This is a genomic window from Rubrivivax benzoatilyticus JA2 = ATCC BAA-35 (assembly GCF_000190375.1).
GTDB lineage: Bacteria > Pseudomonadota > Gammaproteobacteria > Burkholderiales > Burkholderiaceae_C > Rubrivivax > Rubrivivax benzoatilyticus.
Map to the genome: position 1 here is coordinate 1 of NZ_AEWG01000061.1, position 56,551 is coordinate 56,551.

Annotated in this window: 52 protein-coding genes; 22 read left to right on the top strand and 30 right to left on the bottom strand. The window is 70.9% G+C overall.

Annotated elements, in window-relative coordinates; all coding sequences use genetic code 11:
- Positions 1–161 precede the first annotated feature (161 nt).
- The 12 genes from RBXJA2T_RS06315 to RBXJA2T_RS06370 form a co-directional block, all read right to left on the bottom strand.
- A complete protein-coding gene (locus RBXJA2T_RS06315) occupies positions 162–1,148 on the bottom strand; it encodes a MucB/RseB family sigma factor regulatory protein (protein ID WP_009856502.1) in 987 nt (328 codons plus the stop codon).
- An 8-nt stretch (positions 1,149–1,156) separates the two neighbouring features.
- Complete coding sequence (locus RBXJA2T_RS06320; protein WP_009856503.1) at positions 1,157–1,804, bottom strand: sigma-E factor negative regulatory protein; 648 nt, start codon at positions 1,802–1,804, stop codon at positions 1,157–1,159.
- Positions 1,805–1,842: 38 nt separating this feature from the next.
- Positions 1,843–2,451: an RNA polymerase sigma factor RpoE gene (gene rpoE / locus RBXJA2T_RS06325; protein ID WP_009856504.1), complete on the bottom strand. Its 609-nt coding sequence runs from the start codon at positions 2,449–2,451 to the stop codon at positions 1,843–1,845.
- Positions 2,448–2,900: a hypothetical protein gene (locus RBXJA2T_RS06330; protein WP_009856505.1), complete on the bottom strand. Its 453-nt coding sequence runs from the start codon at positions 2,898–2,900 to the stop codon at positions 2,448–2,450. The genes rpoE and RBXJA2T_RS06330 overlap by 4 nt, the downstream gene beginning before the upstream one ends.
- Before the next feature lie 7 nt (positions 2,901–2,907).
- A complete protein-coding gene (gene fabF / locus RBXJA2T_RS06335; RefSeq protein WP_009856506.1) occupies positions 2,908–4,152 on the bottom strand; it encodes a beta-ketoacyl-ACP synthase II in 1,245 nt (414 codons plus the stop codon).
- 7 nt (positions 4,153–4,159) lie between these two features.
- Positions 4,160–4,399 (bottom strand): acyl carrier protein, encoded by a 240-nt coding sequence (gene acpP / locus RBXJA2T_RS06340; RefSeq protein ID WP_009856507.1) that lies wholly within the window; start codon positions 4,397–4,399, stop codon positions 4,160–4,162.
- A gap of 87 nt (positions 4,400–4,486) precedes the next feature.
- Entirely contained in the window at positions 4,487–5,218 is a 732-nt protein-coding gene (gene fabG / locus RBXJA2T_RS06345; protein ID WP_009856508.1) for a 3-oxoacyl-ACP reductase FabG, read from the bottom strand.
- Positions 5,215–6,153, bottom strand: a complete 939-nt coding sequence (fabD, locus tag RBXJA2T_RS06350; protein WP_009856509.1) for an ACP S-malonyltransferase — start codon at positions 6,151–6,153, stop codon at positions 5,215–5,217. Before fabD ends, fabG begins: the two co-directional genes overlap by 4 nt.
- A gap of 36 nt (positions 6,154–6,189) precedes the next feature.
- Complete coding sequence (locus RBXJA2T_RS06355) at positions 6,190–7,173, bottom strand: beta-ketoacyl-ACP synthase III (protein WP_009856510.1); 984 nt, start codon at positions 7,171–7,173, stop codon at positions 6,190–6,192.
- Positions 7,174–7,177: 4 nt separating this feature from the next.
- Positions 7,178–8,230: a phosphate acyltransferase PlsX gene (plsX, locus tag RBXJA2T_RS06360; RefSeq protein WP_029718510.1), complete on the bottom strand. Its 1,053-nt coding sequence runs from the start codon at positions 8,228–8,230 to the stop codon at positions 7,178–7,180.
- 112 nt (positions 8,231–8,342) lie between these two features.
- Positions 8,343–8,525: a 50S ribosomal protein L32 gene (gene rpmF / locus RBXJA2T_RS06365; protein ID WP_009856512.1), complete on the bottom strand. Its 183-nt coding sequence runs from the start codon at positions 8,523–8,525 to the stop codon at positions 8,343–8,345.
- Positions 8,526–8,685: 160 nt separating this feature from the next.
- Entirely contained in the window at positions 8,686–9,237 is a 552-nt protein-coding gene (locus RBXJA2T_RS06370; RefSeq protein WP_009856513.1) for a YceD family protein, read from the bottom strand.
- 106 nt (positions 9,238–9,343) lie between these two features.
- Here RBXJA2T_RS06370 and RBXJA2T_RS06375 point away from each other — a divergent pair, with 106 nt between their 5' ends.
- Positions 9,344–9,994 carry a Maf family nucleotide pyrophosphatase gene (locus tag RBXJA2T_RS06375; protein WP_009856514.1) on the top strand — a complete coding sequence of 217 codons (651 nt, stop codon included), beginning with the start codon at positions 9,344–9,346 and terminating at the stop codon, positions 9,992–9,994.
- Positions 9,991–10,779: an SAM-dependent methyltransferase gene (locus tag RBXJA2T_RS06380; RefSeq protein WP_009856515.1), complete on the top strand. Its 789-nt coding sequence runs from the start codon at positions 9,991–9,993 to the stop codon at positions 10,777–10,779. The genes RBXJA2T_RS06375 and RBXJA2T_RS06380 overlap by 4 nt, the downstream gene beginning before the upstream one ends.
- Here RBXJA2T_RS06380 and RBXJA2T_RS06385 read toward each other — a convergent pair.
- From RBXJA2T_RS06385 to RBXJA2T_RS06395, 3 genes are read right to left on the bottom strand one after another with little or no spacing between them, the layout of a single operon-like run.
- On the bottom strand, positions 10,776–11,705 hold the full coding sequence (locus RBXJA2T_RS06385) for a carbohydrate kinase family protein (RefSeq protein ID WP_009856516.1): 930 nt from the start codon (positions 11,703–11,705) through the stop codon (positions 10,776–10,778). The two genes, RBXJA2T_RS06380 and RBXJA2T_RS06385, sit on opposite strands and share 4 nt — an antisense overlap.
- 28 nt (positions 11,706–11,733) lie before the next feature.
- Positions 11,734–13,185, bottom strand: coding sequence for a DEAD/DEAH box helicase (locus RBXJA2T_RS06390; protein WP_009856517.1), 1,452 nt, complete (start codon positions 13,183–13,185; stop codon positions 11,734–11,736).
- Positions 13,182–14,318, bottom strand: coding sequence for an MraY family glycosyltransferase (locus RBXJA2T_RS06395; RefSeq protein ID WP_009856518.1), 1,137 nt, complete (start codon positions 14,316–14,318; stop codon positions 13,182–13,184). Before RBXJA2T_RS06395 ends, RBXJA2T_RS06390 begins: the two co-directional genes overlap by 4 nt.
- Before the next feature lie 109 nt (positions 14,319–14,427).
- On the opposite strand from RBXJA2T_RS06395, the gene RBXJA2T_RS06400 reads away from it, so the two are divergent.
- From RBXJA2T_RS06400 to RBXJA2T_RS20850, 20 genes are all read left to right on the top strand, one after another.
- Positions 14,428–15,585: a polysaccharide biosynthesis/export family protein gene (locus RBXJA2T_RS06400; protein ID WP_009856519.1), complete on the top strand. Its 1,158-nt coding sequence runs from the start codon at positions 14,428–14,430 to the stop codon at positions 15,583–15,585.
- 162 nt (positions 15,586–15,747) lie between these two features.
- Positions 15,748–16,563 carry a DUF4214 domain-containing protein gene (locus tag RBXJA2T_RS19730; RefSeq protein ID WP_157998575.1) on the top strand — a complete coding sequence of 272 codons (816 nt, stop codon included), beginning with the start codon at positions 15,748–15,750 and terminating at the stop codon, positions 16,561–16,563.
- A 25-nt stretch (positions 16,564–16,588) separates the two neighbouring features.
- Positions 16,589–17,776, top strand: coding sequence for a glycosyltransferase (locus RBXJA2T_RS06410; protein ID WP_009856521.1), 1,188 nt, complete (start codon positions 16,589–16,591; stop codon positions 17,774–17,776).
- Positions 17,773–19,539: a glycosyltransferase family 4 protein gene (locus RBXJA2T_RS06415; RefSeq protein WP_237704861.1), complete on the top strand. Its 1,767-nt coding sequence runs from the start codon at positions 17,773–17,775 to the stop codon at positions 19,537–19,539. The genes RBXJA2T_RS06410 and RBXJA2T_RS06415 overlap by 4 nt, the downstream gene beginning before the upstream one ends.
- Before the next feature lie 6 nt (positions 19,540–19,545).
- Positions 19,546–20,142: a DUF4214 domain-containing protein gene (locus tag RBXJA2T_RS06420; protein ID WP_009856523.1), complete on the top strand. Its 597-nt coding sequence runs from the start codon at positions 19,546–19,548 to the stop codon at positions 20,140–20,142.
- Between the two features lie 172 nt (positions 20,143–20,314).
- Entirely contained in the window at positions 20,315–21,349 is a 1,035-nt protein-coding gene (gene gmd, locus RBXJA2T_RS06425; RefSeq protein ID WP_009856524.1) for a GDP-mannose 4,6-dehydratase, read from the top strand.
- 19 nt (positions 21,350–21,368) lie between these two features.
- Positions 21,369–22,262 carry an NAD-dependent epimerase/dehydratase family protein gene (locus RBXJA2T_RS06430; RefSeq protein ID WP_009856525.1) on the top strand — a complete coding sequence of 298 codons (894 nt, stop codon included), beginning with the start codon at positions 21,369–21,371 and terminating at the stop codon, positions 22,260–22,262.
- A 19-nt stretch (positions 22,263–22,281) separates the two neighbouring features.
- Entirely contained in the window at positions 22,282–23,025 is a 744-nt protein-coding gene (locus RBXJA2T_RS19735; protein WP_009856526.1) for a class I SAM-dependent methyltransferase, read from the top strand.
- A 187-nt stretch (positions 23,026–23,212) separates the two neighbouring features.
- Positions 23,213–23,974 carry an inositol monophosphatase family protein gene (locus RBXJA2T_RS06435; protein WP_009856528.1) on the top strand — a complete coding sequence of 254 codons (762 nt, stop codon included), beginning with the start codon at positions 23,213–23,215 and terminating at the stop codon, positions 23,972–23,974.
- Positions 23,975–23,981: 7 nt separating this feature from the next.
- Positions 23,982–25,025: a Gfo/Idh/MocA family protein gene (locus tag RBXJA2T_RS06440; protein ID WP_081467599.1), complete on the top strand. Its 1,044-nt coding sequence runs from the start codon at positions 23,982–23,984 to the stop codon at positions 25,023–25,025.
- Positions 24,970–25,611, top strand: coding sequence for a D-sedoheptulose-7-phosphate isomerase (locus tag RBXJA2T_RS06445; RefSeq protein WP_202796733.1), 642 nt, complete (start codon positions 24,970–24,972; stop codon positions 25,609–25,611). Before RBXJA2T_RS06440 ends, RBXJA2T_RS06445 begins: the two co-directional genes overlap by 56 nt.
- A 208-nt stretch (positions 25,612–25,819) precedes the next feature.
- Positions 25,820–28,297 (top strand): glycosyltransferase family 4 protein, encoded by a 2,478-nt coding sequence (locus RBXJA2T_RS19465; protein ID WP_009856531.1) that lies wholly within the window; start codon positions 25,820–25,822, stop codon positions 28,295–28,297.
- Between the two features lie 40 nt (positions 28,298–28,337).
- Positions 28,338–33,383 (top strand): glycosyltransferase, encoded by a 5,046-nt coding sequence (locus tag RBXJA2T_RS06455; protein WP_009856532.1) that lies wholly within the window; start codon positions 28,338–28,340, stop codon positions 33,381–33,383.
- Complete coding sequence (locus RBXJA2T_RS06460) at positions 33,380–34,177, top strand: hypothetical protein (protein ID WP_009856533.1); 798 nt, start codon at positions 33,380–33,382, stop codon at positions 34,175–34,177. The genes RBXJA2T_RS06455 and RBXJA2T_RS06460 overlap by 4 nt, the downstream gene beginning before the upstream one ends.
- 32 nt (positions 34,178–34,209) lie before the next feature.
- Positions 34,210–35,181 carry a phosphoglycerate dehydrogenase gene (locus RBXJA2T_RS06465; RefSeq protein ID WP_009856534.1) on the top strand — a complete coding sequence of 324 codons (972 nt, stop codon included), beginning with the start codon at positions 34,210–34,212 and terminating at the stop codon, positions 35,179–35,181.
- Between the two features lie 26 nt (positions 35,182–35,207).
- The gene (locus RBXJA2T_RS06470; protein ID WP_009856535.1) at positions 35,208–36,044 is read left to right on the top strand and encodes an FkbM family methyltransferase; all 837 of its coding nucleotides are present in this window, start codon (positions 35,208–35,210) and stop codon (positions 36,042–36,044) included.
- 91 nt (positions 36,045–36,135) lie between these two features.
- Positions 36,136–36,819 carry an acylneuraminate cytidylyltransferase family protein gene (locus RBXJA2T_RS06475; RefSeq protein WP_050801744.1) on the top strand — a complete coding sequence of 228 codons (684 nt, stop codon included), beginning with the start codon at positions 36,136–36,138 and terminating at the stop codon, positions 36,817–36,819.
- Positions 36,816–38,393, top strand: a complete 1,578-nt coding sequence (locus RBXJA2T_RS06480; RefSeq protein WP_009856537.1) for a right-handed parallel beta-helix repeat-containing protein — start codon at positions 36,816–36,818, stop codon at positions 38,391–38,393. Before RBXJA2T_RS06475 ends, RBXJA2T_RS06480 begins: the two co-directional genes overlap by 4 nt.
- A gap of 31 nt (positions 38,394–38,424) precedes the next feature.
- Entirely contained in the window at positions 38,425–39,222 is a 798-nt protein-coding gene (locus RBXJA2T_RS06485; protein ID WP_009856538.1) for an FkbM family methyltransferase, read from the top strand.
- Positions 39,223–39,247: 25 nt separating this feature from the next.
- Entirely contained in the window at positions 39,248–39,373 is a 126-nt protein-coding gene (locus RBXJA2T_RS20850) for a hypothetical protein (RefSeq protein WP_009856539.1), read from the top strand.
- 321 nt (positions 39,374–39,694) lie between these two features.
- Here RBXJA2T_RS20850 and RBXJA2T_RS19470 read toward each other — a convergent pair whose 3' ends face one another.
- The 15 genes from RBXJA2T_RS19470 to RBXJA2T_RS06565 all read right to left on the bottom strand — a co-directional run bounded on the left by RBXJA2T_RS19470 (position 39,695) and on the right by RBXJA2T_RS06565 (position 56,501).
- Positions 39,695–40,450, bottom strand: coding sequence for an FkbM family methyltransferase (locus RBXJA2T_RS19470; RefSeq protein ID WP_164963125.1), 756 nt, complete (start codon positions 40,448–40,450; stop codon positions 39,695–39,697).
- A 200-nt stretch (positions 40,451–40,650) separates the two neighbouring features.
- Positions 40,651–42,375 (bottom strand): FkbM family methyltransferase, encoded by a 1,725-nt coding sequence (locus RBXJA2T_RS20100; RefSeq protein ID WP_009856542.1) that lies wholly within the window; start codon positions 42,373–42,375, stop codon positions 40,651–40,653.
- A gap of 13 nt (positions 42,376–42,388) precedes the next feature.
- A complete protein-coding gene (locus tag RBXJA2T_RS06505; RefSeq protein ID WP_009856543.1) occupies positions 42,389–43,345 on the bottom strand; it encodes a class I SAM-dependent methyltransferase in 957 nt (318 codons plus the stop codon).
- Positions 43,342–44,826: a glycosyltransferase family 4 protein gene (locus RBXJA2T_RS06510; protein WP_037290058.1), complete on the bottom strand. Its 1,485-nt coding sequence runs from the start codon at positions 44,824–44,826 to the stop codon at positions 43,342–43,344. Before RBXJA2T_RS06510 ends, RBXJA2T_RS06505 begins: the two co-directional genes overlap by 4 nt.
- 16 nt (positions 44,827–44,842) lie before the next feature.
- Positions 44,843–45,520: an ABC transporter ATP-binding protein gene (locus RBXJA2T_RS06515; protein ID WP_029718521.1), complete on the bottom strand. Its 678-nt coding sequence runs from the start codon at positions 45,518–45,520 to the stop codon at positions 44,843–44,845.
- A complete protein-coding gene (locus RBXJA2T_RS06520) occupies positions 45,517–46,350 on the bottom strand; it encodes an ABC transporter permease (protein WP_375136162.1) in 834 nt (277 codons plus the stop codon). The genes RBXJA2T_RS06515 and RBXJA2T_RS06520 overlap by 4 nt, the downstream gene beginning before the upstream one ends.
- Positions 46,334–47,449: a KpsE/RkpR family capsule polysaccharide export protein gene (locus RBXJA2T_RS06525; RefSeq protein ID WP_009856547.1), complete on the bottom strand. Its 1,116-nt coding sequence runs from the start codon at positions 47,447–47,449 to the stop codon at positions 46,334–46,336. Before RBXJA2T_RS06525 ends, RBXJA2T_RS06520 begins: the two co-directional genes overlap by 17 nt.
- The gene (locus RBXJA2T_RS06530) at positions 47,446–48,579 is read right to left on the bottom strand and encodes a glycosyltransferase (RefSeq protein ID WP_009856548.1); all 1,134 of its coding nucleotides are present in this window, start codon (positions 48,577–48,579) and stop codon (positions 47,446–47,448) included. Before RBXJA2T_RS06530 ends, RBXJA2T_RS06525 begins: the two co-directional genes overlap by 4 nt.
- A 10-nt stretch (positions 48,580–48,589) precedes the next feature.
- Positions 48,590–49,984, bottom strand: coding sequence for a mannose-1-phosphate guanylyltransferase/mannose-6-phosphate isomerase (locus tag RBXJA2T_RS06535; protein WP_009856549.1), 1,395 nt, complete (start codon positions 49,982–49,984; stop codon positions 48,590–48,592).
- Positions 49,985–50,060: 76 nt separating this feature from the next.
- Positions 50,061–51,170, bottom strand: coding sequence for a glycosyltransferase family 4 protein (locus tag RBXJA2T_RS06540; protein WP_138938800.1), 1,110 nt, complete (start codon positions 51,168–51,170; stop codon positions 50,061–50,063).
- Entirely contained in the window at positions 51,163–51,738 is a 576-nt protein-coding gene (gene rfbC, locus RBXJA2T_RS06545) for a dTDP-4-dehydrorhamnose 3,5-epimerase (RefSeq protein WP_009856551.1), read from the bottom strand. The genes RBXJA2T_RS06540 and rfbC overlap by 8 nt, the downstream gene beginning before the upstream one ends.
- Before the next feature lie 2 nt (positions 51,739–51,740).
- Positions 51,741–52,622 carry a glucose-1-phosphate thymidylyltransferase RfbA gene (gene rfbA / locus RBXJA2T_RS06550; protein ID WP_009856552.1) on the bottom strand — a complete coding sequence of 294 codons (882 nt, stop codon included), beginning with the start codon at positions 52,620–52,622 and terminating at the stop codon, positions 51,741–51,743.
- Positions 52,623–53,522: a dTDP-4-dehydrorhamnose reductase gene (gene rfbD, locus RBXJA2T_RS06555; RefSeq protein ID WP_009856553.1), complete on the bottom strand. Its 900-nt coding sequence runs from the start codon at positions 53,520–53,522 to the stop codon at positions 52,623–52,625.
- Positions 53,519–54,583 (bottom strand): dTDP-glucose 4,6-dehydratase, encoded by a 1,065-nt coding sequence (gene rfbB, locus RBXJA2T_RS06560; protein ID WP_009856554.1) that lies wholly within the window; start codon positions 54,581–54,583, stop codon positions 53,519–53,521. The genes rfbD and rfbB overlap by 4 nt, the downstream gene beginning before the upstream one ends.
- A 34-nt stretch (positions 54,584–54,617) precedes the next feature.
- Positions 54,618–56,501: a polysaccharide biosynthesis protein gene (locus RBXJA2T_RS06565; protein ID WP_037290094.1), complete on the bottom strand. Its 1,884-nt coding sequence runs from the start codon at positions 56,499–56,501 to the stop codon at positions 54,618–54,620.
- Positions 56,502–56,551 lie beyond the last annotated feature (50 nt).

Here is a 56,551-nt window from a genome sequence, read left to right on the forward strand (position 1 = left end):
CTGCGCGCCGGCCACCCCGGGCCAGGCGACGGCCGCGGCGAGCGCGAGCGTGGCCAGCACCGGCGCGACGCGGCCGGCGGCGGAAACGGCAGGGATCGTTCGGTCGGTCATGGGACGGTTGCGAGGGTTGCCAGGAAAACGGGGGGCGCGACGGCCGGCGTTCAACGCCGGCGCTGCAGCGCCTCGGCGAAGACCTTCAGCGTCGCGGCGGGCACGTCGCCCATCACGGTGATCCAGTGCAGGCCGCGACGCTGGCGCAGCGTGCCGGTGGCGCCGACGTGGCCGGACAGGTCGGCGTAGTCGCGGCGGGCGTCGGACGGCTCGATGAAGACCGAGACGTGCGTCAAACCGTCGGTGTAGACGGCCTGCACGACCTCCTCGCGGCTGGAGGCATCGAGCGGGCGCTTGACGACGCCGGCGAGGCGGAAGCCGGTCACCGGATGCTCCAGCGTCCAGCCCTCGGCCTCGAGCTGCGTCGGCTGCTGCTGCGTGCGCACGACGCGGTAGCCGTCGAGCTTGCGCAGCGGCTGGGTCACCGTCTCGGGCTGCGGCCGGATGCCCAGCTCGACGGCCGAGAACGCGGTCGACTCGAGCACCGTGCGGTCGGGGCCGACGATGTCGGCGCGCAGCATCAGCCCGGTCGCCCGGTCGGCCCACAGCCGCTGGCCGTAGCGCCAGGCGTCGCGCGGCTGCAGCAGCAGCACCTGGGCGGCACGGCCGGCGACACGTTCGACACCCTCGAGCTTGGCGTCGTAGTAGTCCAGCGCCCGCGGGTCGACGCTGCGCCGCGAACCGGGCAGCCGGGTCACCGCGGGGCGCTCCTCGACGACGGCGACGCCGGCCTGCGGCCAGATCGTGTGCACCGAGTCGTTGACGCGGTAGACGCGCTGCTGGCGCCCGTCCAGCGCCTCGACCCGCTCGAAGGACTGCGAGCCGACAGCGAAGTGGGCGATGCGCGAGCTCGACACCACGCCGTTGGCGCTGACGACGAGCGTGCCCTGGTAGTTGCGCTCGTAGGCCGCGGCATGGATGCGCGTCAGCCAGGCGCGCGCATCCGGCGGCGCCGCGACGGCGGAGACCAGGGCGAAGGGAGCGAAGAACGAAGCGAGCGAGGCGATCGGCAACCAGCGCCGGACGACGGAACGCATCGGCGGGCTCAGCGCGAGGCTGCGGTCTCGGGTGCCATGACCTCGACGTTGCGCGGCACGCCGCCGGGCAACGCCGCCGCACCGCCGGCCATCGCGTCGCGGTGCGCGCGCAGGTAGGCGTCGAGGCGCGCGTCGCGGATCAGCCGGCCCTCGACGACCAGCGCGCGCGGCGCGGCGGCGCCGGTCGTCGCCAGGCTCAGACCCGGCGTCGCCGGAGCGTCGGCCAGCACGGCGCCGCCGGGAGGCACCGAGGACATGCGGGTGACGACGACGACACCGGCCACGGCGACAAAACCCGCGGCCACCGCCGCCGGCGCCAGCCAGCCGTGGCGCCGACGCGTGACCGCGACGGCGGGAGGCACCGCGACCGGGGGCCGCTCGATCGGCTCGGGCGCCAGCACCACCGGCTCCTCGGCCAGGCGCGCGCGCAAGCCGGCGAGGAAGGCGGCGTCGCGCGACGCGGTGCTCGCCAAGTCCTCCGAACGCATCACGTCGCCGATGAGCTGGTAGGCATGCCAGGTGCGGCGGGCTTCGGGGTCGTCACGCCAGCGCGCGCAACTCTCGTCCAGCGCATCCGGGTCGCCGTCGGCCAGGGCCGACAGCAGGGACGCTGTGGAATCCGCGGGAGGCATGGCGCTGGAGCGGTTCTGGTTCATCGGGTCAATCGGTGGTTGCTTCGCGAGGACGGCCGGGTTCACCAGCGTTCGCCCTCGCGGGTGTCGAGCAGCGGCCGCAGCCGCGTGGCGATCGCCTCACGCGCCCGGAAGATGCGCGAACGCACGGTTCCGATGGGGCAGTTCATCACGTCGGCGATCTCTTCGTAACTCAGACCTTCGATCTCGCGCAGCGTGATGGCCTGACGGAGATCCTCCGACAAGGCCTCGATCGCCGCGTTCACGGCAGACGCGATCTCCCGGCTTGCGAGCAAGGATTCGGGGGTCGCGCCATCGCTTAGTTCGTTTTCGACACGAGAAGTTTCATCGCCGTCGTCACGAGACGCCAGCGAGCCCTCCGAGACGAGGGGGTCGCGGCGCAACTCGACCAGCGACTTCTTCGCCGTGTTGACGGCGATGCGGTAGAGCCAGGTGTAGAACGCGCTCTCGCCGCGGAACTGGGCGATCGCGCGGTAGGCGCGGATGAAGGTCTCCTGCGCGATGTCCTGCACCAGCGCGTCGTCGCGCACCATGCGCGCGATGAGGCGCTCGATGCGCCGCTGGTACTTGACGACCAGCATCTCGAAGGCACGCACGTCGCCGCGCCGGGCGCGCTCGACCAGCAGGACGTCGGCATCCGCGCCGCTCATGGCGCGCCGCGCGCGCTCGCGCGCAGGGTGTCGGGGTCGGGAGCGGCAGACCGGGCGTGCAGCGCGGTGCGCAGCCCGTGCCATCGGCCACCGGCGTCGCCGGCGGCGACCGCGGCCCAGCGCGCCGGGCCGCGCGCCGGACGCAGGCGCAGCAGCATCCAGCCGCCGAGGTCGATGGCGACCTCGGGGCGGCAGGGTGTGTCGGCGGCCATCCAGGCGCTGCCGTCCCAGCGCAGCGCCAGCGGCCGAGGCGACGCCCCGGCCCAGGCCGTCGCAGCGGCCAGCAGCGCCGCCGCCAGCGCGAGCGCCGGCGACGGGTGGCCGTCACCGAGATGCGCCTGCAGCCAGGCGCAGGCGCAGCCCGCGGCAGCCGCCGCGAGCAGCGCCTGGGCGGCGCGCCAGGGCACGCCACCCGAGCAGGTCACGGCGACCGGCGGCGGATGGCGCACGCGCTCGTCACACGCGGCGGAACACCAGCGTGCCGTTGGTGCCGCCGAACCCGAAGTTGTTCTTCACGGCGATGTCGATCTTCATCTCCCGCGCCTCGTTGGCGCAGTAGTCGAGATCGCAGTCCGGATCCGGGTTGACGAGGTTGATCGTCGGCGGCGAGACCTGGTGATGCAGCGCCAGCACCGAGAACAGCGACTCGACGCCGCCGGCACCACCCAGCAGGTGGCCGGTCATCGACTTGGTCGAGTTGACGACCAGCTTGTGGGCGTGGTCGCCGAACGCGAGCTTGATCGCGTTGGTCTCGTTGGCGTCGCCCAGCGGCGTCGAGGTGCCGTGCGCGTTGAGGTACTGCACCTCGTCGGCGTTGATGCCGGCGTTGCGCAGCGCCGCCTTCATCGAGCGCTTGGGGCCGTCGACGTTCGGCGCGGTCATGTGGTACGCATCGGCACCCATGCCGAAACCGGCGAGCTCCGCGTAGATCTTGGCGCCGCGCTTCTTCGCGTGTTCGTACTCCTCGAGCACGAGCACGCCGGCACCTTCGCCCAGCACGAAACCGTCGCGGTCCTTGTCCCAGGGGCGGGACGCGGCCTGCGGGTCGTCGTTGCGGGTCGACAGCGCACGCGCGGAAGCAAAACCGCCGATACCCAGCGGCGAGACGGTCGACTCGGCACCGCCGGCGATCATCACGTCGGCATCGCCGTACTCGATCATGCGGCCGGCTTCACCGATGCAATGCAGGCCGGTCGTGCAGGCGGTGACGATCGACAGGTTCGGGCCGGTGTAGCCGAAACGGATCGACACGTGCCCCGAGATCATGTTGATGATCGACGACGGCACGAAGAACGGCGAGATCCGCCGCGGGCCACGGGCGCCGTACTCGGCCTGGGTCTGCTCGATCATCGGCAGACCGCCGATGCCCGAGCCGACCATCACGCCGATGCGCTCGGCCGCGGCTTCGTCGAGCTCGCTGCCCTGCGGCAGACCCGCGTCCTGGACCGCCTGGATCGAGGCCGCCATCCCGTAGTGGATGAACGTGTCCATGTGGCGGGCTTCCTTCGCCGGGATGTAGTCCTCGACGTTGAAACCCTTCACCTCGCCGGCGATGCGGCAGGCGAACGCGGAAGCATCGAACTTCGTGATCGGTCCGATGCCGCTCCTGCCGGCGACGATGTTCGCCCAGCCTTCGGCCACCGAGTTGCCGACCGGGCTGACGAGCCCGAGGCCGGTGACGACGACTCTGCGCCTGCTCATGCGCAGATCAGGCCTTCTGGTGCGCGACCGCGTAGTCGATCGCGAGCTGCACCGTGGTGATCTTCTCGGCTTCCTCGTCCGGGATCTCGATGCCGAACTCGTCTTCGAGCGCCATCACGAGTTCCACCGTGTCGAGCGAGTCGGCACCCAGGTCGGCCACGAAGGCCTTCTCGTTGGTGACGTCCGACTCGGGCACGCCGAGCTGTTCGGCGATGATCTTCTTGACACGGGCTTCAATATCGCTCATGACTCCTCCAGGAGGGGTGTATCGGTAAACAGCCCACGATTCTACCGGTGGGGCAGGGGCCGGATTTTTGACGAACGGCGGCCTTTGTCAGGCCATGTACATGCCACCGTTGACGTGCAGCTCGGTGCCGGTCACGTAGGCGGCCTTCTCGCTGCACAGGAAGGCGACCGCGTGCGCGACCTCGTCGGCCGCACCCAGGCGGCCCAGCGGGATCTGCGCCAGCAGCGCGGCCTTCTGCGCCTCGGGCAGGGTTTCGGTCATGTCGGTGGCGATGAAGCCGGGCGCGACGCAGTTGACGGTGATGTTGCGGCTGCCGAGCTCGCGAGCCAGCGCACGCGTCATGCCGGCGACACCGGCCTTGGCGGCGGCGTAGTTGGCCTGGCCGGCGTTGCCCGAGGCACCGACGACCGAGGTGATGTTGACGATGCGGCCCCAGCGCTGCTTCATCATCGGCCGCATCACGGCGCGGCTGAGCCGGAAGACGGCCTTCAGGTTGGTGTCCAGCACCGCATCCCAGTCCTCGTCCTTCATGCGCATCGCCAGCGTGTCGCGGGTGATGCCGGCGTTGTTGACGAGCACGTGCAGCGCGCCGTGCTCCTTGACCAGGGCGTCGATCAGCGCATCCGACGCGGCGGCGTCGGTGACGTTCAGCACCCTGCCCTGCACGCCGGGCAGCGCGGCCTCGATCGCGGCGGCGCCGGCTTCGCTGGTGGCGGTGCCGACGACCCGGAAGCCGTCGGCCGCCAGCGCGGCGGCGATGGCACGGCCGATGCCGCGCGAGGCGCCGGTGACGAGGGCGATGCGTTGCGTGTCGCTCATTGCAGGAGTTCCTTGGCGGCAGCCAGCGATTGCGGGTCGAGGATGGTCGTCGACGCGATCTCGGCGTCGATGCGGCGCACCAGGCCCGACAGCACCTTGCCCGGGCCGCATTCGATCACGGCCGTGCAGCCGCGCGCACGCAGCGCCTGCACCACCTCGACCCAGCGCACCGGGCCGAAGGCCTGGCGGTACAGCGCGTCGCGGATGCGCTCGGGGTCGGTCTCGACGGCGACGTCGATGTTGTTGACGACGGCGATGGTCGGCGCGGCAACCGGGGTCGTCGCCAGCTTTTCCTTCAGGCGCTCGGCGGCCGGCTGCATCAGCGCCGAATGGAACGGCGCCGACACCGGCAGCGGCAGCGTGCGCTTGGCGCCGGCGGCCTTCAGCGCCTGGGCGGCCAGCTCGACGGCGGCCTTGGTGCCGGCGATGACGGTCTGCTTGGGGTCGTTGAAGTTGGCGGCGGCGACACACGCGCCGGCATCACGCGCGGCCTGCTCGCAGCAGGCGCGCACGACGTCGCCGTCCAGGCCGAGCACGGCGACCATCGCGCCGGCGCCGACCGGCACCGCTTCCTGCATCGCCTGGGCGCGGAAGCGCACCAGCGGCACCGCGTCGGCCAGCGTCAGCGCACCGGCGGCCACCAGCGCGGCGTACTCGCCCAGCGAGTGGCCGGCGACGGCCGACGGAGCGGCGCCGCCTTCGGCCAGCCAGGCACGGTAGTTGGCGACGCCGGCGACCAGCATCACCATCTGCGTGTTGACCGTGAGGTCCAGCGCCTCCTTCGGGCCGCCGTGGATCAGCGCGGCGACGTCCAGGCCGGCGGCGGCCGACGCCTCTTCGAGCGTCGCGCGCACGGCGGGGTGATCGCCCCAGGCGTCGAGCATGCCGACCGATTGCGATCCCTGGCCGGGAAAGACGAATGCGAACTCAGCCATCTTGTGTGTCTCCTGTCGTCGGACGGGTTCGGCGGCTCAGAAGTCGAGCAGCACCGCGCCCCAGGTGAAGCCGCCGCCGACACCCTCGAGCAGCACGGTCTCGCCGCGCTGCACGCGGCCGCTGCGCACCGCGGCGTCCAGCGCCAGCGGCACCGAGGCCGCCGACGTGTTGCCGTGCTCGTCGACGGTGACGACGAGACGCTCGGGCGCCAGCTTCAGCTTGCGCGCGGTGCCGTTCATGATGCGGATGTTGGCCTGGTGCGGGATCAGCCAGTCGATGTCGGCTTCGCTGCGGCCGGCCTTGGCCAGCACCGCGCGGGCGGCATTCTCCAGCACGCCGACGGCGAGCTTGAAGACCGCCTGGCCGTCCATGCGCAGCAGCGGCAGGCCGGACACCTGGCCGCCGGACACCGTGCCGGGCACGCAGAGGATGCCGGCGTGGCGGCCGTCGGCGTGCAGCTCGGTGGCCAGGATGCCGGGCACGTCGCTGGCTTCCAGCACCACGGCGCCGGCGCCGTCGCCGAAGAGCACGCAGGTCGTGCGGTCGTTGAAGTCGAGCAGGCGCGAGAAGACCTCGGCGCCGACGACGAGCGCGCAGCGCGCGCTGCCGGCGCGGATCATCGCGTCGGCGACGGTCAGCGCGTAGACGAAGCCCGAGCACACCGCCTGCACGTCGAAGGCCGGGCAGCCGTGCACGCCGAGCTTGGCTTGCAGGATGGTCGCCGTCGACGGGAACACCATGTCCGGCGTCGAGGTCGCGACGATGATCAGGTCGACGTCGGCGGCCGAGCGGCCGGCGGCCTCGAGCGCGCGGCGCGAGGCCTCCAGCGCGAGGTCGCTCGAATTGACGCCGTCGTCGGCGAAGTGGCGGGCACGGATGCCGGTGCGCTCGACGATCCAGGCGTCGCTGGTCTCGATGCCGCGCGCGGCGAGCATGTGCACGAAGTCGTCGTTCGTGATGCGGCGCGACGGCAGGAAGCCGCCGGTGCCGGTGATGCGGGAGTACGGTACTGCGGTCACGCGTTCAGGCGGCCTGCGGGGCCGCGGTGTCGCCGGAGGGCATGGCCTGCAGGGTCTCCGCGATGCGGTCGTGCACGCGGTCGAGCAGGCGGTTGCGCGCGGCGTCGTAGGCCCGCGCCAGCGCCGTCTCGAACGCCAGCGCGTCCGAGGAACCGTGCGCCTTGAAGACGAGTCCGCGCAGGCCCAGCAGCGCGCCGCCGCTGTAGCGGCGATGGTCCACGCGGGCCTTGAAGCGGTTGAGCACCGGCATCGCGACGAGCGCGGCCAGCTTGGTCCACGCGCTGCGCGTGAACTCCTCCTTGATCATCTGCGAGAGCATGCCCGCCAGACCTTCGGAGGTCTTCAGCGCGACGTTGCCGACGAAGCCGTCGCAGACGACGAGGTCGGTCGTGCCCTTGAAGATGTCGTTGCCTTCCACGTTGCCGTGGAAGTTGATGTGGCCGCCGGCGTGCGCCGCACGCAGCAGCTCGCCGGCACGCTTGATCGTCTCGCTGCCCTTGATCGTCTCTTCGCCGATGTTGAGCAGGCCGACCTTGGGCTCGTCGATGCCGTCCAGCGCCGAGACGAGCGCACTGCCCATCACCGCGAACTGCAGCAGGTGCTCGGCCGAGCAGTCGACGTTGGCACCCAGGTCCAGCACCTTGGTGAAGCGGCCGCGGGCGTTGGGCAGCAGCGCGGCGATCGCCGGGCGGTCGATACCGTCGAAGGTCTTCAGCAGATAGCGCGACACCGCCATCAGCGCGCCGGTGTTGCCGGCACTGACGCAGGCGTGCGCCGCCAGCGCCGGGTCGGCGAGCTTGATCTGGCCGATGGCCACGCGCATCGACGAGTCGCGCTTCTTGCGCAGCGCGACTTCGACGGGGTCGTCCATCGACACGACTTCGGTGGCCGTGACGCAGCGCGTGCGCGGCAGGCCGGCCGCGGCGGCCAGCGCCTCGGCGGTGCCGACGAGCACGAGCTCGGCCGCGGGATGCCGCTCCAGGAACGCGCGGCAGGCCGGCAGGGTGACCGAAGGACCGTGGTCACCGCCCATGCAGTCCACGGCGATGCGGACCAGCGACAGCGGCTCCAGGGCGGGATGCGAAGACACGGGAGAGCTAAACCCTGGACTCACGCCGCGGACGGCGTGGACACGAGGATCAGCGGGTGCCGAGGCACCCGGCCGGACGTCAGGCGTCGGCCTTGGTCTTCAGGACCTTGCGGCCGCGATAGAAGCCGGTCGGGCTGATGTGGTGACGCAGGTGCACCTCGCCGGTCGTCGGCTCGACGGCCGTGCCGGGGGCGGCGATCGCGTTGTGCGAGCGATGCATGCCGCGCTTGGACGGCGACTTCTTGTTCTGCTGGACGGCCATGACAATCTCCTGGGATCGGCGCCGGAACTACGGTCCTCGCGAGCCGAGCGACACGCTCGATTCGGCCGGCAAAAAAGCTGTGACTGCGCCGGAAGCCATGTCGCAACCGTCGCAAAGCCCGCCAGTGTAGCACGCCGCGCAAGCTGAAATCCATGCCGGATCAATCCGGACGCTGCTTGAGCGCGGCGAGCGCCGCGAACGGGTTGGCCGCCGGCTCGTCGGCCAGCGGCTCGTCGCCGGCGGACATCGGCAGCGGATCGGGGCAGACCTCGTGCCGCGGCACCAGCGGCAGCGCGAGGATCAGCTCGTCCTCGAGCAGGCCGTGCAGGTCGAAGCCGCGCGCGGCGACGAGCACGTCGTCCTCGAGCTCCTCGTCGAGCCGGGCGGCCTCTTCCTCGCTGTCGACGAAGCGGAACCAGCGATCGACGGCCAGCGGCTCGGCCACCGGCTGCAGGCAGCGCTGGCACTGCAGGCGCACGGTGGTCGTGGCGGCCAGGCGCAGCCAGGTCTCGGGCGCGCCGCCGACGACCGGGCGAAGCTCGCCGTCGGCCCGCCATTCGACCGGCGCGGGCGCATCGGCGGCCGCCGGCATCAGCGAGGCGCCCAGGCGCTCGAACCCGGCCTGAGGCCAGGCGTCGGACAGCGTGGCGCCGGCCGCGGCAAAAGCGCGCACGTCGAGGCGTCGGGGGTCGTGATTCTTCTCGCGGGCCATGTCTCGGGGGTTGCCGGGCCGCGCGCCATGTGACAGTCGCATGTCGGTCCGGGGGCGCCGAGTGTAGCCGCCGGCCGGGCCGCAGGCGGATGGGACAATCCGGGACATGGACACTCCGCCGCTGATCCTCGGCTCGACCTCGCGCTACCGGCGCGAGCTGCTCGAGCGCCTGCGCCTGCCGTTCACCGTCGTCGCGCCCCAGGTCGACGAGACCCCCGCCGCCGGCGAAGCCCCCGCCGCGCTGGCACTGCGGCTGGCACTGGCCAAGGCCCGGGCGGTGGCCGCGCTGCACCCGCAGGCCGTCGTCATCGGCTCGGACCAGGTGGCCGACCTGGACGGCGAGCCGATCGGCAAGCCCGGCACGCACGAACGCGCCCGCGAGCAGCTGCAGCGCATGAGCGGGCGCGAGGTCGTGTTCCAGACCGCGGTGGCCGTCGCGCGCGCCGACACCGGCTTCGCCCGCGTGCTGCTGGCGCCGGTGCGCGTGCGCTTTCGCGCCCTGGGCGACGCCGAGATCGAGCGCTACCTGCAAGCCGAGCGCCCCTACGACTGCGCCGGCAGCGCCAAGAGCGAGGCGCTGGGCATCGCGCTGCTCGAGGCCATCGAGTCCGACGACCCGACGGCGCTCGTCGGCCTGCCGCTGATCCGCACCTGCACGCTGCTGCGCGAGGCCGGACTGGACCCGCTGGCCTCCACGAGCCCTCAGAACTTGTCCGGGGCTCGTTCCGGCCCGGCGGACCGACGGGAGCCCCGGTGAGCGCCGCCGACACGAGCGCGGCGGCACCCCGCCCCGGCACGCTGCTGCTGGTGCCCAACACGCTGGACCTCGGCGCCGAGACCATCGACCTGCAGGAAGTGCTGCCGCTGGGCGTGCTGCGCCGCGCCGCGGCGCTGACGCACTGGGCCGCCGAGGACGCCCGCAGCGCGCGCGCGCTGCTCAAGCGCGTCGGCGCCGTCGTGCCGCTGGCCCGGCCGCTGCAGGAGATCACGATCACCGAGCTGCCGCGCCCGCGCAAGGGCAGCCGCGAGCCGGTGCCGGCGGCCGCCTGGCAGGCGCTGCTGGCGCCGGCGCTGGCCGGCCACGACCTGGGCCTGGTGTCCGAGGCCGGGCTGCCGGCCGTCGCCGACCCCGGCTCGGCGCTGGTGGCCGCCGCCCACCGCGCCGGCGTGCCGGTGCTGCCGCTGACCGGCCCGAGCTCGCTGATGCTGGCGCTGGCCGCCAGCGGCCTGGAAGGCCAGAACTTCGCCTTCGTCGGCTACCTGCCGCAGGACGCCGGCGCACGCGCGGCGCGCATCCGCGAGCTCGAGGCCGCGTCGCGCCGCCTGGGCCAGTCGCAGATCCTGATCGAGACGCCGTACCGCAATGCCGCGATGCTGGCGGCGCTGACCGCGACACTGGCCCCGACGACGCGACTGGCCGTGGCCTGCGGGCTGACGCTGCCCGGCGGCTGGACACGCAGCGGGCCGGTGGCCGACTGGCGAGCCCGGCCGCAGGACATGCCCGACCGGCTGCCGGCGGTCTTCTCGCTGCTCGGCAGCTAAGCCGGCGGCAGCTCGGCGCGGCGCGGCAGGTCGGCGCCGCGGCGCGAGCAGGTCAGGGCCGCCGCGCCGAGCGCAAAACCGAGCGCCGCGCCCAGCTCCGCCGCCTCCAGCGACAGGCCGCCCGGCTGCAGCCGGTCGCGTTCGGCCAGCCAGGCCAGCAGCGCCGCCTGCACCGTGTCGCCGGCGCCGACGGTGTCGGCCAGCGCCACCGGTGGCGCCGGCCGGTGGGCCTCGGCCGTGGCCGTCCAGGCGCTGGCGCCGCGTTCGCCGCGCGTGACGACGGCGAGCTCGACACCCGCCGCCAGCCAGCCGCGCGCGACGTCGGCCGGGTCGGCCCCCGGATACAGCCAGGCCAGGTCCTCGTCGCTGGCCTTCAGCAGCCGGCAGCGCGGCGCCATCCATTCGAGCGCCTCGCGCCAGCGCGCCACGTCGGGCTCGACACCCGGGCGCACGTTGGGATCGCAGGCCACGACGAGGCGCCGGTGCTCGCGCTCGACCAGCGCGCGCAGCACCGAGGCGACCGGCTCGACGACGAGCGCGTAGGAACCGAGCTGCAGCACCCGCGCGGCCTCGGGCAAGGCGGCCGCCGCCGACGCCGGCAGCAGCCGGTCGGCGGCGCCGGTGCCGAGGAAACGGTAGCCGGGCCGGCCGTCGGCCGCGACGTCGACCATCACCAGCGTCGTCGGCGCGTCGAGCTCGGGTGCCAGGCGCGTGTCGACGCCCTCGGCCGCGAGCGCGGCGCGCAGCCGGCGCCCGGCGGCGTCGGCCGACAGCCCGCCGAGGTAGGCCACAGGTCGGCCCAGCCGGGCCAGGCCGATCGCGACGTTGAAGGGCGACCCGCCGCAGCGGGCGTCGAGCAGCAGCCCGGCGGGCGTCTCGCCGGCGGCGAAGACGTCCATCAGGGCCTCGCCGCAGACGACGATCACGGCGTGCGGGGACGCCGGCCGCGCAGCGTCAGCGGCCGCCGCCGAGCAGCGCGGCGACCTTGCGCTTGGGGCGGATGTTGGGCGAGGCCGCCGCACGTGCCGGGGCCGCTGCCGGGGCGGCCGGCGCGGCGTCGGAGGCGGCGGGCGCCGCCGACGGCGACGGCTCGTAGGGCCGGTCGAAGATCGGGTCGGCCGGCGGCTGCGCGGCGCGGCGCGGGGCGCGCTCGACCGATTCGGCACGCGGCGCCAGCTCGCGCTCCTCGTCGAAACGGCGGCGCGGGCGGCGCGCACGGTCGTCCTCGATCTCGAAGGGCTCGATCTCGATCTTCTTCTTGATCAGCTTCTCGATGTCGCCGATGAGCCGCGTGTCGTCGCGCGTGACCAGCGTCACCGCCAGGCCCGACGCGCCGGCGCGGCCGGTGCGGCCGATGCGGTGCACGTAGTCCTCGGCATTGAACGGCACGTCGAAGTTGAAGACCGCCGGCAGGTCGGCGATGTCCAGGCCGCGCGCGGCGACGTCGGTGGCCACGAGCAGGTCGACCTCGCCGGCCTTGAACGCGGCCAGCGCTTTCAGGCGCTCGTCCTGGCTCTTGTCGCCGTGCAGCGCCTGGGTCTTCAGACCGTCGCGCTCGAACGAGCGCGCCAGGCGCGCCGCGCCGAGCTTGCTGTTGACGAAGACGATGGCCTGCGACAGCTCGCGCTGGCGCAGGATCTGGCGCACGGTGGCGCGCTTGTCGTCGTCGCCGACGCCGTAGAAGCGCTGCTCGACGGTGGAGGCGGTGGCGTTGGGCCGCGCGACCTCGACCGTCACCGGGTCCTGCAGGTAGCTGCCGGCCAGACGCTTGATCTCGGGCGAGAAGGTGGCCGAGAACAGCAGCGTCTGCCGCGTCTTGGGCAGGAACGACAGGATGCGCTGCAGGTCGGGCAGGAAGCCGATGTCGAGCATGCGGTCGGCTTCGTCGAGCACGACGTACTCGACCTGGTTGAGCACCGCGTTGCGGGCCTCGATGTGGTCGAGCAGCCGGCCCGGCGTGGCGATCAGCACCTCGACGCCGGCCTTCAGCTCGGCGGTCTGCGGCTTCATGTCGACGCCGCCGAAGACCACCGCCGAACGCAGCCGGGTGTGCTTGGCGTAGGTCTTGACGTTGGCGGCCACCTGGTCGGCCAGCTCGCGCGTCGGCGCCAGCACCAGCGCGCGCACCGGGTGGCGCGCCGGGGACATGCTGGTGTTCTCGTGCCGCAGCATCTTCTGCAGCAGCGGGATCGTGAAGGCGGCGGTCTTGCCGGTGCCGGTCTGCGCCGCGCCCATCACGTCGCGGCCGTCCAGGACGATGGGGATCGCCTTGGCCTGGATCGGGGTCATGGCCCGGTAGCCGGCGTCGGCGACGGCGCGCAGGAGCTTGGGGTCGAGGGCGAGGGTGTCGAAGAGCGGCGCCGGGGCGCTCGTGGCAGCCGCGCTGTCCGCAGTGGAATCGGTCATTTCCGCCGATTATCGCAGGCATCGGGCTTTGCGCGCCGGGGCCCGAGCATCAGCAGCAGCCGTGGCGAGCGGAATCGCACGATCCCCCAGTACAGCCCGAGGTAGAGCAGCGCGAAGACCAGCAGGAATGCCCCCAGCGTGACCGTGCTGTCCCAGAACGCCATCGCCGGCACGATCGAGCACATGCACAGTGCCCAGAGCACCGGCGAGGTACGGGAGTTGCGCTTGGTGAGCGCCTGCACGCTGCGGTCGCCGACGGCCCAGCGCATGACCCGGCGGTAGACCAGAGAGTGCAGGTGGATGCCGTCCGGCATGTGCGCCGGCTGCTGGCGCAGGAACCAGCGCCGATAGATCGAGAACAGCGTCTCGAACACCGGATAGATGCAGACCAGCAGCGGGAAGATCGGCGAAACCTCCGGATTGCGCACGAGCAGCAGGATCGAAACCTCGGCGACGAAAAACCCGAGGAAATAGGCGCCGCCATCACCCAGAAAGATGAGCCCGGACGGGAAATTCCACAGGAAGAAACCGAGCACGGCCCCGATGCCGGCCAGCGAAAGCAGCGCGATCAGCGAATCGTCGACTTGAAAGCCGACGTAGGCGATGGCCGCCAGCATCAGCATCGCGCACATCGACGCCAGGCCGTTGAATCCGTCGATGATGTTCAGCGCATTGGCGATGCCGGCGACGGCAAAGACCGTCAGCACCAACGACCCGAACCAGAAGCCGACCAACCAGTCCAGCCCGGGTATCGCGGTGTAACGGATGGCCGCGTCCATGAAATGGAAGGCCAGCGCCGCCGACACCGCCGTCGCGACCAGCCGGCCCCGCGGCGTGACCGCCTCGGTGAGGTCCTGCACGAAGCCGGCGAGGAAGGCCGGCGCCGCGCACAGCATCAGCAGCAGGCCGAGGCGGCCGGACGGCGCGCCGTGTTCGTAGCCGATGACGAGGCAGGCGCAAATCAGCGCGAGCACGATGCTCAGGCCGCCGATTCGCGGCACTGCCACCGCGTGGAATTTCTGCGGCTTGGAGAAGTCGCGGTCTCCCGAACGATGGGCGTGAACCTTGGCCGAGCGCACCAGCAACAAGGTGAACACCACGGACACGGCGAAAGCGACGAGCATCGGCAGCACCGGAAGATTCTAGGCATGGGGCCATGACGCAATGCCGACGCCGGCGTGTATGCGAAACGTCAAGATGGCTCGGATACGATAGGGCGCCTGCACCTCCTGCACGAGAACCATGTCGGCTTCCTCGAGACCGCTCCTGCCCCTGATCCTGTCGACGGCCCTGCTCGGCGCCTGCTCGCACCAGCTGCCGACCTCCGGCCCGAGCCGCAGCGCGATCGAGAACACCACCGCCGAGGTCGCGAGCCGCGCCGTGCAGGTCGTGGACATCGACGCGAAGGTCGCCCGGCGCCTGCTCGACCAGCGCCGCCATTCGCTGTTCTCCGAGGTGCTGGGCGGCCAGCGCGTGGCCACGACGATCGGCCTGGGCGACATGCTCGAGGTCAGTGTCTGGGAGGCCCCGCCGGCGACGCTGTTCGGCGGCGGCGCGGTGGACCCGCGAAACCCCTCGACGGTGCGCGCGACGACGCTGCCCGACCAGGTGGTCGACCGCGACGGCCAGATCAGCGTGCCCTTCGCGGGCCGGATCCCCGCCGCCGGCCTGACACCGCAGGCCGTGGAGGCCACGATCGTGTCGCGCCTGAAGGGCAAGGCCAACCAGCCCGAGGTGCTGGTGCGCGTGGTGCGCAACGTCTCGTCGACGGTGACCGTGGTCGGCGAGGTGAACACCAGCACCCGCATGCCGCTGACGGCCGGCGGCGAGCGCGTGCTGGACGCGCTGGCGATGGCCGGCGGCGTTCGCCAGCCCGTCCACAAGATGACGCTGCAGGTGACGCGCGGCAAGACCGTGGCCGCGCTGCCGCTGGACCAGATCATCCGCGACCCGGCGCAGAACGTGCCGCTGCAGCCGGGCGACGTCGTCACGGCGATGTTCCAGCCGCTGTCGTTCACGGCGCTGGGGGCGACCGGCAAGAACGAGGAAGTCGCCTTCGAGGCCCAGGGCATCACGCTGGCGCAGGCGCTGGCGCGTGCCGGCGGCCTGGTCGACTCGCGCGCCAACGCGCAAGGGGTCTTCGTCTTCCGCTTCGAGCGCGAGGACGCGCTCGCATGGCCGCGCCAGCCGGTCGGCACCACCCCCGACGGCTTGGTGCCGGTGGTCTACCGCCTGGACATGAGCGACCCGGCGAGCTTCTTCGTCATGCAGAGCTTCCCGGTCGCCAACAAGGACGTGGTCTTCGTCAGCAACGCACCGGCGGCCGAGCTGCAGAAGTTCCTGAATCTCGTGTTCTCGGTGGTGTATCCGGTGTTGAACACGATCAGCGTGACGCGGTGACGCTCCAGTTCGCCAATCATGCCCCCCATCGAGAGCGACTCCATGCGCCCGGCACCCGGCGGGCATCGCCGGCTCCGTCTTCGTGCTCAAGCCCTGGCGGCACGGTGGGCAGGCCGTCAGGCAGCCCCGGCCTCAGAACCTGCACCTGATACGCGTTACTCAATGGCACCGGAAAGCGTTCCGGCATCCAAAAGTATCCGCGACAGCGAGGCCGAGGCGATCGACGAACTGGAACGCAAACTGCTTTCGGCGACGCAGGCTCTGTCGGCACTCAATGCCCGCCATACATCAAAGGTCGCCCGACTTGAACTGCAACTGCGTCGTCACATCGCCGAAATCGAGAGATTGCGGCAGCAGATCGACGACCTGCGCCAGATCGGCGCCAAAGATCGCAGCACGAGGGCGATCACCGGCACAGTCGATCATGCCTTCGCCCTGCATCGACCTAACCCCTTGGTGGACGACTCCCTAAGCATAGCCACTAACGATTCCCTCTCGTCGGAGTTCGCCATGGACACGCCACTGTTCGCCCGCACCAACTACCAGCCGAGTTTCAAGCCCAATACCCGTGGTGAATACGACATCACGGAGTTCCTGGCGCTGCACGACAGGGGCTTCGTGCGTGCAGCGTACTTGGCGATCTTGCGCCGCGAGCCCGACCCGGCGGGGGCGGAGAATTACGTAACCTTGCTGCGCGCCGGCGAACACAAGGCGCGTCTGCTCGGTGAGTTCCTGCGCTCCGACGAGGGCCGGCGCCACGAAACCACCATCCGTGGCCTAGACACGCACCTGCGCGTGCTGCGCCTGTGCGAGCTGCCGCTGGTGGGGCGCTGGATCGCAGCACTGCTGTTCCTGGCCAACGTCAACGGGCATCTCCGCGACTTTCGCGTGCTCGAGAACCACGTGATACGCATCGCAGAGGAAGCCCAGGCGCTGCAGGAGGCCAATCTCGAGCGGCTCCGGTCGCTCTCGCGATAGTCGCGAGACGACGGTGACTCGGACCATGAAGATCGTCACACTGAGTACCTACCCCGTCTCCGAGCCCCGCCACGGCGGGCAGCATCGGCTGGCCAACATCGCACGGGAGTTCCGGCGCGCCGGGCACGAGGTGCACTGCATGGGCATCGTCGGCGGCGAGGGCATGCCACCGGAGGAGGGATTCCTGCCCTTTCCGTCCCGCGCCGTGCTCGGGCAGTACATCGAGAACGCCTGGCTCATGGAGGACTGGGCCCTCGGGCGCTGGGCTGCCGACGATTTCGGCGGCTTTGCAGCGCTGTCCGCCATCGTGCCGCCGGACGTCGATGTCATCCACATCGAACAACCGTGGCTGTTTGCGTTCGCGCAGCGGCTCCGCGAGCACGCGCGGCGAAGGATTCATCTGATCTATGGCTCGGCGAACGTCGAGCACCGGCTGAAGCAGGAGATCCTGACGCCCATCCTCGGTGCAGAGCATGCCAAGCGCTGCGCCGAGCTGGTTCTGGACTGCGAAGTCAACGCGTTGCGTGCCGCCGACGCCGTCTGCGCGGTGTCGGAAGCCGACGCGGAATGGTCGCGGACATACAGCCGAGGCCCATTGATCCTGGCACCGAACGGCGTCGCCGAGCGCAGCTTCTCGTTCGAGGACGTGAAGGCGGCGAACCAGCACACGGGGCACCACAAGTACGCGCTCTACTGTGCGAGCGGGCATCCGCCCAACGTCGTCGGCTTCTACGACCTCTTCGGCGAGGGTCTCGGCTGCCTAGCGCCTACGGACCGCTTGGTCGTCGCCGGCGGGGCCGGCCCGGCCATCCTCGAGGACCCACGCACTCGGTTCACGCCCGGCCTGCAGCGTCACCTCATCGCGGCGGGCCTCGTCAGCGAGACCGTGCTGGCCGCCCTCCTGGGGCATGCGCACGCCATCATCCTGCCCATCACGCAAGGAGGGGGCACCAACCTGAAGACTGCAGAAGCTCTCTGGAGCGGCTGCCACGTGGTGGCAACGTCGGTGGCGATGCGAGGCTTCGAGGCCTTCGCTGACGCGCCGGGCGTGTCCGTGGAGGACGAAACCAGTCGCTTCCGCACGGCGGTACGTGAGGCCATGACCGCACCACCTCTGCAACTCGAAGCGCACGAGCAAAAGCGCCGCCGCGCCGTGCTCTGGGAAGAATGCCTGCGACCCTGGGTCCAACATGTCGGAGGGATCGGCGCATGAACGTCGGCAGCGGCAAGGCAGGAGCGCCGAAGATCTGGTTGAACGTCACGTCCAGCGTGAACTGGACCCGCCCTGCGGTTGGCATCGTCCGTGTGGAGCGTGCCCTGGCCCGGGAACTCGCGGCACTTCTCGGGCCGGACCGGTTCAGGCTGTGCGTCTGGCGCGACGGTCGATTCGTGCAGTGGCTGGAGGAGGCAGGGACGTCGGACGCTCGCGAAGTCGACGCCGCGGTGGATCTGTTGCTGCCCCGTGTCGCGTCGTTCGACATCGCGCGCCCGTTCGTTCTGCGCGCGCTGCGAAAGTTTGCCGTATCGAGCGGGACGGCACCGAGCCATGACGCGATCCACCTGAAGATCCCGGCGAGCGGCGGCGAGTCGCTCGAGCCGGAACGGGGAGACGTCGTCATCTCCGCAGGACTCGACTGGGACTACGAGTATTCGCAGCGATTCCACGAGATGGCGCGCGAGCGTGGGCTGCGGATCGTCAGCTGCTGCTACGACCTGATCCCGGTGCTGTTCCCGCAATACTGCGTCGGTGAAGTCGCCAAGCGCTTCACGGAGTACTTCATCGGCCTGTGCTGGGGTTCAGAGGCCGTGCTCTGCATCTCGCAGCAGACTCAGCGCGACTTCTCCCAGCTCTGCAGGAAGCTGGGCGCTCCGGACCGCGTCACCGCCGTGATCCCGTTGGGAGACAACGTGCCCATGGCAGGCGGCGAAACGAGCGATGCCGTGAAGGCGGTGTGCAAGCAGCCCTTCATCCTGTTCGTCTCGACGATCGAGCGCCGCAAGAACCACGAGGTGCTGTACCGGGCCTACCATCGCCTGGCGCGACAGGGCCGCGCGGCCGACCTGCCGCAGCTGGTGTTCGTCGGCATGCCCGGCTGGGGCACCGGCGACCTGCTGAAGGACATCGAACTCGATCCGCTCACCCGGGGCAAGATCACCCAGCTTCACCACGTCACCGACAGCGAGCTGAACGAGCTATACCAACGCGCCGCGTTCTGCGTCTATCCGTCGCTGTACGAGGGCTGGGGCCTGCCGGTGGGTGAGGCGCTGGCGATGGGCAAGGCCGTGATCTCGTCCAGCGAGGGCTCCCTGCCCGAGGTGGGTGGGCCGCTGGTGAGGTATGTCGACGCCTGGGACGTCGCCGGCTGGGCCGAGGCGATCTGGCAGTGGGTGTCCGATCCCGAGCAGGTCCGCAGCGCCGAGCGCGCCGTGCGCCGCCAGTATGTCAGCCGCACCTGGGCCAAGACAGCCGAGGCCGTCGTGGCGTTGATCGACAGCCTGCCCGCGCGACCGGAACTGCAGACTCTGCGCCCCGTGCCCGGCTACGACATGAGCACGCACGCCGGCGTTCATGCGGGCGCCCGCATCGAAGCCACCGGCACCGCGGGTCTGCTGCTCTTCGGCCCGCACTGGCCGTTGCGGGCCGGCAGCTATCGCGCGCGGGTGCACGGCCGGCGCGTCCGGCCCGGGAGCGAGACCCTCCGCCTGGAGATCGCGTCCGACGCCGGGACGACACGCCACCACCAGTGGACGCAGGCCGTGACCGCGTCCGACGTCGCGGGCGAACTGGCGCAGGCCGTGTTTCGCATCGAGCGCGATGTCGACGACATCGAACTGCGAATCGTCGTCGAAGACGGTTCCTGGCTGTGCATCGACACGGTGGAGTTCACCCCAGAGATCGATGCCGCACCGGCCGGGACGACGCCCGGACGGGCCGCGACGCCCGGGCCCCGGCCTCAGGCCCTGAGCGCCCGCTGACCGCCGATGAACACCTCCCCCACCCCCTCCATCGCCGCCGACGAACTGCTGTCGCTCTTCGACGAGGCCTTCGTGGACGCGCTCTATCGGCGGCTGCTCGGCCGTGAGCCGGATCCGGCCGGGCGGCAGAGCCACCTCGAGCAGATTCGACTGGGATACCCCAAGACTGCGCTCATCGCGCATTTCCTGGACAGCGCCGAAGGGAAACGGCATGGCGCGCGTGTCGAAGGCCTGGATGCCCGAGCGGCACCCGTGCCCGGCCCCGATCCCTCGCGGCTGGGTGGATGGCTGCGTCGCCAACTGCAGGCCTCGGGCATGGCCACGGCCAGCGAACTCAATGCGCTCGAGAACCGACTCGGTCGGCTGCTGTCGCCAGCGGACGCCGACGCGAACCAGGACAACGCCGTCGCACAGGCAGTGGCCACGGCACCCGATCCCGACGAGCTGTACCGGCGCATCGTGGTGCTGACGCAGGCTGTGACGCGGCTGGAAGGCCGACTGGATGCATTCGGTGACCAGATGCAACGCCTCGAACGGCTGCTGCCGGGGCTCTGGGCACCCGGCACGAGCCCGAGCCCACCCCGGGACGATCCGGCCCCCTGATGGCGCCGCGTGCGCGGCGATAATGACGAGCCATCCGGCGCGGGCCGGATCGCGCCGGCAGGGCCCTGGGGCCAACATCGCGCGCGGGACGCGCAGCCGTCCCCGACACCGCCCCGGACACTTCCACCTCGCAGGGCGGGCTTCCTCCACCGACGAAACAACCCACCGACACATGACCACCGCCATCGTCACCGGCATCACCGGCCAGGACGGCGCCTACCTGGCGCAGTTGCTGCTCGAGAAGGGCTACACCGTCTACGGCACGTACCGCCGAACGAGTTCGGTCAATTTCTGGCGCCTCGACGAGCTGGACGTCACGCGCCACCCCAATCTGCGCCTCGTCGAGTTCGACCTCACCGACCTCAGCACCTGCATCCGGCTGCTGCAGACCTCGGAGGCCACCGAGGTCTACAACCTCGCAGCGCAGAGCTTCGTCGGCGTGTCCTTCGAGCAACCGATCACCACCGCGGAGATCACCGGCGTCGGCGCCGTCAACCTGCTGGAGGCCATCCGCATCGTCAACCCGAAGGTGCGCTTTTACCAGGCCAGCACCTCGGAGATGTTCGGCAAGGTTCAGGCCATCCCGCAGGACGAGGACACGCCGTTCTACCCCCGCAGCCCCTACGGCGTGGCCAAGCTCTACGCCCACTGGATGACCGTGAACTACCGCGAGAGCTACGGCATCTTCGGCTGCAGCGGCATCCTCTTCAATCACGAGTCGCCACTGCGCGGGCGCGAGTTCGTCACTCGCAAGATCACCGACGCGATGGCCAAGATCCGACTCGGCCAGCTCGACGTGCTGGAACTAGGCAATCTCGACGCCAAGCGCGACTGGGGCTTCGCGAAGGAGTATGTCGAGGGCATGTGGCGCATGCTCCAGGTCGACGAGCCCGACACCTACGTCCTGGCGACGAACCGGACCGAGTCGGTACGCAACTTCGTGTCCATGGCGGGCAAGGCCGCGGGCTTCGACCTGGTGTTCAGCGGCGCCGCCGAGCAGGAGACTGCGATCGACCGCCAGTCCGGCAGGACCGTGGTGCGCGTCAACCCTCGGTACTACCGGCCGGCCGAGGTCGACCTGCTGATCGGCAACCCCGAGAAGGCTCGCCAGCGGCTGGGTTGGACACCCCAGACCTCACTGGAGAGCCTCTGCCAGATGATGGTGGAGGCCGACCTGCGCCGGAACCGGGCCGGCACCTCGCTGTGATCGGCCAGGCGGGAACGCGATGACGCGCATCCTCGTCACCGGCGCCGACGGCTTCACGGGCCGCCACCTGACCCCGGCCCTGGCGCGCCTGGGCGCCGAGGTGCACGGCCTGGCTAGCCGCGTGCCAGACCCGCCGGTCGACGGCGTGCACCGCTGGCACCTTGGCAACCTGCTCGACCCGGAGTCGCTGCAGCGCACGGTGCAGGACGTGAGACCGGACACCGTGGTGCATCTGGCCGCGATCGCCTTCGTTGCCCATGGCGACGTCGATTCCATCTACCGGACCAACATCGTAGGGTCGCGTCACCTGCTGGCTGCGCTGGCCGACCTGCCCGTGCGCCCGCGCGCGGTCCTGATGGCCAGCAGTGCCAACGTCTACGGCACGGCCACCGAGGGCGTGATGGACGAGCGGACGCCCCCGAGCCCCGCCAACGACTACGCCGTCAGCAAGCTAGCCATGGAACACATGGCCGGGATCTGGCGCGAACGCCTGCCGATTACGCTCGTACGCCCGTTCAACTACACGGGCCGGGGCCAGTCTACTCAGTTCCTGATCCCGAAAATCGTCGATCACTTCCACCGGCGCGCGCCGGTGCTCGAGCTCGGCAACCTCGACGTGGAGCGCGACTTCTCCGACGTCCGGACGGTCGTCGACTGCTACGTCCGCCTGCTGGCCAGCCCCCAGCCCGGACAGGTCTTCAACGTCTGCTCTGGTGTCGGCCACAGCCTGCGCGAAGTACTTGAGATGGCCCGCGACCTGACGGGCCATGAGCCCGAGATACGCGTCAACCCGGCCTTCGTGCGCGCCAACGAGGTGCGGCGCTTGCTGGGTAGCAAGGCTGCGCTCGAGGCCGCCATCGGCCCGGTGCACGGCCCGGCGCTGCGCGAGACCCTGGCCTGGATGCTGCAATGAACCGAGCACGGCACCGCCGATGAGCACCGACATCGAATGGGAGAAGTGGGGCGCCCGCGATCCCTACTTCAGCGTCCTGACCGACCCGCGTTTCCGCGTCAACGCGATGACGGCGCAGGCGCGGGAGGATTTCTTCGCGCTCGGCCGCATGCATGTCGACCATGTGCTGCACGTGATCCGCTGCCATCTGGACGGCGCCTTCGCGCCGACCCGGACGCTGGATTTCGGTTGTGGCGTGGGACGGCTGGTGATGCCGTTCGCCCGCCTGGGCGGCGAGGTCGTGGGCGTCGACATCTCGCCGTCGATGCTGGCCGAGGCGCGGCGCAACTGCGATCAGGCGGGACTGAGCAACGTCGTGCTGCTCCCATCCGACGACGCGCTGTCCGCCGTCGCCGGCGACTTCGATCTCGTGCACTCGTGCATCGTGCTTCAGCACATCGAAATCCCGCGCGGTCTCGTCATCTTCGAGCAGCTCGTGCGCCGCGTGCGGCCGGGCGGCATGGGGGGCGATCCACATCACCTTCGGCTGGGACGCCCATGCGGCGACGCTGGGCGTGCCGCCTGCGCTGCCGGCGCCGCAGGCGCCATCCCGCCTGGTCCGGGTACGGCGCTGGCTGCACGAGTTGGTGCATGGAAAACGCACGAAGCTGGCAGGGGCCTCGCAGCAGGTCGATACCGACCCGGAGATGCAGATGAACTTCTACAACGCAAGCCAGCTCCTGTTCATCCTGCAGCGCGCCGGCGTCGGCGCCGTCTACAGTGAGCTGACCGACCATGGCGGCGCGCTCGGTCTGTTCCTCTACTTCCGGCGCTGACGCGCACCGCCCCTGCAAGAGCGAGAGTGGCACCAGGCCAGCACGCTGTTTTGACCTGATAATGGGCAAGTTGCCCTACGGCCCAATCCGACGCTCTGGAGCGGCACGACAAACCCGAACGACGCAATTCGCGACTTGATCGACGACATCGCATTGGCAACCGCCGCAGCGCGCACCGGCGGCGAGTATCTGACCAGCCGGCTAGGCAAGGCTAATTTGACGCGCTGGGTCGAACGGGACGTCAAGCTCGCCGAGGATGCGCAGGCTGAGGCCCTGATCGTCGGGCACCTGACCCGGCACTCCCGCCATCCCATCCTGACCGAGGAGGCTGGCTGGATCGGCGAGCCAGCGCGGGGCGACGCGGCGTATTGGGTCGTCGACCCCCTGGACGGAAGCTTCAACTTCCTACACGGCATCCCGCTGTGTGCGGTATCGGTCGCGCTATGCCGCGGGCTGCAGCCGGTGCTGGGCTGCGTGCACGATTTCATCCACGGGGAGACCTGCGCCGGCGGGCCGGGCCTGGGCCTGCGCGTCAACGGCCAGGCGGCCGCTGCAGACGCGCACCGGGGCGGCATTCTGGGAACGGGCATCCCGGCTGCGGCCGGTGACCGCCCCCCCTCGCTCGCCCAGGCCCTGGCGCACTGGCGCAAGGTCCGCATGCTCGGCACGGCGGCACTATCGCTGGCCTGGGTGGCGCAGGGCCGACTGGGTGGGTACGAGGAGTCGGGCATCCGCTGGTGGGACGTGGCAGGGGGTCTGGCCCTGGTGGCCGGCGCAGGCGGCCGCTTCGAGGTCGGGCCGGCTGCCGGCCGTGACGCCAGCGACGGGCTCGACCCGGTTGATCCGCTGCACGTCCGGGCGTGGTCGGCACCCGCTACGGGCATCTCTTCTTTTTAAGGTTGGCATGACATTGCGCATTGGCATCTGCGGCTTCGGGAAGATGGGCCAGATCCGCGCCGAGGCCCTGGCCCGGCACCCGGACCGCTGCCGTGTCACCCGGGTCTTCGACACCCAGGCATCCCTGACCGTGGGTCGGCCGACGGCCGCCTCGGTGGACGGGATCGTGAACGACCCCGACATCGATGCAGTGTTCGTCTGCCTGCCCAACTTCCTCAACATGCCGACGACCATCGCGGCCCTGCGCGCCGGCAAGCACGTCTTCTGCGAAAAGCCGCCGGCCTTCAACGCCGAACAAATGCGCGAGATCCGCGCCGTGGAGGCCGAGACCGGCAAGGTGCTGATGTATGGCTTCAACCACCGGCAGCATGCCGCGATCGTGACGATGCACGATTTGGTCCGCAGCGGGCAGTACGGTCGGGTGCTGTGGATGAGGGGGCGCTACGGCAAGAGCGTCGATGCTGGCTACCTGACCGGCTGGCGCGCGTCGCCCGAGCTAGCGGGTGGCGGGATCCTGCTGGACCAGGGCATCCACATGCTCGACCTGATGCTGCACATTGGCGCCCAGCCCTTCGACGAGGTCAATGCCATGGTGTCCAACCTGTACTGGAAGACCCCGGGCATCGAGGACAACGTCTTCGCGATCATGCGCAACCGGGAGAGCGGCCTGTGCGCCTCGCTGCACTCCACGATGACGCAGTGGCGCCATCTGTTCTCTCTCGAGGTCTTCCTCGAGCGCGGCTACATGGTCGTCAACGGCCTGAAGACTTCATCCGGCACCTATGGCGAAGAGGTGCTGAGCATCGCGAAGAACCGATCCACGGCGCCCGCGGCGACCTGGGACGACGAGGAACGTATGCACTTCCAGGTCGACGTCTCCTGGGAGCGAGAGGTCAACCAGTTTCTCGACTGCGTCGAACGCGGGGCGCCGGTCGTCGACGGCTCGTCGCTGCAGGCCCTGGAGGTCATGGAACTGATCGATCGCATCTATGCCAGTGAACGCCACGAAGCGCCCGAACTGTTCGAAGACATCCGGACCGTCGGCACCTGAACGCCCGGCCCTGCCCATGACGCATCCCGATTGGAACCTCTGGCTGGACGACTACTTCGCCCGTTTCAGGCCGGCCTTCGACCCCGCCGTGTATGCCACGCTGGTCCGCTTCCGGGACCTGGCCGTGGAGGTGCGTTCTCGCGGCGGCAAGCTGATCTTCGCGGGGAACGGCGCCAGCGCCTCGATCTCATCGCATGGCGCGGTCGACTTCACCAAGCAGGCCAAGGTGCGGGCGGTCGACTTCAACGAGCCCAACCTCATCACGGCCTTCGCCAACGACTACGGCTACGAACACTGGGTGGCACGCGCGCTGGACTGCTACGCCGATCCGGGCGACGTCGTGGTGCTGATCTCGGTCAGTGGCGCTTCGCCAAACATCGTGCGAGCCGCCCGGCACGCGCGCGAACTCGGGCTGAAGGTCGTCACCTTCTCCGGCAAGCATGCCGACAACCCGCTGCGGGCGCTGGGCGACGTCAACTTCTGGATCGGGTCGGCCGCGTACAACGTCGTCGAGGCCGTCCACATGCTGTGGCTGACGACCGTGATCGACATGGTGGTGGGGCGCGCCGAGTATTCGGTGAACTGACTCGACGGCCGCCCACGCGACGACGTGATGCCCCCTCCCGACCCGACGCGGCGACCCTGTGCGCGGCGCGGACCCTGACCCGCCACTAGATCGGTGCATGACCCGGTTCTGTTACTTCACCACCAATACCCCCCTGCCGGCCGACCGCGGAGGGCGGGTCCGGACACACCACCTCTGGCGGGCGCTGTGCGCGAAGGGCGAGGTCAGGATGTTCGTGCTGGGCGACAAGCCCTCCCGGCAGGACCGCGAGCTGCTCTTCGCCGGCGGCGCGCGGCTGCTGCCGCGCCGGCTGATGAAGACCGCGCGCTTCGGGCGCGCCGGCGAGTTCCTGGAAGGCATCGACCCGCCCGGTCTCTGGGAATCGGCCCACATGCTGCAGGCCTGGGGCGGGAGCGACCGGTTCTGGCATGGGCTGACCCGCCCCGATGCCTTCCATCGGCACCACCTCAACGAGCGCCGCATCGCGCGCATCGTCGACGAGGTGCGGCGCTTCGGAGCCGATGCCGCCGTGATCGACGACACCGGCCTCTCGCCGCTGGTGCCCGCGCTGAAGGCGCTGGGCATCCCCGTGATCGTCAGCACGCACAACCTCGACTCCCAGCTCTGGCTGGACATCGCAGCCAACGCGAGCGACCCGCACTTCGGCCGCTGGGCCGGCCTCGTGGCGCGCGGCTTCGAGTTCATGGAGCGCACCTACCTGCCGCTGGCCGACCAGGTCTGGGCCTGCTCCGGCATCGATGCCGAGCGATTCCGCCGGGCCTTCACGCTGCGCGACGTGCGCGTCGTGCCCAATGCGATCGACGTGCTGCCGCCCCCGCCACCGTCCGGCACGCGAGACCTGGTCTACGTGGCGCAGATGGGCTACCGGCCGAACGAGGATGCGGCGCTGCGCCTGATCGACCTGTCGCGCCGCTTCGATGCCCGCCGGGTAACCCACACGCTGCACCTGGTGGGTCGGCCGACGGAGGCGATCAAGCGCGCGGCCGAGGGCCTGCCCAACGTGCGCGTGCACGGCGTCGTGCCCAGCACCGCACCCTTCCTGGCGATGGCGGCGGTGGTGCCGGTCACGCTGCGGGTCGGCGGCGGCACGCGCATCAAGATCGTGGAGGCCATGGCCGCCGCCCGCCCGGTGGTCAGCACGGCGATCGGCATCGAGGGCATCGAGGCCCGGTCGGGCGAGGACTGCCTCATCGTCGACGACGATGCCGCGCTCGAATCGGCCGTCGAGCGCCTGCTCGACGACCCGCAGGAGGCGCAGCGCATCGGCCTCAACGGGCACGCGCTGGCCCAGGCCCGCTACTCCCACGTGGCCGTCACGCGGCAGGTGGCGGAGCACCTGTCGGCGCTGGGACTGGCGCTGGAGGCCGGCGATGCCCGCCGCCCACCGCCGCAGGCCAGCGCCGTCGCACAGGGAGGCCGGTTCGACCCGACGACGCGGATGCTGCAATGGCGCGTGCAGGTGCGCGCCGCCCATCCGCTGGAAGACGCCGAGGTGGAACTGGCCACCGGCGAGGACCGGGCCCTGTACAACTCCTCGGTCTCGGTCGGGTGGTGCAACGGGCCCGGGCGCCCGCTGCAGTTCGTCGACATCGTGGCCGTGCTGCCCTCTTCGGTGGCCATCGAGGATCTGGTCATCCGCGCCTTCGCCTACGGCGAGCAGGTGCTCGAGGTCCGGGGCGACGGCCGCTCGGTGACCGAAGCCACGACGGGCCTGCTGGCCGCCGACTGGCAGGACGACGGCCGTCTGGCCGGCCTGGTCTGGACCCGTGCCGATCGCGCCCCGGAGATCGTCTTCGAGCGGCAGGCCCAGGCCGCGGTCGGCGTGGCCAGGCCGCTGCCGGCGCGCCCCGGCGTGGCGGTCGCGCCCTTCGTGCTGGACGCCGCCGACCGCGGCGACCCCAAGGTCCGGCGCCTGGACGTGCGCAGCGCCGGTGCGGCACCGGAGACCGGCCAGACCTTCTGGCTGATCGACGCGTTCAAGGGCCGGCACGAAACCACCTCGGCACGCCTGGCCGCGCTGCGCGGCGCACACGCCGGGCAGACCGCCTGGATCATCGGCAACGGCCCCAGCGTGCGGACCGAGGACCTCGACCGGCTCCAGGGCCGGCTGTGTTTTGCCTTCAACCGCTTCTACCTCGCCCACGACCAGACCCGCCTGCGGCCCACGTACACGGTCTCCGGCGACCGCCAGATGATCGAGGACTTCGGGCAGGAGATCGCCGACCGTTCCGGCGGCACCGTGTTCCTGGCCGACGACCGCTGCCCTGCCGTCGTCGGGGACTACGTCTGGCTGCGCCAGCTGGCCCTGTGGCCGCCGCTGTTCTCGATGCGGCCGGACCGCTGGGTCAGCCCGGGCGGATCGTCGCTGTACATCGCGCTGCAGTTGGCCTGGTTCATGGGCATCCGCCGCTTCTACGTCTACGGCGCCGACTTCAAATTCGTCTACCGGCGCGAACGGCACGCCGACCCGTTCCGGGTCGCGTCGGGCGACGGCAACCACTTCATCAAGAACTACCGCAACAACCAGCCCTGGTGCCCGCCGAGCTTCATCAACATCTGCCCGGCGTTCCACACCGCGCGCACGATGGTGGAGAGCGAAGGCGGATGGATCCGCAACGTCACGCGCGGCGGCCTGCTCGAGATGTTCGAACGTGGCGACTTCGAGCAAGCCCTCGCCGACGGCTGAGTCGACCCGCAGCTCCCGGCCCCCTTCCGATGCCCCGCCCATGACCACCCACGACGCTCCGCTGTCCGTCGCCATCTTCGCCACCAACGACCCCAGAAACTACTCCGGCGGGCGCTACCTATCGCTCGTGATGGCCTATGCACTGGCGTCGGTCGGCTGCCGGGTGACGGTGTACACCGACCACCTGCCGTCCTTCGACGCCGATCTCGCGCCGCTGGCGCCTGGCCAGGTGAGGTTCGTGATCACGCCCGACTTCCGCGCCGGCGTGGAGGCCGCGCCGCTGGACTGGGTCGTGCTGGTCCCCACCGGCATCTTCCTGCCGGACTTTTATGACGCGGTGACCGACCACGCGGCCGCCTGCGGCGCGCGTCTGGCGCTGGTGAACTTCGAGTCGGCCAACTGGTACAACGCGGTGTCGCCTCACCCGCGCGACGCGCGGCTGTGGGACGCCTGGCGCCGCAGCGCGCTGGACGGCGCCCTGGTGCTGTCGATCGCGCGCGAGGGTGACCTCCACGCCCGCGACTTCTACATCCCCACGCAGGCCGCTATCCGGCTCGACGTCTGGCAGCCGCCGATCAACTCGCCGCTGGCGGAGCGCTTCGACGGCCGTCCACGGCGCCCGCTGGTCGTCAGCTTCGTGCGCCCCAGCGACCCGCACAAGGGGGGGCTGGACCTGCTGGCCCTGCCGCCGGCGCTGCTGGCCGGCCACGAGCTGGCCCTGGTGGCGGGGCGCGACATCGACCCGGCCTTCCTGGCGTCGGTGCAGAAGCACTTCGCGGCCGCCGCGGGCTGCCGCATCACCGTGCACACCCGGATCAGCGATGAGGCCAAGCTGCAGCTGCTGTCCGAGGCCCGGCTGCTGGTCTTCCCGTCCTACTTCGAGGGCTACGGCTACCCTCCGATCGAGGCACTGTACTGCGGCACACCCGCGGTCTGCTACGACCTCCCGGTGCTGCGCGAGACCGTCGGCGGCGTCGCCCGCCTGGTGCCGGTGGGCGACAACGCGGCGCTGGCCGAGGCCGTGGCTGCGGTACTGGCACGGCCGGCCGACCCCGCCGCCCTGCGTGAAGGGGTGCGGCGGCTGGCGCACTTCGGCACCCGCGCCCTCGCGCTGCACGACCTGCTGCTGCGCCACCGGGACGGCGTTCCCGTCCGGCGGCCTCGCGCCTTCGCCGCCACCATCGGCCCCTTTGCCGGCACGCGCCCGCGGGCCGCGGAAACGCAGGACCGGCCGCCGCTGCCGCCCCTCCCGTTCCACCTGATCGACGCGCGCGAGCAGTCCGGCGGTGGCCTGCTGGTCACGGCGCGGGGCTCGGCCCTGCAGATGCCTGACCGCGTGCAGGTCCAGGCCGGCGACCGGTGCTGGGCCGCGGCCGTGGTGGCGGAAGAACTGCCCGTGCCCCACGGCGCGGCCTACCGGGTGCATCTGGCGGTGCCGGCGGACATCGCCGCCGACGCCGAGCTCACCATCACGTCGTGGCAGGGTGTGCAGCAGGTGGCCGAGGCGTGGTTCCGGCTACGTCCCCCCTTGCCGCCGGCCGGCCAACCAGCGCCCGCGGGCGGTCTGATCGCCGAGCAGCAAGTGGGCGGCCAGGTCTACTTGCATGCCTGGTGCCTGGCATCGGAGCCGGTGGAGCAGGTCGTGGCGATCCACGGAGGCAGCGTGCTGGCCTCCGCCACGGTGTCGGAACAGCGCCCGGAGCTAGCCGAGGCCCGTCCCGAATCGGCCGGTCGCGCCACCGGGTTCGCGATGGCGCTGCCGCTGGCCGAGCTCCCCCGTGGTGGGATCGACCTGCTGCTGCTGGGCCAAGGCCGAACGCTGGGCGTGCTGGCGGCCTGGCCGCACGGCACCCCCGCTGGCGGCAGGCGGGGCACGTTCCGCAGCGCGCCCTCGGCGGAACCGGTGGCCGTCTGGCAGCCGGAAGACCTGAGCAACGCGCACTGGCGGCGCGGCATCTCGCTGTTCGGCGATCCGCGTGAACCATCGGTGCTGACCACGGCCGCCCCGGCGGCGGGCGAACTTTCGGTCGGCACGCCGCTGCGGTTCGCCAGCGGCACGGTGGCGCGGGTGGTCCGCGTCCAGAAGAAGGGTCACCTCTGGAACGTGGACGTCGACACCCTGCTGCAGCCCGACGCCGATGGGTTCCCCGCGATGGTCGAGGCCCTCCCCAGGGCCGCCGTGCCCGACGACGCCGCACTCGCGTTCGCGGCGGACGAGGACGCCGACGGCGCGTGGCTGAACGGCGTGGGCGCGGCGCCCGGCGACGGCAGCCGCACGAGGGTCCGGCTGGCTTCCGTTGGGGCCGCGGCCGCAGCCCTGGTGCCGGGCGCCGTGCTGCACTTCGCCGACGCCGGACCGTGCACGGCGCTCGAGGTGCAGGAGACGGACGGCGCGCTCGTGGTGTGGCTGGATGCGACGGTCGGCCCGGTCCGGGACGGGGCGCCGAACCCGGTGCGCCTGATCCGCCTGCCGCAACCCGGGGACCGCTGCCTGCGCATCGTGCCGGCAGCCGGCGCCGAGGGCGGCATCGTCGGCACGGCGCCGCGGCGGGCCCAGGTGCTGCTCGAGCCCAGCGAGGCCCTGGTGCCGGGCGCAGTGCTGCAGTTCGCGGCGGCCGGGAGGCTGCCGGTGCTGGCCGTCGAGCCCGCAGGCGCAGCGTTGAACGTTACGGTGGGCGGGACGCTGGACCCCGCACTCGACGGTGCGCCGCGTCGCGTGCACCTGCTCGGGCCCACGCACGACCTGCGGGCCGTGCGCCGGCAGCCGGCCATCCCGGTGCCGGACTTCAAGGCGCCCGACCCCTACCACCGGGCCCTGGCCGCACGCTGCGATCCGGGCCGCGTGACCGAGGCGCCGCCCACGGCAGCGGCGCCGCCGCGGCGCCCACGCGTGCTCTTCCTGACGCTCGTGCCGCCGGCGCCCGCCAACCAGGGCAATCGAGTCGTCACGCGGAACCTCATCCGGCATCTGGTAGACCTCGGCTACGACGTCGACGTGGTGATGCAGGGCTGGATCGACGTGCCGGCCTTTGTCGACGAGTTCGGTGACCGCGCACGGCTGTACCACTGCGCGTCGCCGCAGTGGGAGGCGACCGACGAGGTCCGTGCTCGGCAACGGGCGCGCCAGGACCTCGTCCCGGCCCTGACCGACCTGCACGCCCGGCTCGCCGAGTCGGTCGACGAGTTCCACCCCTTCTTCATCGTGCGCGACGAGACGGTGGATCTCGCGCGTGCGCTGCTGGCCAGCGCCCGCTACGACTCGATCGTGTGCAACTACCTGCACATGGCACGGGTGGTGAAGGAGCTGGAGGACGAGTTCGACCTGCCCAAGGTCTGCGTCGTGACCCACGATGCGTTGTCGAACCTCACGCGGCGCCTCGGCCACACGGCGCTGGACACGACTTACCGAGCCTGTTCGCCCGCCGTCGAGCGCGAGGCGCTCAATGCGGTGCCGGGCGGCGTAGCGGTGGCCATCTCCGCCGAGGAACAAGCCTACTTCCGCGACATCGGCGTGCACCTGCCGGTGCTGCTGTGCGAGTACGACGCGGCGGGCGAGTTCGAGCACGGCACGGTCGACGACACCGCCTTCGAGGCCCGCACGCTGATCTACTCAGCCAGCGCAAACCCCCTCAATCGGGCCGCCCTGGGCTGGTTCCTGGACGAGTGCTGGGCCGACATCCTCGAGCGCGTGCCCGAGGCCCGCCTGGTCGTGACCGGCCCGATCTGCGACGTGCTGCCGGCACACCTCCCGGGGGTCACGCTAGCCGGCAACGTCGAGCGCGACGCGCTGCTGGGCCTGATGCGCCGCTCCAGCATCGCCATCAACCCCTGCGTGGCGGGTACCGGCCTGAAGATCAAGACCGTCGAGGCGGCCTGCCTCGGCCTGCCGGGCGTGTGCCTGCCGGCGGCCGTGGACGGGCTGGCGGACGTGGCGCCGCACTTCGCCGTGACGGCCACCGACGCGGCCGGCTTCGTCACCGGCTGCGTGGCGCTGCTCACCGATGCCCGCCGGTGGCAGGCCCTGCACCAGGGTGGCCTCTCGATGGCCCGCGAACGCTTCTCCCATGAACGCGTGTACCGCGAGGTCGACGCGGCCATGGGCTGGCGGCGCCAGCCCGACGTCGGCGGCATCGACGAGACGCCACTGGACGGCGTGCCGGCCGGATCGGCGCAGGCCAGGCTGATGGCCGACCCGGGCTCCCTGTTCGCGCTGCGCCGCGACCGCCCGGAAGACGCGGACGTCCGGATGGCGCTCGCGCGCCAGTTGGCCGCGGCCGGCGAACCGCAGCTGGCCCACGCGCTCACGGCCGGCGTGGCCGCGGCATCGCCGCGCTCGCCAGAGCGTGTGGCGTTCGCGGCGCGCACGGCCATCGACGCCGGCCAGGCCTGGCCGGCCTTGGTGCACGCCGCACATCTGGTGGCCGGTCCCAACGGCGTGCGCGCCGACGGCTATGCGCTGATGGCCGAGGCGCTGCTGGCCCTGGACCGCCTGCCGCACGCGCGGGATGCCGCGCTGCAGGCCCTGGCCATCGCCCCCGCCCGCCCGTCCCTCCACGGGCTGCTGCAGCGCATCGCCGAACGGCTGGCCGACCCCACGCTCGAGGCCTGGGCGCTGCGCTGCGCCGCGCCGCCTCTGCGGCTGGGAGAAGCGGTGTCGGTGGGCCAGGGCAGCCCCGGACGTTGCCGCCTCGGGACCGGCTGGTCGGCCCCCGAGGCCTGGGGCGCCTGGACCGAGGGCGCCACGGCCGCGCTGGTGCTCGAGCTGGAGACGCCGGTAACAGGCGACCTCTGGATCACGCTGCAGGCCCACGCCTTCACGCCTATGGTCAGGCCCCGGTGTCGCGTGATGGCCAGCGTGCTGGGCCATCTGCTCGCCGAGATCGAGTTCGAGCCCTCGATGACGGACCACGCCTGGTCGTTCCGGTGCCCGCGCGCCCTGGCTGCGGCCGGCCGCGTGCTGAAGATCCACCTCGACCTACCGGACGCGATGAGCCCCTCCGAGTTGGGCCTGAGCCCCGACCCACGCCTGCTGGGGCTGGCCCTGCACAGCCTGCGGGTGGACACGGCCCAGGAGGCGGCGCCGTGAGGCCGGCACTGCAGGACCTGGCCGCGCGACTCGCCCGCGCCGAGGTCGAAGGCACGCAGGTGCCGGCCGAGCTGCCGGGCGCGGGCCAACTCACCGGGCTGGCCGACGCGGAGCAGGTGCAGGACGCGGTGCTGGGCGCCCTCGGCATGGTGGCCGCGTCGTTCAAGCTGGGCGCCAGCACCTATGGCGCGCAGCGTGCCCTGGGCCTGCCCCGCGCCTTCCTCGCGCCGCTGCCGGCATACCGCAGCCTGCAGGGGCCCTCCAAGCTGCCCTGGTCGGCGCTGCGCCAGCACGGAGTCGAGTGCGAACTGGCGGCCGCACTGCGCCCGCCGACGCCGGCGGAACGCGCGCTGCTGCGCGAGGCCCCCTCGCCCGCCAGCCTCCGGCTGGCCGAGAGCCTGGTGCAGTCCTGCCACTCGGCCATCGAGATCCCGCAGACCCGATTCCGTGCGCTGGGCGCCGCCGGCCCGCTGGCGCTGGTGGCGGACAACGGCGCCGCGGGCTGGACCATCGTCGGCGCCGCCGGCGACCCGGGCCTGCTCCAGAAGCCGTGCATCGGGCGGCTTCACGTGGACGGCACCCTGGTGGCCGAGGGCGACGACCGTGCCTTCGCGATGGACCCGCTGCGCCTGCTCCAGCAGTTCCTGCACCAGGCCGAGGCGCGTGGCCTGCTGCCGGAGCACGCCACCACGGTGCTGCTGGGCAGCGTGACCCCGTACCATGCCCTGCCGGGACCGTGCCGGGTGCAGGCCCGGTTCGAAGGTCTGCCCGGCGTCGAACTGGATTTCTGCTGAACCGCCACCACCGCCTTCCGCCCCTGATCACCATGCCGCCTCGTCACGTCGCCGTCCTGTCGCGCTCTTTCTCGGCCCACCCCCAGCTGCGCAGCGAACTGCTGGCCCGATGCCCCGGGGCACGCTTCAACGACAGTGGCCGCACCCTGGCCGGCGACGATCTGGTGCGGTTCCTGGCCGGAGCCGACGCGGCCGTGGTGGCGCTGGAGAAGCTGGACGCGCCGACCCTAGCGCGCCTGCCCGACCTGCAAACCATCGGCAAGTACGGCGTCGGCCTGGACAACGTGGACCTGGCCGCCTGCCAGCGGCAAGGCATCCGGGTCGGCTGGACCGGTGGTGTCAACCGGCGCTCGGTGGCAGAGCTGACGATCGCGTTCATGATCGACGCGCTGCGCCACGTGGTGCGGAGCAACCGCGAGATCCTGGCCGGTCAGTTCCGGCAGATCCAGGGCCGGCAGCTCTCGGGGCGCACCGTCGGCGTGGTCGGCTGCGGCCACGTCGGCAAGGAGGTCGTGCGCCTGCTGCGCGCCTTCGATTGCCGCGTGCTCGTGCACGACCTGGCGCCCGATCCGGCCTTCTGCGCTGAGACCGGCGCCGAGCCCAGCGCGCTCGATCCACTGCTGGCCGCGAGCGACGTCGTCACCCTGCACCTGCCGCTGACCCCCGCCACGCGGCTGCTGTTCGACGGCACGCGCCTGGCCCGCATGCGGCCCGGCGCGGTGCTGGTCAACACAGCGCGCGGTGGCATCGTCGACGAGCCGGCGCTGGCGGTGGCGCTGGCCGAAGGCCGGCTGGGCGCTGCCGCGTTCGACGTCTTCCTGCCCGAGCCGCCGGTGGACCGCAGCCTGGTCGACCTGCCCAACTTCATCGCCACCGGCCACATCGGCGGCAGCTCGGCCGAGGCGGTGCTGGCGATGGGAAGGGCGGCGATCGAGGGGCTGTTCAACGCCGTGGATGCGCTGGATCACCTGCCGCCCTACCTGCGGGACGAACAAGCGACCTGACGCCACGCCTCAACGGAGAGATCCACATGCAACTGGACCGTACCGACACCAACCCCGCCCGCTCTCGCGCCTATGCCGAGTTGCTGGCCACGCTCGGCGTTTCTGGTGCCGCCGAGATGTACGAGGTCCTGACGGAGCGGCTGTACGCGGCGTGGCTGCGCCCCGGCGATGTCGCGATCGATGCGGGTGCCAATGTCGGGCGGCACGCGATTGGCATGGCGCAGGCGGTCGGTCAGGGCGGCACGGTACACGCGTTCGAGCCGTCGCCAACCGTGCTGCCGATGCTCTACGCGCGGCTGCAGAAGGCTGGCGTCAATGATCGCGTCACGGTGCATGAACTCGCGCTCGGGCGGGCACCGGGCTCGGCGCGGTTTCATGTCCTCCATGGCGCACTGGGCATGAGTGGCCTTCAGTTGCGCGAACTCGCGCCCGATCTCCAGGCACGGGTGAACATCGAAGAGGTGGAGGTCCACGTGGAGACCCTGGACAGCCTGTTCGGACACGGACTCCCTGCCCGCTTCGTAAAGCTCGACCTGGAAGGCGGTGAACTGGACGCGATGCGCGGTGGCACGGACCTGCTGCGCGCCAACAGGCCCCTGGTGGTGTTCGAAAACGGACGCGGCCACAGCGCCAAGGACTACGGTTACGACATGGACGACTTCTTCGGGTTCTTCGAGTCGATTTCCTATCGCGTGCTCGATGGAGTGGGTTTCCCGTTCACGGCCGCGCAATGGAGTCTGGGCAGCGTACCCTGGCAGTTCGTCGCGCTGCCGGATGGCGACGCCAACATGCTGGACTGCGCCACGGCCGTCATCGCCGAGGTGCTCGCGCAACATGGACTCCGAACCTCGGACCAGACCTGAACTGAGCGCGGGCTGATTTGGGAACGTCAGCCAACTCGACCCCCTGTCAGCCGAGGGGATGCGTCATCCACCGCCATTGCCGGAGCCGTCCATGAGCCACATTGCGATGATCCCCGCCCGCATGGGCAGCCAGCGCCTGCCGAAGAAGAACCTGGCCCTGCTCGACGGTGTGCCGCTGATCGTGCACGCCATCCGCAAGTGCCACGCGGCCGGGCTGTTCGACGAGGTCTGGGTCAATTCCGAGCACCCCGACTTCGGCCCGATCGCCGAGGCAGAGGGCGCCCGCTTCCACCGCCGCCCGGAGCATCTGGGCGACAACAACGCCACCTCCGAGCAGTTCGTGGCCGAGTTCCTCGAGACCCACCCCTGCGAGGTGGTGTACCAGGTGCACTCGATCGCCCCGTTGCTGACGGCCGACGAGCTGCGCGGCTTCGTCGCCGAGATGCGCAGCGGGCGCCACGACGCGCTGATGAGCGTGGTGGAGGAGAACCTGGAGTGCGTCTTCCGGGGCGAACCCGTCAACTTCACCTTCTCCGAGAAGACCAACAGCCAGGACCTGACGCCAGTGCAACGCATCGTCTGGGCCGTGACCGCCTGGCGGCGCGACCGCTACCTGGAAGCGGTGCGCACCGGCGCCTGCGCCACCTACGCCGGCCGCATCGGCTACTACCCGGTGGGGCGGATGGCCGGGCACGTGATCAAGACGCAGGAGGATCTCGACCTCGCCGCCGCGGTGCAGGCGGCGCGGCGCAGCCGCGGCGGGGCCTCGTCATGAAGGCCCGCTGGCGCGCGGCGATCGCTGCGCTGTGCGCCAGCCTGTGCACGACGCCCAGCCTGGCGCTGGCCCCCCCGCAGCCGGACCTGCCGCCCTCGCAGGTGTTGACGGGCGAGGTGCTGTCCACCGACTTCGGCATCGGCACCGACAAGGCCGACAACACCGAGGCGATCAACCGCTGGCTGGCCCACTGCCATGCGACGGGTGCCACCTGCCGGCTGGCGCCGGCGGCCAAAGGCGCGCTGCTGGCCTGCGGCATCGTGGTCCCGGGCCAGAACCTGGTGCTGCAGGGGCCGGGCATGGGTGGCGTGAAGCTGACGGCCACCAGGGGCTGCAACCGACACTTCATCACCGTCGCGGTGGCACCCGCCACCGGCATGCGGCCGATGCTGCGCGACCTGTCCATCAACTGCGCCAACTACGCCAACGAGCGCGGCCACTGCATCCATCTGCCGGCCGACACGAGGAACGGCTACGGCACGGGCGTGGACCTGGTGAACGTCTACGTCGACCGGGCCGCGGAGGACGCGGTGCACGTGGAGCGCAACCGCGGGGCCGGCCTGCTGCAGAACACCTACCTGTACCACTACAAGGGCACGGGGCTGCACCTGGAGAGCTCGGACTGGAACTGCCAGGCCAGCAACTTCTCCGGCAACTACGCGCCTGGGGCCTTCGCCGACTATGGCGTGCGCATCGTGGCCGGCGCCAACAACACCTTCGTGCACTGCCGCGCGTACTACAACCGGGTGGGCGTGGCCACCGAGTACGCATCGCTTTCCACGCCGCTGACCTGGATCGGCGGCGACCTGTCGAACAATGCCGAGAACGGCCTGCGCGTCGACAGCGGCGGCCTGCTGCAGTCGGTGGTGGTCAGCGGCACGCGGTTCACGATGAACAGCATGCAGGGCGACAACCTGCACGCCGACATCCTGCTGTCGCGCAATGCCGGAACCATCATCACCGGCAACGTCTTCCAGCGCGGGGCCGCCTCGGTGCCGAAATACCTGATCGAGATCCGCTCGCCGGCGGGTCCGGCGATCGTCGCCAACAACGCCTGGTCGGTCGCGGGCCCCCGAACGCAATCGTTCGCCACGGCGGTGTCGAACGACCCGGCCATCACGATGTTCGGCGGCGGCCTCGGCTCGGCAGGCGACGCCGGCGCCAATACGCTGGAGCTGCTGGTGGCGCAGACCCGCGACGGGCGCACCCCCGTGCGCATGACCGCTGGCAGCGGCACAGCGCGGCCGGACGAGGCCCTCACCCCGACACGCGACTTCCGCAAGCTGGTGCTGCGCGACGTTGCGATCACGGCCTCGAACCCCGCAACTGCCGAAGTGGCCACGTGGTCGCTACCCACCGTGGTGCTCGTGCGCGGCGAAGGCCCCGGGTCGGTGACGCTCGTCGGTGCTGCAGCTCGGCCGGTTGCCGTCGCCAGTACACCCGGACTCGCCGGCCTGCCCCCGCCGGCGCTGAGTGTCGACCGGGCGCTCGGCGCCTTGCAGGTGACCGTGACGGGACTCGATGGCGTCGAGTTGCGCTGGCAGTTCACCGCACGAATCCAGGAGTTGCAATGACACATCCGCCCGGCCGCGAAGGAGAGACGACATGCTCGAACTGAAACTACAGGTGAGCCTATGGTCCGCTGCGATTGCCCGCCCCGCCGAGTGGGGACGGCTGTCAGAGGCCATCATCGAAACGTTCTACCGCGCGCACCTGCGGCCCGGGGACCTAGCGCTGGACGTGGGCGGAAACGTCGGCCGCCACGCGATCCCGATGGCCGAGGCAGTCGGGCCCGAAGGCCACGTGCACGTCGTGGAACCGATACCGTACATCGCCGATCGCATGCAAGCCAACCTGGAAAAGGCAGGTGTCGCCGGCCGGGTATCCGTACTGCGGGCGGCCGCGTCGCACGCGCCAGGGCAGGCGCGCTTCCATGTCGTTGCTGGGGCCGAGGCCCTGTCGTCACTCAGCCGCGACATGGCTGCCGCTCGCGACCAGGGCGAACTCCACGAGATAGATGTCGAGGTTGTCACGATCGATCAGCGTTTCGGCGCGCTGCCGCTGCGCTTCGTAAAGCTCGACGTCGAAGGCGCAGAGTTCGATGCGATGAAGGGGGCGGCAGGTCTGCTGCGTACCGCAAGACCGGTGCTTGCCTTCGAGGACGGGCGAGCCAATGCGGCGCAACATTTCCAGTATGCGCTCGAGACCTACTACCGCTTCTTCGACGCGATGGACTATGTAGTGCTCGACCTCTTCGGACTCCCGGTGGGCATCGAGCACGGCCGGCATGCCGGTCCTTGGAACTTCTTCGCCGCGCCGCGTGAGGCAGTCGCTGACGTTCGCGACCTAGTCCAGTACGCGAGCTTTGCGGTACTGCTAGAACGGCTGAGATCAGGCACCTGAGACCCAGAACCCGAAAGTAGGCCCGATGGATCTCGAAAAAAAGCGGCAGGTCTTCTACGAGCGGCTGGACCTCGCAGGCCCGAAGGTGATCGACATCGGCGCGCATGTCGATCGTCACGTGCCCCCGTTCGCCGCGATCGTCAGTCACTAGGAGCATGTGCAGGTGGAGGAGCGCATCCAGTACATCGCTGACCGCATGCAGGCGAACTGCGACAGGGCGGAGTGTCAGGCCATGTCTCGGTACTCAGGGCGGTGGTGTCGTCCGCACCCGGGGCGAGCGCGCCTCCACGCCGTTTCCTGGGCCGAGGCCCTGTCGTCCCGCAGCCGTGATCTCGCGGCCGTGCGCGACCAGGGCGCAGTGCTCGACCAGCGGTTCGGGCCGCAGGCGGCGGGTCGGGATCCGCCCCGCGCATGACGCGGTCGCCTCGCGCGAGGTTCGATCCGAGACGATTGGCCGCGGAAGGGGCAGGCGCTACTTTGGGCGCCAGATGAGATCGTTGACGCAGCCATGGACCATGTGCTGGTACATGAACGTCCCCAGGCTGCCGCGATCGGACACCTTCATCCCGCCCCTCGAGTCCACCTCGAACTGCCCTGCGATATCGAGAACCATCTCAGCCAGAAGTCTCGGGCTCTCGTTGGTGTGCATCGAGATGGCGTAGGCATTGAACTCCATCACCACGGTCGGGCGGAAGGTCCGAAGTGTCTCCCGTGCACCGCGCAGGACTTCCGATTCATAGCCCTCAACATCGATCTTCAGAAGATCGAGGCGATCTATGCCTGCTTCGGCAACGATGCTGTCGATCGTGCGAACGGGAACGACGAGCGCACCCGAAGGTTCGACATGGTTACCGGCGCCGTAAGCGACCTCGCTGAAGTAGACCTCACCCACGGCAGAACCGGCTGCGCAGCGAAACAACTGAGCCGACACGGCGTTGGCACGCATGTTCAGTTCGAAGAGGTCTGCATTCCTGGGTGACGCCTCGATCGCCAGAATCCGCGCACCCGCCGCTGCGGCCAGTAGCGTCGTTCCTCCGATGTTCGCCCCGACATCGACGAACACCGATCCGGAGGGCAGACCGCAGATCTCCGTGATCAGGCCCTGGTTGTTGGCAATGTGAGAGTCGATGTCGCCAAAAAACCCGTCGGATTCATACCCGTAGACAGTTCTGTCCACCCCCATCACCTGGACGCGCTTGGATACGGGCTGTTCTCTCGTGTTGAGCATGGGCATACGGCGCCTGTGAAGTGGTCTGGTCACCGCCGCCCGGGCGGGCGTTCGGACTGATCGGTTTGCCGAGCCGGGGGCGCCGGCATTCCGGAGCAGCGCCGGATTCTAGGGTTGACGGGCTGGCGGCTGAATGTTCGGAGGAGGTCTGTGCGAAGGCACTCCCGGCGCGTCTTGGCGTGAAAGCATCGCGGGAAGCCCTAGAGACGGTCTGCCCCCACGCGCGAGTCGCGCCCGGGCGGCACGAAGACCAGGTTGTCGTGCTCCGGCGCCGAGGCGGCGTCCGGCACGCGCACCAGGCGACCGCCCGTGGACTTGCTGCCCGACAGGCGCCAGGCGGTCCAGCCCCGGCGGGCAAACTGCGCGAACAGGTCGTCCGGCGTGCCGCCGGCCGTGTGCACCAGCCGCGAGAACTCGAGCGCGACGACGGGCGGCACGCCGAAGGCCCCGTCCAGCAGCCCCTGGGCACCGCGGACGGCGTTGAGCTCGTGGCCCTCGATGTCGAGCTTGAGCAGGGCCACGTCCCGCAGCGCGTGCTGCCGGCACAGCGCATCGAGCGTCGTGACCTCGACCTCCGAGATGCGAACCCGGGTCCGCCGCTCGCCCGGGGGCACCGGCTGGCCCCGGGTGTCTCGCGCGAGCGAGACGACGGTCAGGCGGTCGAGGTCGGTCGCCACGTCGGCGGCGGCCTCCCCTGCCTCAAGCAGGCGGCTGCCGCCTGCGTTGCTGAGCGACACGTCGGCGAAGGCGCGGCGCTCGGCGTGGCAGCCGATGGCCACGGGCGCGACCGTCACGCGGCGCCCGTGCGGGTTCCGTGCCAGTGTGCGAGTCAGGTGTTCCCGCGTCGCCGGGTTGGCCTCGATGGCCAGCACCCGGCCCTGCGGGCCGACGGCGCGCGCCGCCGCGAGGCTGAAGCTGCCGAAGGCGGCACCGCCGTCGATGACGGTCTCGCCAGGGCCCAGCAGGCCGGCCACCCATTGAAGGAATCCGCCCTCGTAGTGGCCGTCGAGCAGGAAGCGGCGCGAGATCACGGCATCGGTGCCCGGGGCCGACAGCACCAGATCGCCGGAGGACAGGCGCAGCCACATCGGCTCGCCGAGGCCGTTGCGGTCGATCAGGCTGTTCACCACCGCCCGGCGCAGCAATGCGGCCAGGCCGTCGGGGTGGGCGTGCCAGCGCCGCCAGAAGGCCTGCGACGCCAGCAGCGCACGGTGCCAGGCTAGCGGTGATCTGCGCAGCGCCACAGGCACCAGTCGCCACAGGCCATGTTCGATGGGAATGCGGACCCTGTTCCAGCGCCCGCGGTCGTTGTGCACGCGGAAGCGTTCATGGCCCGGCGCCAGATCGATGCCGGTCACGCCCTGGCTGCTGCAGACGCTGAACGAGACCGCGCCGCTGAGCAGTTGGTCGCACTGCCCGCTCAGCGTCCAGCCCAGATCAAGGTCGGCGGTCCAGGGAAAGCGCTCGGCCACGTCGCCGCGCCGGTAGCGGCGCGCGGTGTGCGCCACCAGCCGGTGATTGATCAGCAGGGCCAGCGCGCCCGGCGCCGGAAACCCCCAGCCGTGCACCTCGTAGCGGCCACTGACGCGGCATACGATCGCAGCGCTGATGTTGGTCTGCATCGGCGTGGCGTCGCGCAGGCCGGCCAGGGGAATCGCACATTGGCCGGCGCGTCCAGGGCCGCCATCCCATTGCAGGCGCAGCGCGGTTTCGCCCGACGCGGGCGGACCGAGCTCCAGGACCATCCCCCACGGGATCGGTCCGGCCGAGGAGGTCGGCACCGTCGCCAGGGTCTCATGCTCGCCGTACGCCAGCCGCAGCTGCAGGGCCGGCCCGACGGATGGCCCGATCCCGCGGGCGATCACGCGCCCCTTCATGCGGTCGATCTCCAGGTCGACCAGGCCGGGCCCCGGCTCGACGTGCATCAGGTCGGCCGCGTCAGGCCCGCTCGAAGACATACAGCCGCCCGAAGAGCGAGGGCTCGCACTCGATCCGCCACCCGGCGAAACCGGCACGGCGGAAGAGCTCGTACAGGAAAGCCTCGGAGAAGCCGAGCTCGAACCAGCGGGTCTGCCGCATCACCACGGCCACCTCGCTGTGCAGGCGCACGCCCCAGGGGTAGGGCACCGCGGCGTATTCGCGTTCCACGATGGGTTCGCCTCCGAGAATGATGCGTCCGCCCGGCTCCAGCAGTTCGTTCAGACGGGGCACGACGCGCCGGAAATCGACGCAGTGGTGAAAGCTCTCGTAGAACCAAATCAGCTTGTAGCGCTGCCCTTCGCGCGGCGCATGGCCGAATTGGCCGTGGAAGCCCTGCAGCGGCACCTGGAAATGCTCGGCCTGGCGGTTGACGAACTCGCACAGCCGGGCTGAGACGTCCACGGTGTCGACGTGCACGCCCAGGCGGGCCAGCGCCAGGGCCGACTGCGCGAAGCCTGCGCCGTACTCCAGCGCCCAGTCGCCCGGCCGCAGGCCCGAGTGCTTCAGCAGCATGCCGGTGGCGAGGACATGGTCGCCCGCGCTCGAGACCGCGGCGGCGTCCCGCCGCATGTAGAACCCGGGGTGGCGGATCGGGTCCGCGCCGTCCCACCCGAGGTCCGCCTCGTCGACGCTGGCGTCGTAGGCCCGGTCGGCCACCCCGGCGATCTCGGCCCACAGGCGATGCTGCTGTGCGGCGTAGGCCTCGGACCAGGGATCCAGGCCCGGGACGAACCACGAGGGCAGGCGCATGTGGGCATGCGCATACGGCACCCAGGCGGCGCCCAGCACGCCTTCGGGGTTCTCGTAGGCGCGCTTGACCTCGTCGATGTCCGCCAGCTCGAACCAGGCGGGTGAATCGTGCCCGGGCGTCGGGCACCGTCCCACCCGGCGCCAGATCTTGCGCAGCGCGGTCACGAGACCACCCGCCTCAGGAACTCGCCCCACTGGGGCATCACCCGCTCGGGCAGGTAGCGTGCAGCAACCTCGTCACCAGAGCGCCGCAGGGCTTCGATGCGCGGACGGCCCTCATCCGCCATCAGTTCACGCAGCAATTGGGCCAGCTCCTGGGGCGCATAGGGGCTGAAGTAGGCGGCGGCATCGGCATAGACGTCGCGGTGCACGCGGATGTCGGACGCAGCGACCACCCCGCGGCTGCGCATCGCCTCGACGCCTGCGAAGTCGAAGCCCTCGCCGAAGCTCGGCGCCACCGTGACGCTCGCGTGGCGGTACAGCAGCCGCAGGTCGTCGGCCGGCACGCCCTCGAGCAGATGCAGCCCTCCTCGCTCGAGCCAGGGCGAGAAGCGGCGCAGGATGGCATCGTTGTCCCATCCGATTCCGCCGACGAGCACGAGGTTGAGGTGCGGATGGTCCTGCGTGCGCAGGTGTTCCCAGGCATCCAGCAGCGCCAGGTGGTTCTTGCGCGGCTCGATGGTCGACACCATCAGCAGGTAGTGCAGCCGGCCATTGACGATGTCCTGCGGTGCCACCGGCGCCCCTCCGCCATGCGGTGCGCGGCGGTTCTTGCGGGACCAAATGACCTCGGGCACGCGGGCGGCCGATTCAGTCTCGGGCACGAAGTGGTGCGAAACCATGTTCGGGATCGTGACCGACCGTTTCTCCACCTCGGGCAGCACCGACAGCAAGTCGCTGCGAGTGGCGTCGGAAACGCAGGCGAACCAGGCCCCGTCGGCAGCGTTGCGGCGCAGCGCCTGCAAGTGCATGCTGCGGTGGTACCCGCGGTCTTTGACGGTGTGCGGCATCGTCAGCGGGATCGCATCGTGGTAACGGACCACGAGCCGCGTGCCCCGGCGCACGCGGCCGGGATAAGGGGTCTCGGCGATCATCACGTCCATGCCCGCCGTGTCCAGGCGCGGGTACATCGCACGGCCGAACCAGCTCGACGCCACGCCCAGCGCATTCAGCGCGGACCAGGGCCAGCGCATGATCCTGAACTGGCCCGCGGTCACGGCCTCGAAGTCCTCGGCGGGCAGCGACTTGGCGAACAGGCCCCGCCAGACGAAGTCCTTGAAGTGGGTCGGGTCGAAGGCCGTCAGCGGTTCGTGCCGCCCGACGAGCGAAGCCGCGATCGCCGCCATCGGCCCCCCGAGCTGCAGCAAGCGCCGCCTCAGGTGCTCAAAGCGGTGCGATGCCGGCCCCTGCTGCAGCGAGACGACCACGGCGGACAGCCTGTCGATGTCGCGACTGGCATCGCGCGCGGGGTCCGGGGCGCCGCGGCGCGTCGGCAGGCCAGACTCGATCACCAGGTTGCCGCTCTGCAGCAGGCCCACCACCTCCACCCCCGGCAGGCCAGCCAGGCCGCGATAGAGCAGCCGCGTCTCCTGCGGGATCCCGCTGTGCCCGTCCAGCGCCGGCCGCATCTCGAGCAGCACCTTCATCATTGTCCGCACCGCCTCAATCGAATCGGGGGCCGGGAGGCGGCACCACGGCCTGTTCGTAGAACTCGTAGGCCTGATCGACATGGTCGAACTCGTAGAGTCGGCCCAGGTGCAGCACGGCCGCGCGTTCGCAGTAGGAGCGGATGATGTTCGGATCGTGGGACACCAGGATGAAGGCGCGGTCGCGGCGCTTGACGAAGAGTTCGTGGTGGCAGCGGTCGCCGAAGCGCGAATCGCCCACGGCCATGCCCTCGTCGATCAGGAAGCAGTCGAACTCGATGGCCATGGACAGCGCGAACGCGAGGCGCATCGACATGCCGGCCGAATAGTGCAGCACCGGCTCGTTCAGATAGATGCCGAGTTCGGTGAACTCCTCGACGAATGGCACCAGGGGCCGCCAGTCAACGCCATAGACCCGGCAGACGAACTTGAGGTTGTCCAGCCCCGTCAGGTGCGCCTGGAAGGCGCCCGTGAAGGCCAGCGGCCAGCTCACGCTCATGCGGCGGTCGATGCGCCCCGAGGTCGGGTTCTCGGCGCCGCTGAGCAGGCGCACCAGCGTGCTCTTGCCGGCACCGTTGCGCCCCAGGATGCCGATATGCCGTCCACGGGCCAGTTCGAAGCTCACGTGGTCCAGCACCAGCCTCCGGCCGCCGCGGGTGCCGTAGTACTTGCACACATTCTCGAGCCGGATCATCGCTGTCCCACGCGCTGTGCGGCGTCCCGCAGCAGCGCCAGGCTGACGGCGGTCAGCACCAGGTTGCAGCCGGCCATGTAGGCCACGTCGTAGTGGGTGCGGACCACCTGGCCGAAATAGCCCTCGCGAATGATCTCGACGCCGTGGACCATGGGCAGCAGCAGCACCACTTCGGCCATGTTGCTGGGCAGCCAGTCGACCATGAAGGCGGCGCCGGAGAGGGGGAACAGCAGGTAGGACACCGGGTGCCATAGCCGGTCGACGATCTCGCTGTAGGCCGTCGCAGCACCGATCAGCATCGACAGACCTGCGCCGAACCAGGCCAGCATGACCCAGCCGCCAAGAACCGTCAGCGGGTCGTGCGGCAACTGAATCCATTCGCCCCAGGTGAAGATACAGGCCAGCACGATGAACGAGGCCGTCGCCCCACCCATCTCTAGGATGATGCGGGTGATCATCACGTCGATGATGCAGACATTGCGGTGGTAGAGCAGCGTCAGGTTCTGGGCGATACCGCTGGCGCAGCGGGTCACGGTGTTGCGCCACATCAGTACCGACGAGTACCCGGTGATGGCGAAGGCGACGATGGGCATGCTGGAACCATGGTTCATGCCCGCGGCCGACCACAGCGTCGCCACGCCCAGCGTGAACAGCATGGGCTCTCCGACCAGCCACAGCACGCCGATGTTCTCGCGCCCATAGCGCGTGATCACCTCGCGCATCAGTAGCGCCCAGATCACCCTTCTCTGGATCTGCAGGGACTGCAGAAGCGTCGTGCGCACCGGCGGCGGCTCGGCCACGCCGGCGAGTTCCTCAGTTCTGGTGTTCACGGATGCTCGCCACCACCATGCTCACGATGCCCCACAGCAGAAGGCCGACGAAGAACACCGTCAGCACACTGCGCATCCGCCGCGGCTCCACCGCCCGGTCCGGCTCGTTCGGCTGCACCAGCCGCTCAAGGTAGAGCTGCTTGCGCGCCGCCTCGTTGCGCGCCGTGTCCAGCGCGGTGAGCGACGCGGCGAGCTGGCGGTCGGCAAAGGTCTTCTCCAGCAGCAGGCGGTCGTACTGCGGCGACTTGGCGCTCAGGCCGCCGCTGCGGCCCAGCACGCGCGAGTTCTCCTCGGCGACGGCCTTGCGCAGCGAGTCCACCCGCGCCTGCAGCACCGAGACCTGCGGGTTGCGCGGCGACACGCGCCGCACCTGGTCGAGCTGGGTCTCGGCCGCCAGAAGTTCCTCGCGGACCTTGGCCACGCCCTGCAGCTGCAGCGCGCTCTGGCGGTCCGGGTCGAAGACGCCGCGGTCGCTGCGGAACGACGACAGCGCCGCCGCCGCCTCCTTGGAACGCTCCTCGGCCAGCCGCACCTCGCTCTCGGCCACCTGGATCAGGTCCTGCCGGCTGCGGATGTTCATCGTGTTGACCAGGCGCTCGCCCATCTCGAGCAATTGCTCGTTGATGCGCTTGGCGTCGGCAGCGGTGTAGGCACGGACCTTCAGCACGCTGATCGACGACACCGTGTCGTACTCGATCGCGACGTGCTTCAGGTAGTGGCGGTGCAGCGCCTCGAAGCTGTCGTCCCAGGGTTCGGTGGGGAAGCGGTTGACGCGGTCGATGGCCGGCGCCGAGAACGCCTGGCGCAGCTGCAGCCGCTCGTCGAGCTCGCGCAGCGCGTCGCGGCTCTGGATGAAGTCGTGCACGGAGTAGGTGTCGTCCTGGCTGCGCGAGAAGCCGGTGCCCTGCAGCAAGGCGCCGAGCCCGGTCTGGTTGGACCGCTGCGGGCTGCGCACGACGAAGCGCGACTCGGAGACGTAGACGTCGGAGGCGACGACGCCGTAATAGACGACCGCCAAGGCGGTGGGGATCAGCACCGTGACGATGAAGAGGGCATCGAAACGGCGCCGAAGGCGCTGCAGGCGGGAGGAAATCGTCATGCGTTCAATGGCGGCGCGAGCCGCTGGTACAGATGCAACATGCGCGTGCTCATCAGCGCGCCGCCGAACTCTTGCTCGTAGCGGCGCCGTGCCGCGGCGCCGCAGCGTGCGCGCAGCGCGTCGTCCGTCAGGAGGCGGGCCAGCGCCCCGGCGAGCGCCGCACGGTCTCCGGCCGGGACGTTGTAGCCGGTCTCGCCGTCGCGGTTGACCCACGGAACGCCGGAGCCCGGGAGATCGGTGGCGACGATGGGCTTGCCCATGACCATCGCCTCGAGCATCGCGACGCCGTAGGCCTCCGCGCGCACGGTGGAGGACATGCAGAAGACGTCGCAGGCCTCGAAGTGGCTGGCCAGCTCGTGGTCGGGGATGTGCCCCAGCAGGTGCACCTTTCCCGCCAGGCCGAGGTGGTTGACCATCGACCTGAAGCGTTCCAACAGTTCACCGTCGCCCCCGATCAGGACTGCGCAATCGTCGGGGAGCGCGGCGGCCGCTTCGATCAGCACGTCGAACCCCTTGTAGTAGGTCATCCGGCCGAGGGCGAAGACCAGCCGTCGGTCGCGGAAGCGGCGGCGCAGCGCCGCAGCCTGCAGGCTGCAGGCCTCGCCGCGATTGTCGCTGATGCCGATCGGCACGACCTCGACCTTGTCGCGCCAGCGGGCCAGCGGGCGCGAGGCCTGCGCGTAGGGGGGGCTCGTCGCCACCACGGCGTCGGCGCGGCCGAGCAGCCAGTCCTGCAGCGGCTCGTAGGCCCAGAGGGCACGGCGCTGGCGGATCACGTCGCTGTGCCAGTGCACGACCAGGCGGCACGCCGGCCGCGCCAGCCAGAACGCCGCCGCGGCCATCGGGTCGGGCATGTGCAGGTGCACGATGTCGCTGTGCCGGGCCATGCGGGCCAGGTGCCAGGGCATCGACGGCGCGATCGAGGTCGACATCACGGTGCCCAGCTTGCCGGCCCTGCGGATCTCGCCGCCGCCGGGCAAATGTTCCGCGACCCCCGGGTAGCGCGAGTGCGAGCACAGCACGTCGACCGCCACGCCGTGGCGGCGCAGGCCCTCGGTGAGCTCCCACGCGACGGACTCGATGCCGCCGGCCACCGGCGGATAGAACTTGCTGAGCTGCAGCACCCGCATCGAGCCTGCCTCAGACGCGGCCGTAGCTGTCTTCGACCCTGACGATGTCGTCCTCGCCGAGATAGCTGCCGGACTGCACCTCGATGATCTCCAGCGGCACCTTGCCCGGATTGGACAGGCGATGGAGCTCGCCGACGGGGATGTGGGTGCCCTGGTTCTCGGCGAGCAGGCTCACCCGGCCGCCGATCGTGACCTCGGCCGTGCCGCTGACGACGATCCAGTGCTCGGCGCGGTGGTGGTGCATCTGCAGGCTCAGGCTCGCGCCCGGCTTGACCATGATGCGCTTGACCTGGAAACGCTCGCCGAAGTCGACGCTGTCGTACCAGCCCCAGGGGCGGTGGACCTTGCGGTGCAGCGTGTGCTCGCCGCGCTGCTCGCGGCCGAGCCGGGTGACGATCCGCTTGACGTCCTGGCTGCGCCCCAGGTCCGACACCAGCACGGCATCGGGCGTCTCGACGACCACGACGTTCTCGAGCCCGACGGCCGCCACCAGGCGGTCGCTGGCGTGCACCAGCGTGTTGCGGCAGTCCTCGACGACGGCGTCGCCGACGGTGGCGTTGCCGGCCGCGTCGCGCGGCAGCGTCTGCCACACGGCATCCCAGGCCCCCAGGTCGTTCCAGCCGGCGTCCAGGATCTCCATGCCGATCGGCAGCACGCCGGGGCAGCGCTCGAGCACGGCGTAGTCGACCGATTCGGCGGGTACGGCGCTGAACTCGTCGCGGCCCGGCCGCACGAACAGCGCGTCGGCACGGCGCGCGCCCCAGGCGACGTGCACGGCCTGGGCGATGTCGCCGCGAAAACGCTGCAGCGCCTGCAGCCACACCGACGCCCGCAACACGAAGATGCCGGCGTTCCAGAAGTAGCCGCCTTCGAGCAGATAGCGCTGCGCCGTGGCCGCGTCGGGCTTCTCGACGAAGCGTGTCACGCGCGGGCCGTCGGCGCGGATGTAGCCGTACCCGGTCTCGGGCCGGTCGGGGCGGATGCCGAGGATCACGATCTCGCCGTCGCCGGCTCGCCGCACGGCCTGCTGCAGCGCCGCGCGATAGGCCGTCTCGTCGGCGATCGACGCATCGGCGGGCGTGACCACGAGCACCGGGTCGCCGCCCTGCTCCAGCGCCCGCAGCGCCGCCAGCGTGACGGCCGGCGCGGTGTTGCGCCCGGCGGGCTCCAGCAGCACGGTCCCGGGCTCGAGGCCGGCTTCGCGCAGCTGGTCCAGGATCAGGAAACGGTGCTCCTCGTTGCCGACGACCAGCGCCGGCGCGACCCCGAGGCCTGGCCCGGCCAGCGCCGCCAGCCTCCGGGCGGTCTGCTGCAACAGGCTGTCGTGGCCGCCGAGCACCAGGAACTGCTTCGGGAATCCGGCCCGCGACAGCGGCCAGAGCCGTGTTCCCGAGCCACCGGCCATGATCACCGGTTGCACAACGCCTCCCCGCATTGAACTCCCTGAGAGATGGATCAAACCGGGCATTGTGCCCCGCCGTTCATGACAGCTCCGGAACGGCGCCCGTGACCAGGAGGACGTCCAGCAACTCGCCCGCGGCGGCATCCCAGCGGCGCGTGGCGGCGTGCTCGCGGCCCTGCTGCGCCAGCACCCGGCGGCGCGCGGGATCGTCCAGCAGCGTGCGCAGGCCGCGGGCGATCGCCTGCGGATCGGTGCCGTCGAAACAGGCCGCCGCGCTGCCGCAGGTCTCCAGCAGCGCCGGGATCGGCGCCACGATCACCGGGCAGCCGTGCTGCATCGCCTCCAGCGGCGGCAGGCCGAAACCTTCGTACAGCGACGGGAAGGCCATCAGGGTGGCTGCGCGGTAGAGCGCGACGAGCTCGGCGTCGTTCATCGGCCCGGCCAGCACGAGGCCCGGGGTGTCGGGCCAGTGCACGTCGCCGAAGACCCGGTCGCGCCGGCCGCCGGCCACGACCAGCGGCGGCGCGTCCGGGCCCAGCAGCGCATGGGCCCGGGCCAGGGCCGGGAGGTTCTTCGACGGATTGCTGCTGCCGACCGCCAGCACGAAGGGGCGGCCGGCGACGCCGAGCCGCGCGAGCACCGAGGCGTCGGGCACGACATCCTGCAGATGGTCGGCGCCGTTGCGCACGACGAAGATCGGCGCTGCCGGCTGCAGCACCGCCTGCAGCCGCTGGCGCGAGAACTCCGACACCGTCAGCAGCGCCACCGCCCGGCGGCCGAGGCGGCGGAACAGCCAGCGGTACCAGCGCACGAACGCGGGGCGGTAGGCCCAGGGGCAGTCGAAGACCGCGGCGTCGTGCAGCATCGCGAGGTGTCGGCGCGCGAACGCCGGCGCGGCGCCGGCCAGGCTGAGCAGCCAGCCGTCGCGCGCCGCCCAGGGCAGCACGGCCTGCTCCCACAGGTGCAGCGCCAGCCCGCGTGGCCCGACGCGGCGCACGGCGATGTTGTGCAGCACGGGCGCGTCACCGCCGGGAGGACACAGCAGCACGAAGCGCCCCGCCGGCACGCGGGTGTCGAGCGCCTGCAGCAGCGCCGTCGCCACGCGCTGCACGCCAGTCGTGCGCTGGGCGACGAACTTGCCGTTGACGTAGACGACGCGCGCTTCCCTGTCCGCGCCGGGCTCAGACACCACTGCCGACGGCGTCCTTCAGCGCGGCGGCCCGCGCGTCACGCTCGCTCAGGCGCGGCGGTGCGCCGTTGGGCAGCGAGGGCCAGCGGATGGCGAGATCGGGGTCGTCCCAGCGGATGCCGCCTTCGCAGGGCGCGGCATAGACGTCGGTCGTCTTGTAGAGCACCTGGGTGTCGTCCTCCAGCGCCAGGAACCCGTGCGCGAAGCCCTCGGGGATCCAGATCTGCCGCCGGTTCACGGCGTCCAGCTCGACCCCGAACCACTGGCCGAAGTGCGCCGACCCGCGCCGGATGTCGACCGCGACGTCGAACGCCCGGCCCTTGACCACCCGCACCAGCTTGCCCTGGGCGTGCGGCGGCAGCTGGTAGTGCAGCCCGCGCAGCACGCCGGCATGGCTGCACGAATGGTTGTCCTGCACGAAGGGCCGCGGCTGGGGCTCGCCCAGCTCGTCGAGCGCACGGCGCCAGCGCGGCTCGTTGAAGGTCTCCATGAACCAGCCGCGCTCGTCGCCGTACACGGCGGGCTCGACGATCAGCACGCCCGGCAGCGGGGTCTTCACGAGCTTCATCGTCAGAACGCCTTCTGGTCCAGCAACTGCATCAGGTAGCGCCCGTAGCCGTTCTTCAGCATCGGCTGCGCCAGCTGCTCGAGCTGCGCGGCGTCGATCCAGCCGGCGCGGTAGGCGATCTCCTCGGGGCAGGCCACCTTCAGCCCCTGGCGCTTCTCCAGCGTGGCGATGAACTGGCCGGCCTCGAGCAGGCTGTCGTGGGTGCCGGTGTCCAGCCAGGCGTAGCCGCGGCCCATGATCTCGACCTCCAGCTCGCCTTGCTGCAGGTAGCGCGCGTTGACGTCGGTGATCTCCAGCTCGCCGCGCGCGCTGGGGCGGATGCTGGCGGCGATGTCGCAGACCTGCTCGTCGTAGAAGTACAGCCCGGTGACGGCGTAGTTGCTCTTCGGCGCCTTGGGCTTCTCCTCGATCGACAGCGCGTGCCGGTTGTCGTCGAACTCGACGACGCCGTAACGCTCCGGGTCCTGCACGTGGTAGGCGAAGACGGTGGCGCCGTGCTCGCGCTCGTCGGCACGCTTGAGCAGCGCGTTGAAGTCGTGGCCGTAGAAGATGTTGTCGCCCAGCACCAGCGCGCTCGGCCGGCCGCCGATGAAGTCGCGCCCGAGGATGAAGGCCTGCGCCAGGCCGTCGGGGCTGGGCTGCACGCAGTACGAGAACGACACGCCCCAGCGGCTGCCGTCGCCCAGCAGCGCCTCGAAGCGCGGCAGGTCCTGCGGGGTGCTGATGACGAGGATCTCGCGGATGCCGGCCAGCATCAGCGCCGTCAGCGGGTAGTACACCATCGGCTTGTCGTACACCGGCAGCAGCTGCTTGCTGACCGCCAGCGTGGCCGGGTGCAGCCGGGTGCCGGAGCCCCCGGCGAGGATGATGCCGCGTCGGGCCATTTATCGGTCTCCAGCGGGAGTCAGGATCTCGTCGAGCATGCGCCGCACGCCGTCCTGCCAGGGCGGCAGGTGCAGGCCGAAACGCTCGCGCAGCGCGCTGGTGTCCAGCCGCGAGTTCAGCGGCCGGCGGGCCGGCGTCGGGTAGTCGCTCGTCGGCACCGGCTCGATCGCGTCGGGCGTGATGCGCAGCGTGTGCCCGGCGGCACGCGCGTGCTCGACGACGAGACGGGCATAACCGTGCCAGCTCGTTTCGCCGCCGGCCACGCAGTGGTAGGTGCCGGCCAGCGACGGCGTGGCCATCGCCTGGCGCAGCGCGTGCGCGCTGACGTCGGCCAGCAGGTCGGCGCCGGTCGGGGCGCCGATCTGGTCGGCCACCACACGCAGCTTCTCGCGCTCGGCAGCGAGCTTCAGCATCGTCTTGGCGAAGTTGGCACCGCGTGCCGCGTAGACCCAGCTGGTGCGCAGGATCAGGTGGCGGCAGCCGCTGGCACGCACCTGCTCCTCGCCTTCGAGCTTGGTGCGGCCGTAGACCGACAGCGGGCCGGTGGGTGCGTCCTCGGCGCGGGCATGCGTGCCACTGCCGTCGAAGACGTAGTCGGTCGAGTAGTGCACGAGCCAGGCGCCACGCGCCGCGGCCTCGCGCGCCAGCAGGCCCGGGGCCTCGGCGTTGATCGTGCGCGCCAGCTCGGGCTCGCTCTCGGCGCGGTCGACGGCGGTGTGCGCGGCGGCGTTGACGATGACGTCGGGGCGGTGCGTGTCGAGCAGCGCCGGCAGCGTCTCGGGGCGCGAGAAGTCGGCGCCGGTGTCGCGGTCCAGGGCCACCAGCGTGCCCAGCGGCGCCAGCGCACGCTGCAGCTCCCAGCCGAGTTGGCCGCCGCAGCCCAGCAGCATCAGCTTCATGCCGTCTCCCCGTAGTGGCGCTGCAGCCAGTCGCGGTAGGCGCCGCTCTGCACGCGCGCGACCCAGTCCGCATGGTCCAGGTACCAGGCCACCGTCTTGCGGATGCCGGTCTCGAAGGTCTCGGCCGGGCGCCAGCCGAGTTCACGCTCGATCTTGCGCGCGTCGATCGCGTAGCGGCGGTCGTGGCCGGGGCGGTCCTTCACGTGCGTGATCAGGCGCGCGTGGGGGCCGGCCGGGTCGGGCCGCAGTTCGTCGAGCAGCGCGCAGACGGTGTGCACGATCTCGATGTTGGGCTTCTCGTTCCAGCCGCCGACGTTGTAGGTCTCGCCCGGCCGGCCGCGCTCGAGCACGGTGCGGATGGCGCTGCAGTGGTCGCCGACGTAGAGCCAGTCGCGCACCTGGCGGCCGTCGCCGTAGACCGGCAGCGGCTTGCCGGCGAGCGCGTTGACGATCAGCAGCGGGATCAGCTTCTCGGGGAAGTGGAAGGGCCCGTAGTTGTTGCTGCAGTTGGTCGTCAGCACCGGCAGGCCGTAGGTGTGGTGCCAGGCCCGCACGAGGTGGTCGCTGGCGGCCTTGCTGGCGCTGTACGGGCTGTTGGGCTCGAACGGGTGGGTCTCGGTGAAGGCCGGCGCGTCGGGCGCCAGGCTGCCGTAGACCTCGTCGGTGCTGACGTGGTGGAAGCGGAACTGCGCCCGTACGGCCTCGGGCAGCGTGCTCCAGAAGCCGCGTGCGGCCTCCAGCAGCGTGTACGTGCCGTTGACGTTGGTGCGGATGAACTCGCCAGGGCCGTGGATCGAGCGGTCGACGTGGCTCTCGGCGGCGAAGTGCACGACGGCACGCGGGCGATGCTCGGCCAGCAGCGTGTCGACCAGCGCCCGGTCGCCGATGTCGCCGCGCACGAAGACGTGGCGCGCGTCGCCGTCCAGGCTGGCCAGGTTCTCCAGGTTGCCGGCGTAGGTGAGCGCGTCGAGGTTGACGACGGGCTCGTCGCTGCCACGCAGCCAGTCGAGCACGAAGTTGCTGCCGATGAAGCCGGCGCCGCCAGTCACGAGGATCGTCATGTTCGGTCGCTGGTTGGGGCCAGCGGCCATTCTTTCACGCCGCGGGCCGGTACTCGGACACCACCTGGCGCAGAGTCTCCCTCACTTCGACGTCCCGTGCCTGCCCGGTTGCCGCCCAGCGCAGCAGCGCGCCGATCTCGCCCGGCCCCTCGGCCAGCCGCGCGATGCGCAGCCGCGGCACCGCCGTCGGCAGCGTGTCGTCGGCGTCGGCCAGCAGTTCCTCGTAGAGCTTCTCGCCAGGGCGCAGGCCGCTGAAGACGATCGGGATCTCCTGCGGCGTGTGGCCGGCCAGGCGGATCAGGTCGCGCGCCAGGTCGACGATGCGCACCGGCTCGCCCATGTCCAGCACCAGCACCTGGCCGCTCTCGCCCACCGCCGCGGCCTGCAGCACCAGGCGCGCGGCCTCGGGGATGGTCATGAAGTAGCGGATGATGTCCGGGTGCGTCACCGTCACCGGGCCGCCGCGCGCGATCTGCTCCTTGAACTTCGGGATCACGCTGCCGCTGGAGCCGAGCACGTTGCCGAAACGCACGGCCATGAAGCGCGTGCCCGGGTGCGACGCCGCCATCATGCTGACCACCATCTCGGCGGCGCGTTTGGTGGCGCCCATCACGTTGGTCGGGTTGACGGCCTTGTCGGTGCTGATCAGCACGAAACGCGCGCAGCCGGCCTCGGCCGCGGCCAGCGCCGCGTGGTAGGTGCCCAGCGTGTTGTTGCGCAGCGCGGCCAGCGCGTTGTGCTCCTCCTCCATCAGCGGCACGTGCTTGAACGCGGCGGCGTGGAAGACGACGTCGGGCCGCCAGGCGGCGCAGGCCGCCCGCAGGTGCGCGAGGTCCTTGACGTCGCCGATCAGGCGCACCAGCACGACGTTCGGGAAGGCCTGCGACAGCTCCTGCTCGATGGTGTAGAGGTTGAACTCGCTGAGCTCGTACAGCACCACGCGCGCCGGCGCGAAACGCGCCACCTGGCGGCACAGCTCGCTGCCGATGCTGCCGCCGGCGCCGGTGATCAGCACCGTGCGCCCGGCGATCACCGCGGCCACGCCGCTGTCGTCCAGCCGCACCGGCTCGCGGCCCAGCAGGTCCTCGGGCTCGATCTCGCGCAGCCGCTCGATGCGGCTCTGGCCGGTGCGCAGCTCGTCGACGCTGGGCACCGTGACCACCGGCAGCCCGGTGCCGGCGGCCAGGTCCAGCGCCCGCCGGCGCTGGGCCCGTGTGGCCGACGGCAGCGCGACGACGACGTGGGTGGCCGCGCCGCGCACCGCCTTGTCGGCGATGGCGTCCAGCGGCCCGAGCACCGGCACGCCGCCGATGCGTGCGCCGTGTTTGGCCGGATCGTCGTCGAGCAGGCCCAGCACGATCCAGCCCTGCTCGCGGATGCCGGCCAGCAGCAGCCGCGCCGCGGCCCCGGCGCCCATCACGACGGCGCGGCGGATCTCGCGATCGCTGCCGGTGATGCGCTGGCGCGCGTGTTCGTAGAGCATGCGGTAGGCCACGCGCACGACGCACACGCCCATCAGCGCGACGAAGGGATGCAGCGCCAGCACCGCACGCGGCACCTTGGCCAGCCCCAGGCCCATGACGACGGCCGCCGAGACGCTGCCGGCCAGCACGCAGGCCAGCGTCAGCCGCTGGACCTCGCCGAAGCCGGAGAAGCGCCACATCGCCTGCGGCACACGCAGCGCCGCGAAGGCCACCAGGTAGGCGCAGACGACGCCCAGCATCACCCAGGGGTCGTAACTCGGCCGGGCCTCGATCCAGCGCTCGAAGCCGAGGCGGAACAGGTAGGTGACGTTCCAGCAGAACGCGATGACCAGCGCGTCCACCAGCAGCGACAGCGGCTCGCGGTGCGGGCGGATGCGCGCCAGCGCGAGGTCCAGGCGGTGCCAGAGGGTGGGCGGAGTGCCGGCGGGGCTCACGCGCGCGTCGGAGGAGCGATCGGGGTTCGACACGAGCGGCACGCGCAAGG

What these genes read in the sequence shown, in the direction of transcription:
- RBXJA2T_RS06375 (WP_009856514.1), top strand. Translation starts at nt 9,344, where the DNA reads ATGGACACTCCGCCGCTGATCCTCGGCTCGACCTCGCGCTACCGGCGC.
- RBXJA2T_RS06485 (WP_009856538.1), top strand. Translation starts at nt 38,425, where the DNA reads ATGCTCGAACTGAAACTACAGGTGAGCCTATGGTCCGCTGCGATTGCC.
- rfbA (WP_009856552.1), bottom strand. Translation starts at nt 52,622, where the DNA reads ATGGCCCGACGCGGCATCATCCTCGCCGGGGGCTCCGGCACCCGGCTG.
- acpP (WP_009856507.1), bottom strand. Translation starts at nt 4,399, where the DNA reads ATGAGCGATATTGAAGCCCGTGTCAAGAAGATCATCGCCGAACAGCTC.
- RBXJA2T_RS06525 (WP_009856547.1), bottom strand. Translation starts at nt 47,449, where the DNA reads ATGACGATTTCCTCCCGCCTGCAGCGCCTTCGGCGCCGTTTCGATGCC.
- RBXJA2T_RS06535 (WP_009856549.1), bottom strand. Translation starts at nt 49,984, where the DNA reads ATGGCCGGTGGCTCGGGAACACGGCTCTGGCCGCTGTCGCGGGCCGGA.
- fabD (WP_009856509.1), bottom strand. Translation starts at nt 6,153, where the DNA reads ATGGCTGAGTTCGCATTCGTCTTTCCCGGCCAGGGATCGCAATCGGTC.
- RBXJA2T_RS06530 (WP_009856548.1), bottom strand. Translation starts at nt 48,579, where the DNA reads ATGCGGGTGCTGCAGCTCAGCAAGTTCTATCCGCCGGTGGCCGGCGGC.
- RBXJA2T_RS06390 (WP_009856517.1), bottom strand. Translation starts at nt 13,185, where the DNA reads ATGACCGATTCCACTGCGGACAGCGCGGCTGCCACGAGCGCCCCGGCG.
- RBXJA2T_RS06510 (WP_037290058.1), bottom strand. Translation starts at nt 44,826, where the DNA reads ATGAAGGTGCTGCTCGAGATGCGGCCGGCGCTGGACGGGCACAGCGGG.
- RBXJA2T_RS06470 (WP_009856535.1), top strand. Translation starts at nt 35,208, where the DNA reads ATGCAACTGGACCGTACCGACACCAACCCCGCCCGCTCTCGCGCCTAT.
- RBXJA2T_RS19465 (WP_009856531.1), top strand. Translation starts at nt 25,820, where the DNA reads ATGTTCGTGCTGGGCGACAAGCCCTCCCGGCAGGACCGCGAGCTGCTC.
- RBXJA2T_RS06515 (WP_029718521.1), bottom strand. Translation starts at nt 45,520, where the DNA reads ATGATCCGGCTCGAGAATGTGTGCAAGTACTACGGCACCCGCGGCGGC.
- RBXJA2T_RS06440 (WP_081467599.1), top strand. Translation starts at nt 23,982, where the DNA reads ATGACATTGCGCATTGGCATCTGCGGCTTCGGGAAGATGGGCCAGATC.
- RBXJA2T_RS06465 (WP_009856534.1), top strand. Translation starts at nt 34,210, where the DNA reads ATGCCGCCTCGTCACGTCGCCGTCCTGTCGCGCTCTTTCTCGGCCCAC.
- RBXJA2T_RS06410 (WP_009856521.1), top strand. Translation starts at nt 16,589, where the DNA reads ATGAAGATCGTCACACTGAGTACCTACCCCGTCTCCGAGCCCCGCCAC.
- rfbD (WP_009856553.1), bottom strand. Translation starts at nt 53,522, where the DNA reads ATGAAGCTGATGCTGCTGGGCTGCGGCGGCCAACTCGGCTGGGAGCTG.
- rfbC (WP_009856551.1), bottom strand. Translation starts at nt 51,738, where the DNA reads ATGAAGCTCGTGAAGACCCCGCTGCCGGGCGTGCTGATCGTCGAGCCC.
- RBXJA2T_RS06320 (WP_009856503.1), bottom strand. Translation starts at nt 1,804, where the DNA reads ATGAACCAGAACCGCTCCAGCGCCATGCCTCCCGCGGATTCCACAGCG.
- RBXJA2T_RS19735 (WP_009856526.1), top strand. Translation starts at nt 22,282, where the DNA reads ATGAGCACCGACATCGAATGGGAGAAGTGGGGCGCCCGCGATCCCTAC.
- RBXJA2T_RS06475 (WP_050801744.1), top strand. Translation starts at nt 36,136, where the DNA reads ATGAGCCACATTGCGATGATCCCCGCCCGCATGGGCAGCCAGCGCCTG.
- rfbB (WP_009856554.1), bottom strand. Translation starts at nt 54,583, where the DNA reads ATGACGATCCTCGTGACTGGCGGCGCCGGCTTCATCGGCAGCAACTTC.
- RBXJA2T_RS06480 (WP_009856537.1), top strand. Translation starts at nt 36,816, where the DNA reads ATGAAGGCCCGCTGGCGCGCGGCGATCGCTGCGCTGTGCGCCAGCCTG.
- RBXJA2T_RS06420 (WP_009856523.1), top strand. Translation starts at nt 19,546, where the DNA reads ATGAACACCTCCCCCACCCCCTCCATCGCCGCCGACGAACTGCTGTCG.
- RBXJA2T_RS19730 (WP_157998575.1), top strand. Translation starts at nt 15,748, where the DNA reads ATGGCACCGGAAAGCGTTCCGGCATCCAAAAGTATCCGCGACAGCGAG.
- RBXJA2T_RS06415 (WP_237704861.1), top strand. Translation starts at nt 17,773, where the DNA reads ATGAACGTCGGCAGCGGCAAGGCAGGAGCGCCGAAGATCTGGTTGAAC.
- RBXJA2T_RS06430 (WP_009856525.1), top strand. Translation starts at nt 21,369, where the DNA reads ATGACGCGCATCCTCGTCACCGGCGCCGACGGCTTCACGGGCCGCCAC.
- RBXJA2T_RS20850 (WP_009856539.1), top strand. Translation starts at nt 39,248, where the DNA reads ATGGATCTCGAAAAAAAGCGGCAGGTCTTCTACGAGCGGCTGGACCTC.
- RBXJA2T_RS19470 (WP_164963125.1), bottom strand. Translation starts at nt 40,450, where the DNA reads ATGCTCAACACGAGAGAACAGCCCGTATCCAAGCGCGTCCAGGTGATG.
- fabF (WP_009856506.1), bottom strand. Translation starts at nt 4,152, where the DNA reads ATGAGCAGGCGCAGAGTCGTCGTCACCGGCCTCGGGCTCGTCAGCCCG.
- RBXJA2T_RS20100 (WP_009856542.1), bottom strand. Translation starts at nt 42,375, where the DNA reads ATGCACGTCGAGCCGGGGCCCGGCCTGGTCGACCTGGAGATCGACCGC.
- fabG (WP_009856508.1), bottom strand. Translation starts at nt 5,218, where the DNA reads ATGAGCGACACGCAACGCATCGCCCTCGTCACCGGCGCCTCGCGCGGC.
- RBXJA2T_RS06455 (WP_009856532.1), top strand. Translation starts at nt 28,338, where the DNA reads ATGACCACCCACGACGCTCCGCTGTCCGTCGCCATCTTCGCCACCAAC.
- gmd (WP_009856524.1), top strand. Translation starts at nt 20,315, where the DNA reads ATGACCACCGCCATCGTCACCGGCATCACCGGCCAGGACGGCGCCTAC.
- RBXJA2T_RS06400 (WP_009856519.1), top strand. Translation starts at nt 14,428, where the DNA reads ATGTCGGCTTCCTCGAGACCGCTCCTGCCCCTGATCCTGTCGACGGCC.
- rpoE (WP_009856504.1), bottom strand. Translation starts at nt 2,451, where the DNA reads ATGAGCGGCGCGGATGCCGACGTCCTGCTGGTCGAGCGCGCCCGGCGC.
- RBXJA2T_RS06370 (WP_009856513.1), bottom strand. Translation starts at nt 9,237, where the DNA reads ATGGCCCGCGAGAAGAATCACGACCCCCGACGCCTCGACGTGCGCGCT.
- rpmF (WP_009856512.1), bottom strand. Translation starts at nt 8,525, where the DNA reads ATGGCCGTCCAGCAGAACAAGAAGTCGCCGTCCAAGCGCGGCATGCAT.
- RBXJA2T_RS06315 (WP_009856502.1), bottom strand. Translation starts at nt 1,148, where the DNA reads ATGCGTTCCGTCGTCCGGCGCTGGTTGCCGATCGCCTCGCTCGCTTCG.